Source organism: Streptomyces pinistramenti (assembly GCF_020564935.1).
Taxonomy (GTDB): Bacteria; Actinomycetota; Actinomycetes; order Streptomycetales; family Streptomycetaceae; genus Streptomyces; species Streptomyces pinistramenti.
Map to the genome: position 1 here is coordinate 57,672 of NZ_JAJCXB010000018.1, position 55,688 is coordinate 113,359.

The window sequence follows — 55,688 nt, forward strand, 5'->3', positions numbered from 1 at the left end:
GAGGCCGCCGAGCGGGTGGCGCTGGCGCATCTCACCGAAGCGATGGACGCACTGCGGGGCGCGGCGGGCGGCGCCGATGCCGCATCCGGCGCCCCGCGGATACCGCACGACACAGGAGACGACGACCATGCCTGATCCGGGCCCGATGGCCACCGAGGGACCGATAGCCACCGTCGCTGAGCAGCCCGCGGCCCCGGCCCCGGCCCCGCCGCCACCCGGCGTCACCGGCCGGCGCGCCCTGTACGTCGCCGTCGGCGTCGTGCTGCTGGCACTGAATCTGCGCCCGGCGCTCGTGGCGGTCTCCCCGCTGGCCGGCACCATCCGCGACGACAGCGGGATGTCGGCCGCGGCCACCAGCCTGCTGACCGCGCTGCCGCTGCTGTGCTTCGGCCTGCTGGCGCCCGTCGCGCCGCGGCTGGGCCGCCGGCTGGGGATGGAGCGTTCGCTGCTCGGCACGATGGTGCTGATCTGCGCCGGGACCGCGCTGCGGCTGGCCGACTCGGTCGTGGCGCTGTTCGCGGGGACGGTGGTGATCGGCGCCGGCATCGCGGTCGCCAACGTGCTGCTGCCCGGCCTGATCAAGCGGGACTTCCCCACCCGTTCCGGGCTGATGACCGGCCTCTACTCCATGTCGCTGTTCGGCGGCGCCGCGCTGGCGGCGGGTGTCACGGTGCCGGTACAGCAGGCCGCCGGGCTCAGCTGGCAGGCCACGCTGGCCTGTTGGGGCGCGCTCGCGGTGCTGGCGATCGTCTTCTGGCTGCCGCAGCTCCGCTCCCGTACCCGGGTCTCCGCCGAGGCGGCCCGGCAGGCGGCGCATCCGGTACGCGGCCTGTGGCGCGACCCGCTGGCCTGGCAGGTCACCGGCTACATGGGCCTGCAGTCGCTGAGTTACTACGCGGCCGCCGCCTGGCTGCCGACCGTGCTGGAGGACGCGGGGATGGCCACGGGCGACGCCGGCTGGATGCTCTCCTTCTCGTCCCTGCTGGGGATCGCGGGCTCGTTCCTCGGTCCCGTGATCGTCGGACGGCGGCTGCGCGCCGGCATCCTGGCCGGTATCGGCGCGCTGCTGTGCGCGGCCGGATTCGCGGGGCTGCTGGTCGCACCGGTCGGCGGCGCGTACGTCTGGATGACGCTGCTGGGGCTCGGCCAGGGTGCCGCGATCAGCCTGGCGCTGCTGTTCATCGTCCAGCGCGCGCCGGACGCCCGGCACACCGCGCAGCTGTCGAGCATGGCGCAGTGCTTCGGCTACATCCTCGCGGCCACCGGGCCCGCCGTCCTGGGCGCGGTGCATGACGCGTCGGGGAGCTGGACGGTGCCGGTCGTGGTGCTGCTGGTGCTGCTGGTGCCGCAGATCGTGATCGGCTGGGGCGCGGCACGGCCGCGGCACGTCGCGGGCCGGTAGCCGACCCGGGAGCGGTGGCTGCGGCCGCCGCTCCCTGATCCGGCCTGATCCACACGGCAGGCCCTACAGCCAGCCGTTGCGCTTGAAGCCGCGGTGGATGCCCCAGCAGATCAGCAGGGTCATGCCCACGACCAGCGGATATCCGAAGGTCCAGTGCTCTTCCGGCATATACGTGAAGTTCATGCCGTAGATGCCGCAGACCATGGTCGGCACCGCCAGGATCGCGACCCAGGCGCTGATCCGGCGCATGTCCTCGTTCTGCGCCACGGTGACCTGGGCGAGGTGCGCCTGGAGTATGGAGTTGAGCAGCTCGTCGAAGGACGTGATCTGCTCGATGACCCGGTCGAGGTGGTCGGCCACGTCCCGGAAGTACGTGGTGATCCGCAGGTCGACGAGCGGCATCGACTGGGTGGCCAGCGCCTGGAGCGGCCGGTCCAACGGGGCGACCGCGTGCTTGAGTTCGAGCAGTTCGCGCTTGAGCTGGTAGATCCGCCCGGCCCCGAGGCCGCCCCGCGCGGCGAAGACCTCGCTCTCGACGTCGTCGATGTCGTCCTGGACCGCGGCGACGGCGTCGAGGTAGTCGTCCACCACGAGGTCGGCGATGGCGTGCAGCACGGCCGACGGGCCGATCGCCAACTGCTCGGGCGCGCTCTCCAGTTGCTCGCGCAGCGGCCCGAGCGAACCGTGTCCGCCGTGCCGCACGGTGATCACGAAGTCGGCGCCGGTGAAGACCATGATCTCGCCGGTGTCCACCACCTCGCTGGTGTCGGTGAGCTGGTCGTGCTCGACGTAGCGGACGGTCTTGAAGACGGTGAACAGGGAGCCGTCGTACTGCTCCAGTTTGGGCCGCTGACGGGCGTGGACGGCGTCCTCGACGGCCAGCGGGTGCAGCCCGAACAGCTCGACGATCCCGGCGAATTCGGTCTCCGACGGCTCGTGCAGACCGATCCACACGAAGCCGGAACCGGACTCCCGCACCCGCCGGATCGCCACATCGGCCGGGTGGTCGCCGCGCTGCCGCACGCCGTCCTCGTACACCACGCAGTTGACGACGGCGGAGCCCAGCGGCGAGCGCGCGGGGTGACTGAGGTCGACTCCGCGGGTGCGCGGCTGCGGCAGCCGAACGGCCCGGCGGAGGTTGCTGATCATCGACACCGGGACAGTATGGCGCGCGGGATCCGCCCGGGGTACGGCCCCGCCCGGGATTTTCCGGCCCGCCGGGTGGCTCCCGCGGCCCTCCGGGGCACCAGCGATCGGCCCCTGCACCCCGCGCATCATGGACACCATGAGTGACACTTCGGCCCGCCTGCTGCGGCTGCTGTCCCTGCTCCAGACCCCGCGCGACTGGCCCGGCAGTGAGCTGGCGGGCCGGCTCGGCGTGACCCCGCGGACCATCCGCCGCGACGTCGAGCGGCTGCGCGAGCTCGGCTACCCGGTGCACGCGACACGAGGCGCGGGGGGCGGCTACCGGCTGGCGGCCGGCCGTGCCATGCCGCCGCTGCTGCTGGACGACGAGGAGGCGGTGGCCATCACCGTCGGGCTGCGCTCGGCGGCCGCGCACACCGTCACGGGGATGGCGGAGGCGTCCGTACGGGCGCTGGCCAAGCTCGAACAGGTGCTGCCCGCCCGGCTGCGGCGGCGGGTGGGCACCCTCGGCACCGCGACCGTCCCGATGCCGGCGGACGGCACCCCCACCGTCGACCCCGCGCACCTGACCGTCCTGGCCGCCGCCATCGCCAACCGGGAACGCCTGCGCTTCCGCTACCGGGCCCGTACCGGCGAGGACACCGGCCGCCTCGTCGAACCGCACCGGCTGGTCGCGGCCGGCCGGCGCTGGTACCTCGTCGCGTACGACAACGACCGCGAGGACTGGCGGATCTTCCGGGTGGACCGGCTGCGCGAGCCCTTCCCCACCGGGGTACGCACCCCGCCGCGCGACCTGCCCGCCGCCGACGCGGCCGCCTACGTCCAGGAGCGGATGCGGGGGATGGCGGCGGGTCACCGGGTGGTGGCGACGGTGTACGGGCCGGCCGCCGAGATCAGCGCGCGGCTGGGCGGCCCGGCGGCCGACGGCGTCGAACCGCTCGGTCCCGGTTCCTGCCGGGTGCGCCTGACGTCCGACACGCTGGAGTGGCCGGCGCTCCGGCTGGCCCTGCTGGGCTGCGATTTCACCGTGCACGAGCCGCCGGAGCTGGCGGCGTACCTGCGGGAGATGGGCGCCAGGGTGACCCGGGCGGCGGGGGCGGACGGGGTGGGCGGCGCGGCCGGGGACGGTGCGGGAACGCCGTGACGGAATACCCCTAGGGGGTATAAGGTTGCCCCTGATGGACGCCGGCCGCCGCCGCCGTCCCCGCCTTCCGGGAACCCCCGATGAGGAGAACTCCATGACGGCCCCGACCACACCGGTCACGCTCGGCGGCTACGCGCTGGTCCTGCTCGTCGTCCTCGCCGCCGGCTTCGGCATCGGCCGCGCGGCCGGCCCCGGCCCCACCCCGCGGCAGGCGCCCGCGCCGCACTCGCAGCAGACACCCCCGCAGCACGCACCCCACGCGCACCCCGAGGAGCAGTCATGACCACCGCGATCGGAGAGCAGCACATCGAGCTGGAGATCGGCGGCATGACCTGCGCCTCGTGCGCGGCCCGCGTCGAGAAGAAGCTCAACCGCATGGAAGGCGTCACCGCCACCGTCAACTACGCCACCGAGAAGGCGAAGGTGGAGATCGCGGAAGGCAGCGGCCTCGCCACCGCTGACCTGATCGCCACCGTCGAGAAGACCGGCTACAGCGCCGCACTGCCCGAACCGCCGGCCGCGCCGTCCGCCTCCGATGAGGACACCCCGGACGGCACGGGCCAGGAGGCCGACGCGCTCACCCCGCTGCGGCAGCGGCTGATCATCTCGCTGGTGCTGTCCGTCCCGGTCGTCCTGATGGCGATGGTGCCGGCCCTCCAGTTCACCAACTGGCAGTGGCTGTCCCTGACCCTGGCCGCCCCGGTGGTCGCGTACGGGGCCTGGCCGTTCCACCGGGCCGCGTGGACCAACCTCCGCCACGGCGCCGCCACCATGGACACCCTCATCTCGATGGGCACCCTCGCCGCGCTCGGCTGGTCGCTGTGGGCCCTGTTCTTCGGCACCGCGGGCCAGCCCGGCATGACGCACCCCTTCGAGCTGACCATCGCCCGCACCGACGGCAGCGGCAGCATCTATCTGGAGGCCGCCGCCGGAGTCACCACCTTCATCCTGGCCGGCCGCTACTTCGAGGCCCGCTCGAAGCGGAAGGCGGGCGCCGCGCTGCGCAGCCTGCTGGAGCTGGGCGCCCGGGACGTCGCGGTGCTGCGCGGCGGCCGGGAAGTACGCATCCCCACCGCGCAGTTGACGGTCGGCGACCACTTCGTCGTACGGCCCGGAGAGAAGATCGCCACCGACGGGAGGGTACTGGAGGGCTCGTCCGCCGTGGACGCGTCGATGCTCACCGGCGAGTCCGTCCCCGTGGAGGTCTCCCCCGGCGACACGGTCACCGGCGCCACCGTCAACGCGGGCGGCCGGCTGGTCGTCGAGGCCACGAAGGTCGGCGCCGACACCCAACTCGCCCGGATGGCGCGGCTCGTGGAGGACGCGCAGAACGGCAAGGCCGCGGCCCAGCGCCTCGCCGACAAGATCTCCGCGGTCTTCGTCCCGGTGGTCATCGCCCTGGCCGTCGGCACCCTCGGCTTCTGGCTCGGCAGCGGCGCCGGCGCATCGGCGGCCTTCACCGCGGCGGTCGCCGTACTGATCATCGCCTGCCCGTGCGCCCTGGGCCTGGCCACCCCGACCGCGCTGATGGTCGGCACCGGACGCGGCGCCCAGCTCGGCATTCTGCTCAAGGGCCCGGAGGTCCTGGAGAGCACCCGCGCCGTCGACACCATCGTCCTGGACAAGACCGGCACGGTCACCACCGGCGTGATGACCCTGACCGGCGTCCACCTCGCCGACGGCGTCACACGGGACGAGGCACTGCGGCTGGCCGGCGCGCTGGAGCACGCGTCGGAGCACCCGATCGCCCGCGCCATCGCCACCGCCGCCGAAGAGGCCGGGCAGGGCCGCCCGCTGCCGGTCCCCGAGGACTTCGCGAACGTACCGGGCCTCGGCGTCCAGGGCGTCGTCGACGGCCGGGCCGTACTGGTGGGCCGCGAGCGGCTCCTCGACGACTGGAGCCTGCGGCTGCCGCAGGAACTGGCCGCGGCCAAGGCGGCGGCCGAGGCGGCGGGATCCACCGCGGTCACGGTCGCCTGGGACGGCGCGGCGCGTGCGGTGCTCGTCGTGTCCGACGCGGTCAAGCCCACCAGCGCCGAAGCGGTCCGCAGGCTGCGCGCGCTGGGCCTCACCCCGGTGCTGCTGACCGGCGACAACCGGGCCGTGGCCGAAGCGGTCGCCGCCGAGGTCGGCATCGACGAGGTCATCGCCGAGGTGCTGCCGCAGGACAAGGTGGCCGTCGTCGAGAAGCTGCGCGCCGATGGCCGCTCGGTCGCCATGGTCGGCGACGGCGTCAACGACGCGGCGGCCCTCGCCACCGCCGACCTGGGCCTGGCCATGGGCACCGGCACGGACGCCGCCATCGAGGCCGGCGACCTGACCCTGGTCCGTGGCGACCTGCGCACCGCGGCCGACGCCATCCGGCTCGCCCGCGCCACCCTCGGCACCATCCGCACCAACCTCTTCTGGGCCTTCGGCTACAACGTCGCCGCCCTGCCGCTGGCCGCCGCCGGCCTGCTCAACCCGATGATCGCCGGCGCCGCGATGGCCTTCTCCTCGGTCTTCGTCGTCGGCAACAGCCTGCGCCTGCGCCGCTTCCGGGCACTGGCGGACGCTCACGGCGGGCCCGCGGCCTAGGGGCCGCCCGGGGAGTCGCCGAGACCCCCCAGTAGGGTGTGTTACCCCTTCGGCCGGTGGGTTAAGGAGCCGCGGTGCGGCGGTCGGATGTCTCCAGTTATGGGGGCAGAAGATTGGCAGATCACGCAACCACCGGCCGCCCCCCAGGGGTGAGACTGGTCGGGTACTCACCGACCACGTACAGATCGGGAACTCATGACCGGGTCACGTCTCCTGGCTCTCGGCCATTACCAGCCCTCGGGCGTGCTCACCAACGCCGATCTCGCCAAGATCGTCGATACCGACGACGCCTGGATCCGCAGCCGGGTCGGTATCCGCACCCGTCACGTGGCCGCCCCCGATGAGAGCGTCGACGCGATGGCGAGCGAGGCCGCCGCCAAGGCCCTCGCCGCCAGCGGACTCGCCGCGGAGGACATCGACCTGGTCCTGGTCGCCACCTGCACGGCCACCGACCGCAGCCCGAACACCGCGGCCCGGGTCGCCGCGAAGCTCGGCCTCCGGGCGCCCGCGGCGATGGACATCAACGTCGTCTGCTCCGGCTTCACCCACGCGCTGGCCACCGCCGACCACGCCATCCGCGCCGGCTCGGCGACCCACGCCCTGGTCATCGGGGCCGAGAAGTTCACCGACGTCGTCGACTGGACGGACCGTTCGACCTGCGTGCTGGTCGGCGACGGCGCGGGCGCGGCCGTCGTCTCCGCGTCCGACGAGCCGCTGATCGGCCCCGTCGTGTGGGGCTCGGTCCCGCAGATGGGCAACGCCATCCGCATCGAAGGGGAGCCCACCCGCTTCGCCCAGGAGGGCCAGACCGTCTACCGCTGGGCCACCACCCAGCTGCCCGCCATCGCCCGCACGGTCTGCGAACGCTCCGGCATCCTCCCCGCCGACCTGGCAGGCGTCGTCCTGCACCAGGCGAACCTGCGGATCATCGAGCCGGTCGCCGAGCGCATCGGCGCGGTCAACGCGGTCGTCGCACGCGATGTCGTGGACTCCGGCAACACCTCGGCGGCCTCGGTACCGCTGGCCCTGTCGAAGCTGGTCGAACGGCGCGAGATCCCGGCCGGCGCCCCGGTCCTGCTCTTCGCCTTCGGCGGCAACCTCTCCTACGCGGGCCAGGTCATCCGCTGCCCGTGAGGCGGCCCGCCGCGCGTCCCGTGGCGTCCGAAACGTTCAAGACCGCGGCGGGCCACCCTGCCTACGCTCACCGCATGACTTCTTCGACACCGCGTTTCGCCGCCATCGGGATGACCGTCGCCGACATGGCCGCGTCCCTCGCCTTCTACCGCCGCCTCGGCCTGGACATCCCCGCCGAAGCGGACACCGCCCCGCACGCCGAGGCCGCACTGCCCGGCGGGCTGCGGCTCATGTGGGACACCCACGAGACCGCGCGCGCAACCGACTCGGACTGGACACCACCGCAGGGCGGCACCCCGACCGGACTCGCCTTCGCCTGCGAGGGACCGGCCGGCGTCGACCGCGCCTACGCCGAACTGACCGCCGCCGGCTACACCGGCGAGAAGGCCCCCTGGGACGCGTTCTGGGGCCAGCGCTACGCCGTCGTCGCGGACCCGGACGGGCACGGCGTGGACCTGTTCGCCCCGCTGGACGGCTAGCAGAGCGGCGCTACGGCACCTCGCGCAGGTAAATCGCGCCGCACAAGAAGCAGAACGGCTCTCCCTCGGGAGTGCCCCAGGTGTCGGCGGACTGGGTCACTGCGGACGGCTCCAGCATGCGGCCGCACAGCGCCTTGATCCCTTCCCGCCGGACCATGTGCCAGACCTTGACCGGGGCGCCGGCATCCGACGTCACGCCTTCCTCGTACTCCGCGCGCATCTCGTGCTCCATGGCACTGCACCTCCCCTCCCACGATGCGCCCAGGAGATCGCCGCCACAACGCGGCCGGGGGCGGGCCGCCGGGGGAACCACCGCGCGGGCCACGGGGGTGTCCGCACGATCCTGCGTGGCCCGCGCCGACTCAGAACACCGACCAGCCGGTCAGCGTCGTGAAGTGGTCCAGGGCGGCAGCGCCCGCGACGGAGTTGCCCCGCCGGTCCAGGCCGGGGCTCCACACGCACAGCGTGCAGCGGCCCGGCACCACGGCGATGATCCCGCCGCCGACGCCGCTCTTGGCCGGCAGCCCGACGCGGTAGGCGAACTCCCCCGCCGCGTCGTAGGTGCCGCAGGTCAGCATCACCGCGTTGATCCGCTTCGCCTCGCGCGCCTGGAGCAGCCGGGTGCCGTCGGCGCGCACGCCGTGCCGGGCGAGGAAGCTGCCGGCCGTCGCCAGGTCGCGGCAGCTCATTTCGATCGAGCACTGCCAGAAGTAGTGCTCGATGACGCTGGGCACCGGGTTCTCCAGGTTGCCGAAGGACGCCATGAAGTGCGCCAGCGCCGCGTTCCGGTCGCCGTGGTCGGCCTCGGAACCGGCCACGGCCTGGTCGAACGCGAGATCCGGGTTGCCGCTCTCCTCCCGCAGGAAGTGCAGCATCGTCGTGCTGGCGTCGCCGGTGAGGGACTGCAGCCGGTCGGTGACGACCAGCGCGCCCGCGTTGATGAACGGGTTGCGCGGGATGCCGTTCTCCCACTCCAGCTGGACCAGCGAGTTGAACGGCGTCCCGGAGGGCTCGCGGCCCACCCGCTTCCAGATGTCGTCGTCGCCGTGCGCGTGGGCCATCACCAGCGCGAGCGAGAAGGTCTTGGATATCGACTGGACGGAGAACGGCACCTCCCAGTCGCCCACGCCGTGCACCGCGCCGTTGATGTCGGCCACCGCGATCCCGAAGCGGTCGGCGGAGACCCGTTCGAGCGCCGGAATGTAGTCGGCGACCTGTCCTTGTCCCGCGAACGGCCGGGCGAAGGCCGCTACCTCCTCAAGTACGGCCTGGTAGTCCATGCCGATACGCTAACCCGGCCCGAGCAAGGCCCCCAGGGGAACCCCCGCGAGCGACCGCACCTCGCGCGCCAGGTGCGCCTGATCCGCATATCCGGCGCGGTCCGCCACCTGCACGTACGGGACGCCGGCCCGCGCCAGATCGAGCGCCCGCACCAGCCTGAGCACCCGGGCCAGGGTCTTGGGGCCGTAGCCGAACGCATCCAGGCAGTGCCGGTGCAGCTGCCGGACGCCGAGCTGCACACCGTCGGCGACCTCGGTCACGGAGCGGCCCTGCGCCAGGGCCCGGGTGATCGCGGCGCTGCGGGCGGACCGGCCCGCCCGCCCCGGAGGCAGGTGCCCGGCGGCCTCCCGGATGCGGGCCACCGCCGCCTCCTCCAGGAGGCGGCCGGGCGCACCGTCCGCCGCCAGCCGCCCGGTCAGCTCCCGCACCCGCCCGGCGGGCCACAGGTCCTCCAGCGGGACGCGGCGGTCGCGCAGTTCACCGGCGGGCACGCCGAAGACGGCCGGGCCCTGCCCCGGGGCGAAGCGCAGCCCGGTGAAGCGGGTGCCGGGCGTGCCTTCCGCCAGGTGCGGGCCGGTGTCGGGACCGGACACCAGCAGCCGCCCGCCGCCCCAGATCAGGTCCGTGCAGCCGTCCGGCAGCACCGCGCCGCCGGCCGGGCGCGCGGCGGTCGTCCACAGCACGGCGCCGCGCAGCCGGGACGCCCGCTCGCGGTACACACCGGACAGCCCACCCGTCTCGCACTCTGCCACCACGTCCTCCAGCCTGGCACGGGAACCCGACGGCCCGATGCGCCGTTGACCGTTATGACACCGATCTTCACGGAGGCAGCGATGGCAGGGTTTCTCGACCGCGCCAAGGAGCAGGCACAGAGCGCCTTGGACCAGGGCAGGCAGAAGGTCGACGACGTACAGCAGCAGCGGGCGGGCAATGACCTGCTGAAGAAGCTGGGCGCGGCCTATTACGCCGAGCGCAGCGGCAGCGGCTCCCCGGAGGCGACGCGGAACGCACTGAGCGCTCTGGAGGCGCACATCAGCGCCCACGGAGACGGCTTCCTGCGGCCCTAGGCGTGCGGCCGGCGGCCGGCGACGGTGTGATCACCAAGGACGGCAGGGTCCGTCCGGCCGGCTCCGGGCGCGCCCACCACGCGGGTCCGGGCGGCGCCGACGTGTTGCGCACGGTCATCGCGGAGAAGCTGCCGCTGAAGTGACCGCGGGCCGACGGGGCCGGCCGCGCCGCACCCCGGTGGCGGCCGCGACAATGGGCGGTGTGACCCGCCCCGTCTCCGGCCCCGACGCCCTGCACCCGCTGCTGCCCTCCCCGCTCCGCGAGGTCGAGGACCCGGCGTTCGCCCGGCACGGCATACGGCTGCTGCTCAAGCGGGACGATCTGATCCATCCCGCGCTGCCCGGCAACAAATGGCGCAAGCTGGCACCCAACCTGCGGGCCGCGGCGGCCGCGGGCGAGCGGACCCTGCTCACGTTCGGGGGCGCGTACTCCAACCATCTGCGCGCCACGGCCGCGGCAGGACGGCTCCTCGGCTTCGGCACCATCGGCGTCGTACGGGGCGACGAGCTGGCCGGCGCGCCGCTCAACCCGTCGCTGGCCCGCTGCGCCGCCGACGGCATGCGGCTGCACTTCACCGACCGTGCCACCTACCGCCGTTCCGCCGACCCGGAGGTGCTCGCCGCGCTGCACGACCGGTTCGGCGCGTTCCGCGTCATACCGGAGGGCGGCAGCAACGCACTCGCCGCGCAGGGCGCCGCCGAGCTGGGCAGGGAGCTGCGCGGAGCGGCCGGCACGGCGGCGGTGCCGTGCGGGACCGGCGGCACCCTGGCGGGCCTGGCCGCGGGGCTCGGACCCGGTCAGCGGGCCGTCGGCTTCGCCGTCCTCAAGGGCGGCAGCCCGCACTTCCTCCAGGGGACGGTCGAAGGGCTCCAGCGCGCGGCGTTCGGCGGGCCGCGCGGCGACTGGCGGCTGGAGGACCGGTTCTGCTGCGGCGGCTACGCACGGCGCACCCCCGAACTGGACGCCTTCGCCGACGCGTTCGAGGAACGGCACGGCCTGCCGCTGGAGCGGACCTACGTCGCCAAGATGCTGCTGGGCCTCGCGGCCCTGGCCGGTGAGGGCGCCTTCGCCCCCGGCAGCGCGGTGGCCGCGGTGATCACCGGTACACCCTGAGCCTGCGGACAGGTGCCACGAGGCGCTAGGCGCCCTCCCGGTAGGCGGCGGCCTCCTCCAGGTCGAGCCGGCGCAGCAGCGTCCGCAGCATCTCGTCGTCGATCCGGCGGGTGTCGCGCAGCCGGACGAAGACCCTCCGCTCGGCGTCGATCATTTCCCTGGCCAGCCGCCGGTAGGTCTCGTCGGCCGATTCGCCGGTCTCCTCGTTGACCGCGCCCAGCCGCTCCCAGACGGCGTTGCGGCGCCGTTCCATGACCGTGCGCAGCCGGTCGGACAGCGGGCCCGGCAGGGCGTTGCGCCGGTCGGCCAGCAGCTCGTCCAGGCGCGCTTCGGCGGCCCCGGACGCCTCGTTCTGCGCCTGGGCCTCGGCGAGCGTCTCGGCCTGCACGTCCTTGGCGGGCAGGTTCAGGGCGCGGATCAGCGGCGGCAGCGTCAGGCCCTGGACGACCAGCGTGGCGATGACGGTGGTGAAGGTCAGGAAGAGCACGAGGTTGCGGGCGGGGAACGGGCCGCCGCCGTGCACGGTGGCGGGGATGGAGAAGGCGATGGCCAGCGACACCACTCCGCGCATCCCGGCCCAGCCGACGATGACGGGCCCCGCCCAGGTCGTGTCGGGCTCCCGGCCGCGGATCCGGGACGACAGGACGCGCGGCAGATACGTCGCGGGGTAGACCCAGACGAACCGTGCCAGCACCACCACGGCGAAGACGACGAGCGCGTACCAGGCGGCCTCGGCGCCGCCGAACTCGCCGAGCCCGCGCAGCACGACGGGCAGCTGGAGGCCGATCAGCGCGAACACCGCGCACTCCAGGACGAAGGAGACGACGTTCCAGACGGCGGCCTCCTGGAGCCGGGTCTCGAAGTCGACCTGCCAGGAACGGTGCCCCAGGAAGAGGGCGACCACGACGACGGCGAGCACCCCGGAGGCGCCGACCTGCTCGGCGGCGGCGTACGCCACGAACGGGATGAGCAGCGAGAGGGTGTTCTCCAGGAGCGCGGATGTCCGCAGCCGGAGGCGCAGCCAGTGCAGCGGCACCATCAGGACGACGCCGATCCCGATGCCCCCCAGGGCGGCGACGGCGAACTCCTCGATCCCGCGGCCCCAGGTGCTGCCCACCCCGACCGCCGCGCCCAGCGCCACCTTGTAGGCGGTGATGGCGGTGGCGTCGTTCACCAGGGATTCGCCCTGGAGGATGGTGGTGATCCGGTGGGGCAGGCCGAGTTCGCGGGCGATGGCGGTGGCCGCGACGGCGTCGGGCGGCGCGACGACGGCGCCCAGCACCAGGGCCGGGGCCAGCGGCAGGCCGGGGATGAGGAGGTAGGCGACGCCGCCGACGGCGAGGGTCGCGAAGAGGACGTAGCCGACCGACAGCAGCCCCACGGGGCGCCAGTTGGCGCGCAGGTCGAGGTAGGAGCTTTCGAGCGCGGCGGTGTGCAGCAGCGGGGGCAGCACCAGCGGCAGCACGATGTGCGGGTCGAGGGTGTAGTCCGGGACGCCCGGGAGATAGCCGGCGGCGAGTCCCGCGGTGACCAGCATCAGGGGCGCCGGTACGGGCGTACGCCGCGCGAGCGCCGCGACCGCCGCGCTCCCCGCGATCAGCAACAGCAGCGGCATCACATCCATCGGGCCGTACCTCCGCACCTCGTCCGTCGGCGTCGGCGCGCTCCGCCGCCCGTCCCGGCGATCTAACCTGGCCATCATGAGCGAGTGCACGCATGTCCCTGAGCTGCCGCGCGCCGAGCCCGCCCCGCTGAGCGCCACCTGCCTGGAGTGCCTGGCGGCCGGCAGCCACCCGGTACAGCTGCGGCTGTGCCTGGTGTGCGGCCACGTCGGCTGCTGCGACTCCTCGCCGTTCCGGCACGCCACGGCGCACTACGAGGAAACCGGCCATCCCGTGATGCGGTCGTTCGAGCCGGGCGAGACCTGGCGGTGGTGTTTCACGGACCAGCTCCTGGTGTGAGGGCGGCCGCGCGGCTCCCGGTGGGCACCTCTTAGCCTGGCGGCATGATCCGCCAAGCGACCCCCGCCGACGTCCCCGTCATCCTCGCCATGATCCGCGAACTGGCCGCCTACGAACGGGAGCCCGAGTCCGCGCGGGCCACCGAGCCGCAGTTGGCCGAGGCCCTGTTCGGCGCCCAGCCGGCGGCCTTCGCGCTGCTCGCGGAGGCGTCCGGAGTACCGGTGGGCTTTGCCCTGTGGTTCCGGAACTTCTCGACGTGGACGGGCACGCACGGTGTCTATCTGGAAGACCTGTACGTACGCCCCGAGGCGCGCGGCGGCGGGCACGGCAAGGCGCTGCTGGCCGCGCTCGCCGAGCTGTGCGTGACCCGTGGCTACGAGCGTTTCGAGTGGTCAGTCCTGGATTGGAATGAACCGTCCATCGGCTTTTACCGGTCGATCGGTGCGCAGCCCATGGACGAATGGACGGTCTTCCGGCTCACTGGAGATGCGCTGCACGACCTCGCGAAGACCTCGCGGGTCAACGGAGCGTAATCGGAACCGATTTGACCGTGCAGACCCCTAGCCACCGTGTGTATCCATAGTCTTACAATAAGTGACAACGTCGGCCATGGGTGACCACGGGCCGGATCGTCGCCCGGACGGCAACCCTGCTCCCTCCGGGCGACACCGGCCCGGAGATCGCGATAGCGTCGCAGCCGAACCATGTGCTGCGCCGCGTCGTTCTCCTTTCACCTGACAGGAGAAACGACCGGTACAGATGCGCCGAAACCGCACAAAAGTCACGCATACCAGCTCAACCAGCTTGTGCCACCTTGGAGGTGAGGGTGTCCCAGATCGCAGGCGAGCCCGGGAATCAGGACTTCGTGGAAGTCCGTCTGCCCGCTGCGGGTGCCTACCTGTCTGTGCTGCGTACGGCCACGGCCGGACTCGCAGCCCGTTTGGACTTCACCCTCGACGAGATCGAGGATCTGCGCATCGCGGTCGACGAGGCGTGCGCCATCCTGCTGCAACAGGCCGTCCCCGGCTCGGTGCTGAGCTGCGTCTTCCGCCTCATCGACGACGCACTCCAGGTGACCGTCTCGGCGCCCACCACCGACGGCCGCGCACCCGAGCGCGACACCTTCGCCTGGACGGTGCTCTCCGCACTGGCCGGCAAGGTCGACTCCACCGTCGCCGAGGACCGTACGGTCACCATCAGCCTGTACAAGGAGCGCGGCGCCGGTCCCGGACCGTCATGACCGAACAGGGGGCCCCGTGAAAGATCTCGAACGCGGTACGGGAATGGCGCCCGGCGCGACCATCCCCGACCAGCATTCCCGGCCGCGTCCGACGGGCGCAGACGACCACGGCGGCCGGTTGGACGCGGCGGAGCAGGCGGATCACATGGACCACAGCGAGCAGCAGGGGCAGCAGGCGCAGCACGACCCGCGCCCGCCGGAGACACCACAGGATCCACCCGGGCCGCAGGACGCCCAGGAGCCCCAGCACGCCCTCGAACCCGCGCACGCCCATGACCCGCACGACCGCAACGGCGCGCGGGCGCTCTTCCACGAGCTGCGCAAGCTCCCCGACGGCTCCCCCGAGCGCGCGGAACTCCGCAACACCCTGGTGCGGATGCATCTCCCGCTGGTCGAGCACCTGGCCCGCAGGTTCCGCAACCGCGGCGAGCCCCTGGACGACCTCACCCAGGTCGCCACGATCGGCCTGATCAAGTCCGTCGACCGCTTCGACCCGGAGCGCGGCGTGGAGTTCTCCACCTACGCCACCCCGACCGTCGTCGGCGAGATCAAGCGGCACTTCCGCGACAAGGGCTGGGCGGTCCGCGTCCCGCGCCGCCTCCAGGAACTGCGCCTGTCCCTGACCACCGCGACCGCCGAGCTGTCCCAGCGCCACGGCCGTGCCCCCACGGTCCACGAACTGGCCGAGCACCTCGGGATCTCCGAGGAGGAGGTCCTGGAGGGCCTGGAGTCGGCCAACGCCTACAGCACGCTCTCCCTGGACGTCCCGGACACCGACGACGAGTCCCCCGCGGTCGCCGACACCCTCGGCGCCGAGGACGAGGCACTGGAGGGTGTGGAGTACCGCGAGTCCCTCAAGCCGCTGCTGGAGGACCTGCCGCCGCGCGAGAAGAAGATCCTGCTGCTGCGGTTCTTCGGCAACATGACCCAGTCCCAGATCGCCCAGGAGGTCGGCATCTCCCAGATGCACGTCTCGCGCCTCCTGGCCCGCACCCTGGCCCAGCTGCGCGACAAGCTCCTCGTCGAGGAGTGAGCACCGAGCACGGCACATGGGAGGGGCGGGGCCCGAACGGACCCCGCCCCTTCTGCATGTCCGCTCCGGCGGCTACTCCCGGGGGCCGATGCCGAGCGCCTCGGTGGCCGTCGGGTTGACCAGCAGGCCGAGGACCACCAGCGCCGCCACGGCGAGCACGATGCCGGCCGCGATGAGTGCGCCGCCGCCGTTGACGAGCGTCCAGGCGACCGGCAGCGCGACGATCTGCGTGATCAGCGAGGGGCCCCGGCTCCAGCGGCGCAGCAGCCACAGACCGCGGGCGGAGAGCAGCGGCAGCACGGCGAGCACGATCACCGTCACCGCGCCCGTCACCGCCTGCTGCGGGCTGTCGGGCGAGCCGGCCAGCCCCTCGACCAGCATGAAGATGCCGAGCGCGGCCAGGGCCACCCCTTCGACCGCGGTGAGCGCCGCGGCGGCGCTCAGCCGGGCCGGCCGCGGCCCGGTCGGCTCGGGCGCCGCGGCGGCACCGGCGGCTCGGTTCGCGGACTGTTTCTGCTGACTGCTCACCCCAGCAGGGTAGCGCCGCCGCAACGGGCGACCGGATCCCCGGCCCGCGCCCTCGCGAAGCCGCCGCCCGCGGTCCGTTGCAGAGGTGGGCGTGGGGGCGGGTACCCGCAGGTAGGTACGCTGGCGCACATGCGCGCACTTCTCGTGGTCAATCCCGCAGCTACCACCACCAGTGCCCGCACCCGTGACGTACTGGCCCACGCGCTCGCCAGCGACCTCGATCTGGAGGTCGCCCAGACCCGCTACCGCGGCCACGCCCGGGACCTCGCCCGGCAGGCCGCCGAGGACGGCAGGACCGAGCTGGTGGTGGCGCTCGGCGGCGACGGCACGGTCAACGAAGTCGTCAACGGCCTGCTGACCCACGGACCCGACCCGCAGTCCCACCCCCGCCTGGCCGTCGTGCCCGGCGGCTCCACCAACGTCTTCGCCCGCGCCCTGGGCCTGCCGAACGACGTCGTGGAGGCCACCGGCGCCCTGCTGGACGCCGTGCGGGACGGCAGCGAGCGCACGGTCGGCCTGGGGCTCGCCTCGGGAACACCCGGATCCGAGGACGAGGGCGTCCCGGCCCGGTGGTTCACCTTCTGCGCCGGCTTCGGCTTCGACGCCGGCGTCGTGGGCCGCGTCGAACAGCAACGCGAACGCGGCAAGCGTTCGACCCACGCCCTGTATGTGCGACAGGTGGTACGGCAGTTCCTGGGCGAGCCGAACCGTCGGCAGGGCACCATCACCCTCGAACGGCCGGGTGCGGAAGCGGGCTCGACCGAGATCGTCGAGCGGCTGGCGATGTCGATAATCTGCAACACCTCCCCCTGGAGCTACCTGGGCAATCGCCCGCTGTACCCCTCCCCGGAAGCGTCGTTCGACACCGCCCTCGACCTGTTCGCACTGAGCAAGCTCTCGCCCCCCGCGGTGACCCGGTATGCCACCCAGCTGCTGACGTCAACACCGGAACGCGGCCCCCGGGGCAAGCACGCGGTGTCCCTGCACGACCTGACGGCCTTCACCTTGCATTCCCAGGTGCCTTTGCCCTTCCAGATGGACGGCGACCACCTGGGACTGCGCACGAGCGTGACGTTCACAGGCGTACGCCGTGCACTGCGTGTGATTGTGTGAGCAGTAGGGCCTAAAGTCCTTCCACTCGAACGTTTAGGCTGACTCCCACCCCCTAGAAGTACGGCTGTGACCTAGGCGACACCAAGGAATCAAAAAAAAGTTTCCAGTAGGGGTTGTATCCGTCGCCGAGGTTTGCGAGTCTCTTCATGGCGATCGGGACGGCCACTTCACCGGCCCCCTTGAGAGCCCGAATCCTTCTCCTCATCCCACAGGTCTGCACCAGTTCGCGAACTGGAATTCAGCCCTTCCCGTGTGGAGGGATTCGTGAAAGCGTTCACATTCACAAGCAACGTTCCCGTCATACGAGGAGATGGAGCAGCCATGGACTGGCGTCACCGCGCCGTTTGCCGCGAGGAAGACCCCGAGCTCTTCTTCCCCATCGGCAACACCGGTCCTGCGCTCCTGCAGATCGAGGAAGCCAAGGCCGTCTGCCGCCGCTGCCCCGTCATGGAGCAGTGCCTGCAGTGGGCGCTTGAGTCCGGTCAGGACTCCGGCGTCTGGGGTGGTCTGAGTGAGGACGAGCGCCGCGCAATGAAGCGCCGTGCAGCTCGCAACCGGGCGCGCAACGCCAGCGCCTGACACAGACTCCCCGTGGCCCCCGAGCCGCAGCGCGCAGTACCCCCGATGCGCAGAGCAACGTGAGCTTTGAGCCCCGGACCTGATGGGTCCGGGGCTTACTGCTGTTCAGGGTCGTTCGCGGTCCCGCCGGACGGACGTCCTAGTTCTTCTCGGCGCGGACCGGCACGTCCAGGATCACCTGCGTACCCCGTTCCGGCGCCGGCACCATGTCGAACGTGCCGCCCAACTCCCCCTCCACCAGGGTCCGTACGATCTGCAGCCCCAGATTTCCTGCGCGCCGCGGATCGAAGCCGTCGGGCAGGCCGCGGCCGTTGTCCTGGACGGTGACCAGCAGTCGCGGTTCCGTACGGCTGCCGCCGCGTACCGCGCCGACCTCGACCGTGCCGTGTTCGCTCTGGTCGAAGGCGTGCTCCAGGGCGTTCTGCAGCACTTCGGTCAGCACCATCGACAACGGGGTGGCGACTTCGGCGTCCAGGATGCCGAACCGTCCGGTGCGGCGGGCGGTCACCTTTCCGGGGGAGATCTCGGCGACCATGGCGAGTACCCGGTCGGCGATCTCGTCGAACTCGACCCGCTCGTCCAGCGTCTGGGACAGCGTCTCGTGCACGATCGCGATCGAACCGACCCTGCGTACGGCCTCGTTGAGTGCCTCGCGACCCTGCTCCGAATCCATCCGGCGTGACTGGAGGCGCAACAGCGCGGCGACGGTCTGCAGATTGTTCTTCACCCGGTGGTGGATCTCCCGGATGGTGGCGTCCTTGGTGATCAGTTCGCGCTCACGGCGGCGGAGTTCGGTGACATCCCGCAGCAGGACCAGCGAACCGATGTGCGTGCCCTTGGGCTTGAGCGGGATCGCGCGCAGCTGGATCACGCCCTCCTCGCCCTCCACCTCGAACTCCCGGGGCGCCCAGCCGCTGGCCAGTTTGACCAGCGCTTCGTCCACCGGGCCCCGGGCGGGGGCCAGTTCGGCGGTCGCCTGGCCGAGGTGGTGCCCCACGAGGTCGGCGGCGAGGCCGAGCCGGTGGTAGGCGGAGAGCGCGTTGGGGCTGGCGTACTGGACGACGCCGTCCGCGTCGAGCCGGATCAGGCCGTCGCCCGCGCGCGGGGACGCGTCCATGTCGACCTGCTGCCCGGGGAAGGGAAACGTTCCGGCGGCGATCATCTGGGCCAGGTCGGACGCGCTCTGCAGGTAGGTGAGCTCCAGCCGGCTGGGCGTGCGCACGGTGAGCAGATTGGTGTTCCGCGCGATCACCCCGAGTACCCGGCCCTCGCGGCGGACCGGGATGGACTCGACGCGGACCGGCACCTCTTCCCGCCATTCCGGGTCGCCCTCGCGCACGATCCGGCCCTCGTCCAGCGCGGAGTCCAGCATCGGGCGGCGACCGCGGGGCACCAGATGACCCACCATGTCGTCCTGGTAGGAGGTGGGCCCGGTGTTCGGCCGCATCTGGGCCACCGACACGTACCGCGTGCCGTCGAGGGTGGGTACCCACAGCACGAGGTCGGCGAAGGACAGATCGGACAGCAACTGCCATTCCGATACCAGCAGGTGCAGCCACTCAAGGTCGGAATCGCTCAGAGCGGTGTGCTGGCGTACGAGATCGTTCATGGAGGGCACACGGGGGAGCCTACCGGCGTACGGTGTATCTGTTCTCCCTGCACGGGCATGGACAGATCAGAATGGTCTAGTCCACAATATCTCTGGTAAAGACCTCCGCTCTCCCCGCACAGGAGAGCGGAACGAGGCCGACGCGCTCTCTGCCCTGACTGCGCCGAGGTCTCCGATCGACCGGTTCCCGGGTGGGCCGCTCCCCTACCGCACTTGGGGTGCACACCCCGCCCTACGGAACCGGCCGATGAAGCTCCGGGCTGCGGTGCCGGACAGGTTGAGGGTCCTGTCCCGGCGCCGCGGCCCGCGGGTGTCTCGGGGCCCGGCCTTCCGGCCCGCGGGCGTTCCGGTGCCCGCCCGGCCTTCCGGCCCGCGCCGCTTCCGCCCGCCGTCGGCTCAGGGAGCGTCCGGCCAGACCTTCATCGCCAGCGCGGCAATCGCCTCCAGCGTCGTGCGGTCGGCGCCGTCCCGTGCCTGCTGCGACATTCCCTGGATCACCGAGCCCACGTAATGGGCCAGCGCGTGCGCGTCCGTGTCCGCGGGGAGCGCGCCGGAGGCCACGTCCGCGCGGATGCGGCTCTCGATCCCGCCGATGTTCGCCAGCCGCATCGCGCGCAGCGAGTCGGCCACCTCGGCGGAGGCCGGTGCGGTGTTCTGGGCGGCACTGATCACCAGGCAGCCGCGCGGGCGGCCGGGCAGGGTGTACTCGGCCGCCGCCTCGCGCAGCGCCCGCTCGACGCCCCGGCGGGCGGTCGGCTCCTCAGCCACCGCACGGTCGAGGAAGCCGCCGTGGAGCCGGCCGTACTCGGCCACCACCTCGCGGAAGAGCGCCTGTTTGTCGCCGAAGGCGGCGTACAGGCTGGGCGCGCTGATCCCCATCGTGCGGGTCAGGTCGGAGATCGAGGTCGCTTCGTAGCCCTGCTCCCAGAAGGACCGCACCGCCTGCTCCAGCGCCGTCTCCCGGTCGAAGGACCGGGGCCGGCCGCGCTGCTTCGTTTCCTTGGTCGCCATGCCTGGAATTCTATAGCGGACGGTACGGAAGCGTGTTACGGTTTTTCTGTAGCGAGCGATATATAAATATTTGCACGGCGCTCGCTGCGGTGATCGACGCCGACCGAGGCCGGGGGTACGAGCGACCGGTCGCAACAACGAGGGGGCAGGGGCCATGAGCGCATGGAACGGCAGGACCGCGCTGGTGACGGGCGGCAGCAGGGGCATCAGCCGGGCGATTTCGGAACGGCTGGCGCGGGACGGCATGCGGGTCGGCGTGCATTACGGACACGACGCGGCCGCGGCAAAGGAGACAGTGACGGCCATCGAGGCCGCGGGCGGCCAATCCTTCGCCGTACACGCCGAGTTGGGGGTGCCGGGCGGCGCCGAAGCACTGTGGGCCGCCTTCGACACCCAGGCGGACGGCCTGGACATCCTGGTCAACAACGCCGGAGCCAACAGCCGGGCGGACGGCATCACGCAGATCTCCGAAGCGGAATTCGACCGGCTCTTCGCGCTCAACACCAAGGCGCCGTTCTTCCTCACCCGGCTCGGCCTGCCGCGGCTGCGGGACGGCGGCCGGATCATCAACACCTCGACGGGCCTGACGCGCGGCGCGGCCAAACCCGAGCTGATCGCGTACGCCATGAGCAAGGGCACCCTCGACGTCTTCACCTCGACGCCGGCCAAGGAGCTGGGCCCGCGCGGGATCACGGTCAGCGCCGTGGCGCCGGGCGCCGTCGACACGGAGATGAACGCCCACTGGCTGCGCGGGGAGGCGAATTCCGGGGCGCGGGCGGCAGTGCGGGCGATATCCCCGCTCGGCCGGGTCGCGGAGGCCGACGACATCGGGGACATCGTGGCGTTCCTGGCCTCGGACAACAGCCGTTGGGTGACGGGCCAGTGGATCGACGCGTCGGGAGGCGCCTACCTGTAGGAGCGGGAAGCCACCATGCCCACTGCGGCGGGAAGGTGCCTCCCACCCGGAGGGAGTGGTGCGAGGGGGCGCCCGCCGACGGTGACGGCCGTCCCGCGAATCTCTCCCTCGGGCGCGAAGTAGCCGACCGCTTGCGCCATCCCGTCAACCGGCCGCACGCTGCCGTCAGGACGACTTCTGCCGGGTCGGTCCACAACCGGGCCGGGTGGGTCTCCCTCTGATAGATTGGTCTATACCACCTGATTCCATTCTCCAGAACGGCAGGCCAAGCGTGGAAGTTGTCATCGTCCCGGACGCCAAGGCAGGCGGCGAACTCATCGCGGAGGCCATCGCCACCCTGGTGCGCCGCAAGCCCGACGCTCTGCTCGGCGTGGCCACCGGCTCGACCCCGTTGCCCATCTACGAAGCGCTCTCGGCGAAGGTCAAGGCCGGTGCTGTGGACGCCTCGCGGAGCCGTATCTGCCAGCTCGACGAGTACGTCGGCCTGCCCGCGGGGCACCCCGAGTCCTACCGTTCGGTGGTGCTGCGCGAGGTCGTCGAGCCGCTCGGCCTCGGCCAGGAGTCCTTCATGGGCCCCGACGGCTCGGCCGATGACGTCCAGGGCGCCTGCGAGGCATACGACCGTGCGCTGCAGGAAGCCGGCGGAGTGGATCTTCAGCTCCTCGGCATCGGCACGGACGGCCACATCGGCTTCAACGAGCCGTGCTCCTCGCTCGCCTCGCGTACCCGCATCAAGACCCTGACGCAGCAGACCCGGGAGGACAACGCCCGGTTCTTCGACCACCTCGACGAGGTGCCGCACCACGTCATCACGCAGGGCATCGGCACCATCCTGGAGGCCCGCCACCTGGTGCTGCTGGCCACGGGCGAGGGCAAGGCGGACGCCGTGGCGCAGTCCGTCGAGGGTCCGGTCGCCGCGCTGGTGCCGGCCTCGGCACTCCAGTTGCACCCGCACGCCACCGTCGTCGTCGACGAGGCCGCGGCCTCGAAGCTGAAGCTCGCCGAGTACTTCCGCGCCACCTACGCGGCCAAGCCGGACTGGCAGGGCATCTAGGCACATCGGCAGGAAAAACGCCGAAGCGGCCGGGTGCTCCTGGGAGGGGGAGCACCCGGCCGCTTCGTGTGCGGTGGCGGGCGGACGTGCCGGCTTGCCGGTCTGCCGGCCGGCCCGGTCCGTCGGTCGGCCCGTCCGTCCCGCCGGTCGGCCCTGTGGGCACCGGGCAGCAGCCGGTCGGCCCTGCTCGGCCCGTCGGGGTGATCGGCGGGGTCAGTCCGCCCGTTCGGCCGGGCGGGCCGGGGCCGCTCCGGTGAGGGCCTCGGTGGCGGCCTGGGCGCAGACGCGGGCGGCGCCGTGGGTGGCGAGGTGGAGCGCGCCGCACGGGGGCGCCTGGGGGACGCCCATCTCGACGACGACGGTGTCCGGGCGGGCGGCGACGAGAGCGTCGAGGGCGTCGGCCATCCAGGGGTGACGGTGGACGTCGCGGACGACGGCGACGATGCGGCGCCGGTCGGCGGCCGTGATCAGGCCGGCGATCAGGCCGCCGGTGCCATACGCGGCGGCTGCCTCGGCGGTGTAGGAGGCGGTGTCGGTGCCGGGCAGGAGGCGGGCCAGCTCGGCGGCGACGCCCCAGGGGGTTTCGTCTCCCACCGCGATGTTCGCGACGGGGGTGAAGGCGGCTACGTAGGCGGGGGAGGTGAGTGGAGCGAAGGGTTCCCTGGCGGTATGGCGCAGTGCACGGCGCGCGGCGGTCAGCCCGGCCTCGGGTGCGGGCGCGGTCCCCTCCCCCGCGCCCGCACGCCGGGTCCAGCGCGCCAGGGCGCGCACCCGTGCTGCGGCGTCGGCGAGCCGCTTCTCCGACAGCTCGCCGTCGCGCACCGCCCTCACCAACGCGTCGCGCAGCCGCAGCACGGTGTCTTCGTCGGCCAGGCCGCCGCCGACACAGATCGCGTCGGCGCCGGCCGCGATGGCCAGGACGGTGCCGCGTTCGATGCCGTAGGTGGCCGCGATGGCCCGCATTTCCATTCCGTCGGTGACGATCAGCCCGTCGAAGCCGAGCCCGCAGTCGGCGGCCGGGGCGCGCAGCAGCCCGTGCAGGGCGGCGGCGCTGAGTGTGGCGGGGCGGGTGCCGTCCAGGGCGGGCAGCAGGATGTGCGCGCTCATGACGGCCTTGGTTCCGGCCGCGATGGCGGCGCGGAACGGCACCAGTTCGCGTTCCTGGAGGGTGGCCAGGTCGGCGGCGATCCGCGGCAGGTCGTGGTGCGAGTCGACGGCGGTGTCACCGTGGCCGGGGAAGTGCTTGGTGCAGGCGGCGACCCCGGCGGACTGCATGCCGTCCACGTATGCGGCGGTGTGCCGGGCGACGAGTGCCGGGTCCGCGCCGAAGGAGCGGACGCCGATGACGGGATTGGAGGGGTTGGAGTTGACGTCGGCGGCGGGCGCCCAGTTGAGGTTGATGCCGCAGGCGGCCAGGCGGCGGCCGAGTTCGCGGGCGACCTGGCGGGTCAGTGCGGTGTCGTCGACGGCGCCGAGTGCGAGGTTGCCGGGGAAGGAGGAGCCACCGCGGACCTCCAGGCGGGTGACGTCACCGCCCTCTTCGTCGATGGCGACGAGGACGTCCTCGCGCTCCGCACGCAACTGCGCCGTGAGGGCGGCGAGTTGCTCGGGGCCTGCGACGTTGCGGCCGAAGATGCCGACGGATGCCAGGCCCTCGTCGAGCCGGCGGAGCAGCCAGTCGGGGGCGCTGGTGCCGGTGAAGCCGGGCTGGAGGACGGCGAGTGCGTCGCGGGTGAGGGTGTCAGCGGAGGAAACAAGGGTGGTCATGAGGCTGCGTCATCCCTTCACTGCGCCGGCGGTGAGACCGCCGACCGCCTTGCGTTGCAGGAACAGGAAGAGGATCAGGATGGGGATGGCGAAGATCGACGCGGCGGCCATGGTGGCGCCCCAGTCGTCACCGAACTGGCTCTGGAACTGCGAGAGCCACAGCGGCAGGGTGCCCTTGGCGGGTTCCTTGTTGAGGACCAGCACGAGCGGGAACTCGTTCCAGGCCGTGATGAAGCCGAAGAGTGAGGTGGCCATCAGCCCGGGGGCGAGGAGCGGGAAGACGACCTTGACGAACGCCTGGCGCCGCGAGCAGCCGTCGACCATCGCCGACTCCTCCAGCTCCTTGGGGACGGCTGCGACGTAGCCGCGCAGCGTCAGGAGGGTGAAGGGAAGCACCATCAGCATGTAGAAGAAGGTGAGCGGTACGAGGCTGTTGAGCAGGTCCGCGTCCCGGACGATCATGTAGATCGAGATGACCATGACCTCCCAGGGCGCCATCTGGGCGACCATGAAGGTCAGCAGGATCCCCTTGCGGCCCTTGAACCGCATGCGGGAGATGGCGAAGGAGCCGCAGAGTGCGATCAGCAGGGAGAGGCCGACGGCGAGCACGGTCACCAGGACGGAATTCCCGGCGAGGGTCCAGAAGTTGGGCGCGTTGACGGCCGTGACGAAGTGCTCGAAGGTGCCGTTGACCGGGAACCACACGGGGACGTCGCTGATGATGTCGCCGGTCGGCTTGAACGCCGTGTTGAACATCCAGTAGACGGGGAAGACGAATCCGATGGCGAGCACGATCGCCGTCGCGTTGGGCCAGATACGGCCGGCGAGCGAGCGCTTCACAGCTCGTCCTCCTCTTGCTTGAGGGTCAGGCGCAGGTAGTAGGCGGTCATGCCGAGCAGCACGAGGATCGTCAGCAGCGAGATCGCGGCGCCCATGCCGAAGTGGAGGTTGCCGACGCCTTCGGTGAAGGCGTAGATCGGCAGCGTCTCGGTGAGGCGGTCCGGGCCGCCCTTGTTGATCGCGAAGATCTGCGGGAACGCCTTGAAGACCCAGATGACTTCGAGGAACGTCGTGGCGAGGAAGAAGGGCTTGAGGAAGGGGAAGGTCACCGAGGTGAAGACCTTCCAGGTGCCGGCGCCGTCCATGCGTGCGGCTTCGTACAGTTCCTTGGGGATCGTCGTGGTGGCGGCGTAGAGGTTCAGCGCCACGAAGGGCAGGGACTGCCACACGATCAGGAGGGTGATGACGAAGAAGGTGGACAGCTGGGTGCCGACCCAGTCGTAGTGGGCCATGGAGTGCCAGCCGAGCTGGTCCAGCACCCAGTTGGCGACGCCGTAGCGGGAGTCGAAGAGCCACTGGAAGACGGTGGTGGCAGCGATGACGGGCATGGCCCAGGCGAGCACCAGCGCGACGGACAGGGTCAGCCGCATCTTCTTGCCGAGGCGGGCGAGGAGCAGCCCGATCAGCACGCCCAGGACCATGATCAGCACGACATTGACGCCGGTGAAGACGATGGTGCGGACGGTGACCCGCCAGAACTCCCCGCTGCCCAGGATCTCCTGGAAGTTGCCGGTGCCGGTCCAGACCGTGAGGTGCTGGATCAGCTCCTTCATGTTGAGGGTCTGGAAGGAGAGCAGGATGTTGCGCACCATCGGCCAGCCCAGGAAGACCGCGGTGGCGAGCAGGGCGGGGAGCAACAGCAGGTAGGGCGTGCCGCGGGCGACCCGCGACCGTCGGCTGCCGGTACCGCGGCCGGCCGGCGGGGCGCCGCCCTTGCCGATCCGCGGCGCGGCCTTCTCCACCGCGTCGTCGAGCTGCACTGCCATGGCCCTCTGCTCCCCTATTGCCCGTAGGTACCGGTGTCGCACGCGCTGCGGTCCGGTACGGGCCGGGGACGGCCGGCCCGTACCGGGGCAGCGTGGTTACTGCTGGGCCAGCCGCTTGTTGATCTCCGCGTCGACGGCCTTGGCCGCGTCGGCCGGCGTCTTGCCGCTGAGGACGGCGGTCATGTAGTTCTTGATCGGGTTCGGCACGTTCTCCACGGCGGCCCACTGCGGGATCAGCGGCGTGGTGCCGCCGGACTTCGCAGCCGCGGGGGCGGCCGCCTCGGCTGCCGGGTTGCCCTTCGCCGCGTCCGCCAGGTCGGGCGACTTGGGGGTCCAGCCGACCTCCTTGACCATCTGGGCGTCAGCCTTCTTCGAGAGGGCGACCTTGAGGAACGCCTTGGCGAGGTCCTGCTTCTGACTCCCGCCGGCGACCGCGAAGTTGGAGCCGCCGAGGAAGACGCCCTCGGGCTTGGCCTCGGTCTCACCGGGGATGGTGAAGAAGCCGATGTCGTCCTTGATCTTCGGGTTGGCCTTGACGGCGGTCGCGGCCTCGTAGCCCATGGCGATGATGGCGCCGGTCTTGCCCTTGGCGAAGACCTCGGCCTGCTGGGGCGTGGCCTCGTCCTTGTTCTTGGGGGCGGTGCTGAAGGACTGGTACGTCTTGTAGATGTCCATGGCCTTGGCGACCTTGGGGTCACCGAGGTTGGAGACCCACTTGCCGCCGTCCTTCTTGACCAGGTCCGCGCCGGTGCCGATGGTCAGACCGTCGAAGAAGTACCAGTTCTGGCCCGGCAGATAGAGCGGCTCGGCCTGGGTCTTCTGCTTGATGGTGTCGAGGTCCTTGAAGAGCGCGCTGCGGGTCTTGGGGGTTCCCTTGATGCCCGCGTCGGCCCAGATCTTCTTGTTGTACATGACGACGCGGTTGCCCGCGTACCACGGAAGGGCGTACTGCTTTCCGTCCGCCATGGCGGCCTTGTTGAAGGTGTCGCTCCAGTCGGAGCCGATCTCCTTCTTGAGGTCGCCGAGGTCGAGCAGGGCACCGGCCTTGGCGTACGCGGCGGTCTGGGTGTTGCCGATTTCCACGACGTCCGGCGGGGTGTCCTCGGAGAGGGCGGTGGTCAGCTTCTGCTGGATTCCCTCCCACTGCTGGACCTGGAAGTCGACGGTGGCGCCGGTCTTCTTCTTGAATTCCTTGGAGACCTGCTCGGTCCACTGCGCCGGGTTGGATCCGTCCATCACCCATACGGTGAGCTTCTGGCCCTTGAAGCCATCGGCTCCGTCCGTGCTGTTGCCGCTGGACCCACAGGCAGCGACACTCACCAGCATTCCCGCGACTGCCGTCGCTGCTATGAGCCCACGCTTCATTGCGCTCTCCCCTAAAGGCCGGGTGTGGTCTTTAATGGTTTAGACCAGTGCCCGCAGCTTGGCCTAGACCTTTTGGGGTGTCAAGGGTGTATAAGAGTCGCTGTCGGCTCCGTTACCGGACCGACATCTGCCGGGCGCGGACCTGCGAGAGAGCACGCGGATCCCACCCGTGCCACGATGTGAGCCGCTATGTACGGAGGAGCCGGTGACGGCAGCGCGACAGGGGTCGGAAGGGCGGGTCATGGAGACCGACGGGGGCAGCGCGGAGAGCGGCGGAAGTGCCACGCGTACCGCCCGTGTACCCAAGTACTACCGCCTCAAGCGGCACTTGCTGGAGATTACCGAGACGCTGCCGCCCGGCACCCCGGTCCCGCCCGAGCGCGCGCTCGCCGCGGAATTCGACACCTCCCGCACGACCGTCCGCCAGGCCCTCCAGGAACTGGTCGTCGAGGGCCGCCTGGAGCGTATCCAGGGCAAGGGCACCTTCGTCGCCAAACCGAAGGTTTCGCAGGCACTGCAACTGACCTCCTACACCGAGGACATGCGCGCCCAGGGCCTCGAACCGGCCTCGCAGCTGCTGGACATCGGCTACGTCACCGCCGACGACCGGCTGGCCGGGCTGCTGGACATCGCCGCGGGCGGCCGGGTGCTGCGCATCGAGCGGCTGCGGCTGGCCAGCGGTGAGCCGATGGCCATCGAGATCACCCACCTGTCGGCCAAGCGGTTCCCCGCACTGCGCCGCAACCTCGTCAAGTACACCTCGCTCTACACCGCGCTGGCCGAGGTCTACGACGTCCGCCTCGCGGAGGCCGAGGAGACCATCGAGACGTCGCTGGCCACCCCCCGCGAGGCGGGCCTGCTGGGCACCGATGTCGGCCTGCCGATGCTGATGCTGTCCCGGCATTCCCGCGACGCCCAGGGGCAGCCGGTGGAGTGGGTGCGCTCGGTCTACCGCGGCGACCGCTACAAGTTCGTCGCCAGGCTGCGCCGCCCGGCCGACTGAGACCCGCGGTACGGCGGGGTTCCGGCCATCGCCGTACCGCCCGGCCCGCACGGAATCCGGACGGGCGGCCGCGTGCGCCCGCGGCCGCCCGTTCGCCGTGGGGCGCGGACCTGCCGGGGAGTCCCCGTCGCCCAAGTCCCGCTGCCACGGCGGCTGATGTCATTGCCATACCGATATGCGGACAGCTAGTGACGCCTGCCACGGCACTGCCATAGATTTCCAGCCTCGCACAGGAGATCGCCAGGGACGGAGCCACGGTCATGACAGAGCAAGCCGCAACACCGGATTCCAGACAGGTCGTCACACCGACGCGTGTGGTGGCCGGGCTCTGCCTGATCGCTCCGTTCGTGGCGATGCTGTGGGTGAGCTCGTACGCCAAGATCGAGCCGAGGCTCATCGGGATCCCGTTCTTCTACTGGTACCAGATGCTGTGGGTGCTGATCTCGACCGTGCTCACGATGACCGCGTACAAGCTGGTCCAGCGTGAGCAGCGGATCCGCAAGGGCGGTGCGTCGACATGACCCTCACCCCCTCCGCCTCACTGGCCACAGCACGCACGGACGGCGTCAACGGCATCGCGCTGGCCGTCTTCATCTTCTTCTTCGTGGCCGTCACGGTCATGGGCTTCCTCGCCGCCCGCTGGCGCAAGGCCGAGCAGTCCGCGAACCTCGACGAATGGGGCCTGGGCGGCCGGAGTTTCGGCACCTGGGTGACGTGGTTCCTGCTCGGCGGCGACCTGTACACCGCGTACACCTTCGTCGCCGTCCCCGCGGCGATCTACGCGGCGGGCGCGTCCGGCTTCTTCGCCGTCCCGTACACGATCCTCGTGTACCCGCTGATCTTCACCTTCCTGCCCCGCCTCTGGTCGGTCTCGCACAAGCACGGCTACGTCACCACCTCCGACTTCGTGCGCGGCCGCTTCGGCTCGAAGGGCCTGTCGCTGGCCGTCGCGCTCACCGGCATCCTGGCGACGATGCCGTACATCGCCCTCCAACTCGTCGGCATCCAGGCCGTCCTGGACGTGATGGGTGTCGGCGGCGGCGAGAACACCAGCTGGTTCGTGAAGGACCTTCCGCTGCTGATCGCGTTCGCGGTGCTGGCCGCGTACACGTACTCCTCGGGCCTGCGCGCGCCGGCGCTGATCGCGTTCGTCAAGGACGGGCTGATCTACCTGGTCATCGCGGTCGCCATCATCTACATCCCGATCAAACTCGGCGGATTCCACGCGATCTTCGATGCGGCGGGCAAGGCGTTCGCCGAGCCGGGGCCGACCGGCAAGCCGCGCGGTGAGCTGGCGAGCGGCCCCAACAGCCAGTGGGCGTACGCCACTCTGGCGCTCGGCTCGGCGCTCGCGCTCTTCATGTACCCGCACTCGATCACCGCGACGCTGTCCTCCCGCAGCCGCAACGTGATCCGCCGCAACACCACCATCCTGCCGCTGTACTCGCTGATGCTGGGCTTCCTCGCGCTGCTCGGCTTCATGGCGATCAAGGCGGGCACGGACACCCACGGCAACGCGCAGCTGGCGATCCCGCAGCTGTTCGAGGACATGTTCCCGAGCTGGTTCTCCGGCGTGGCGTTCGCCGCGATCGGCATCGGCGCGCTGGTGCCCGCGGCCATCATGTCCATCGCGGCGGCCAACCTCTTCACCCGCAACGTCTACAAGGACTTCCTCAAGCCCGACGCCACCCCGGCGCAGGAGCACAAGGTCGCCAAGCTCGTCTCGCTGCTCGTGAAGGTCGGCGCGTTGATCTTCGTTCTGGGCATGGACAAGACCGTGGCGATCAACTTCCAGCTGCTGGGCGGCATCTGGATCCTGCAGACCATGCCGTCGCTGGTCGGCGGCCTGTTCACCCGCTGGTTCCACCGCTGGGCGCTACTGGCCGGCTGGGCGGTCGGCATGATCTACGGCACGCTCGCGGCGTACGGCGTGGCCAGCCCGACGCAGGCGCACTTCGGCGGCTCCAACGCCGAGATCCCCGGCATCGGCCAGATCGGCTACATCGGCCTGACCGCGATCGTGCTGAACGTCGTGGTGACGGTCGTGCTGACCTTCGTCCTGCGGGCCCTGAAGGCCCCTGACGGCGTCGACGAGACCAGCCCTGGGGACTACACCGCGGACGTCGGCGACAAGGGCGCCAGCCCCGAACTGCCGCCCGCAGCGGTCGGTTCGGCGAGCGGCCACTGACCCCGGCCCCTCGGGTGCCCGCACGGGCCGTCACGTCCCTCCGGACGCGGCGGCCCGTCGCCGTACCGGGACGACGCGACGAACCGCCCGCCCAGGAGGTCAGTCCACCCAGTCCTTGAGCGGTTCCGTTTCGAGCGTGATGTTGACGGGGTCCGGGAGGCGGAGCGTCTTGCCTAACGGCACGGTATGGGCGTCCGCGTGGCGGGCGCCGTCCGGCTCGCTGTAGACCGTCACCTCGCAGGCTGCCCGGTCGATCAGCAGAGAGAGCGGGATTCCGGTCTCGGCATACGCACGGGGCTTCTCCATCCGGTCACGCCGCTCGGTGTCGAAGTCATGGGAGGTGACCCCGACGACCATCAGCACCGGATCGGGGTCGGCCCACTCCCCCTGGCCGACGAATGCCTCACTGGACGCGAGCGAGCCGTCCGGGCGGGCGCGACCGCCGCGGTACGCCTCCACCCTGAGCCCCTGGCCGGGGTTCAGCCAAAGCGCGGGCCGGTGCTGCAAGCAGATACGCGTCAGCCACTCCGTGATCAGCCCGCGGTCCCCGTCCGGCGCGGCCCTGCTCCTGGTCTTCCCGCCGACGAGCTCCAGCCGCACGCCTTCCTCCGCCCGCCCGACTATCCGCGCGGCCTCTTCGAAGGAGTCGGTGAGCGTGCGGTACAGCCGGTCGGCGAGCGCGGTCATGGAGCCTCCTCCTGCCTGTCTTCGCAGTGCGGGGAACGTGGAACCGACGATAGCCGAGGCCACTGACAGGCACCGCGCGATCACACACGACTCACTAGATGTGGGGGTGCACACGAGGTGGCACCCCCACATGTATGCTCATGCTCGCTGTCGCCGCAGGGGAATCCGGTGTGAGTCCGGAACTGTCCCGCAACGGTGTACGTATGCGCAGACATCGCCTTACCGCCTGTCGTGCGCACCTGTGAGTCCGAAGACCTGCCGACAGTACGCCCGCGCCGCCATCGGCGTGGACGTCGATACGTCCGGGCCCCGAGGGATGGGCCGGTGGACGCCGCGCGGTGTGCCCGCGCCCCGCGTGTCCGGGGTGCCGCATGCCCGCGTGCGCCCGTCGCGCACCGCCCCTCCCGGCCCCCGCCGAGTGAGGGAGAGCACCACGTGACCATCGCGCCAACGGAGTCCGCGACAGCCGCCGAGGCCGGATCGCCCGAGGCGGCCACGCTCCCCACCGCGGACGGCCGCACCCACCACGCCGCTGACGCCCCGGGCACCGCCCTGCTGCGCACCCTGACCGAGCTGACCGTGGACCTCACCGCGACGGACCCCGGCAAGGTGGCCGCCGCCGCGCTCCGCGGCCGGCACCCCGGCTCCGACGAGGCCGAGCTGCGCACGCTGGCCATCGACGCGGCGGCCGGCCTGATCGGCGACGAGCCGCAGTACTCCAAGCTCGCCGCCCGGCTGCTCACCCTCGCCATCTCCGAGGAGGCCGCGAGCCAGGGCTCCGTCGCGTTCTCCGCGTCCGTCGAGGTCGGCCACCGCGAGGGCCTGATCGCCGACGCGACCGCCGCGTTCGTCCGCAGCCACGCGGCCCGCCTGGACGCGCTGGTCGAGAAGGCGCTCGCCGACGGCGCCGACGACCGCTTCGGCTACTTCGGTCTTCGCACCCTGCACTCGCGCTATCTGCTGCGGCACCCCACCACCCGCCAGGTCATCGAGACCCCCCAGCACTTCCTGCTGCGGGTGGCCTGCGGTCTCGCCGAGAACGACTCGGTGGCGGCGCTGGACGACGTCGCCGAGCTGTACCGGCTGACCAGCACCCTGTCCTACCTCCCCTCCTCCCCCACCCTGTTCAACTCCGGTACCCGTCACCCGCAGATGTCCTCCTGCTACCTCCTGGACTCGCCGCTGGACGAGCTGGACTCGATCTACGACCGCTACCACCAGGTCGCCAGGCTCTCCAAGCACGCCGGCGGCATCGGCCTCTCGTACTCCCGTATCCGGGCGCGCGGTTCGCTGATCCGGGGCACCAACGGCCACTCCAACGGCATCGTGCCGTTCCTGCGGACCCTGGACGCCTCGGTGGCCGCGGTGAACCAGGGCGGCCGCCGCAAGGGCGCGGCCTGCGTCTATCTGGAGACGTGGCACGCGGACATCGAGGAATTCCTGGAACTGCGCGACAACACCGGCGAAGAGGCCAGGCGCACCCACAACCTGAACATCGCGCACTGGATCCCGGACGAGTTCATGCGCCGGGTGGAGGCGGACGCCGACTGGTCGCTGTTCTCGCCGTCGGACGCGCCGGAGCTGGTGGACCTGTGGGGCGACGCGTTCGACGCCGCGTACCGCAAGGCCGAGGCCGAGGGCCGGGCGCTCAAGCAGATCCCGGCGCGGGTGCTCTACGCCCGGATGATGCGGACCCTCGCGCAGACCGGCAACGGCTGGATGACGTTCAAGGACGCCGCCAACCGCACCGCCAACCAGACCGCCGAGCCCGGCAAGGTCGTGCACTCGTCCAACCTGTGCACCGAGATCCTGGAGGTGACGGACGACGGGGAGACCGCGGTCTGCAACCTGGGGTCGGTCAACCTCGCGGCTCACCTCGGTGAGAGCGGCGAGATGGACTGGGAGCGGCTGGACGCCACCGTCCGTACCGCCGTCGCCTTCCTCGACCGGGTCGTGGACATCAACTTCTACCCGACCGAGCAGGCCGGGACCTCCAACTCCCGCTGGCGGCCGGTGGGTCTGGGCCTGATGGGCCTCCAGGACGTCTTCTTCCGGCTGCGGCTGCCGTTCGACTCCGCCGAGGCGACGGAGCTGTCCACCCGGATCTCCGAGCGCATCATGCTCGCCGCCTACGAGGCGTCCGCCGACCTCGCCGAGCGGCACGGCCCGCACCCCGCCTGGTCCGCGACGCGCACCGCCCGCGGTGTGCTGCACCCCGACCACTATCCGAACGCCGAGCCCCGCTGGTCGGACCGCTGGGCGGCGCTGCGCGCCCGGATCGCCACGACCGGCATGCGCAACTCGCTCCTCCTGGCCATCGCGCCGACCGCGACCATCGCCTCCATCGCCGGTGTCTACGAGTGCATCGAGCCGCAGGTCTCCAACCTCTTCAAGCGGGAGACCCTGTCGGGCGAGTTCCTCCAGGTGAACGCCTACCTGATCGAGGAGTTGAAGGCGCTGGGCCTGTGGGACGCGCGGACCCGTGACGCGCTGCGCGAGGCCAACGGCTCGGTGCAGGACGTCGGGTGGATCCCCGAGGAGATCCGCGCGCTGTACCGCACCGCCTGGGAGGTCCCGCAGCGCGCGCTGATCGACATGGCCGCGGCCCGTACGCCCTACCTCGACCAGAGCCAGTCGCTGAACCTCTTCATGGCGTCGCCGACCATCGGCAAGCTCAGCTCGATGTACGCCTACGCCTGGAAGCGCGGCATCAAGACGACGTACTACCTGCGCTCCCGTCCGGCCACCCGGATCGCGCAGTCGGCACGCGGCACCGCCGCCGCCACCCCCGTCCCCGTACCGCAGCAGGCCACCGACCCCGACGCGGTCGCCTGCTCCCTGGAAAACCCCGAGTCCTGCGAGGCCTGCCAGTAATGACCACCACCCCGGAAACCACCACTGTCGGCAACGGCCCCGCCACCGGCACCAAGAACCTCCTCGACCCGGGCTTCGAGCTGACGCTGCGGCCCATGCGGTACCCGGACTTCTACGACCGCTACCGTGACGCGATCAAGAACACCTGGACCGTGGAGGAGGTCGACCTCCACTCCGACGTCGCCGACCTGGCCAAGCTCTCGCCGGGCGAGCAGCACATGATCGGCCGGCTGGTGGCGTTCTTCGCGACCGGTGACTCCATCGTCGCCAACAACCTCGTGCTGACGCTCTACAAGCACATCAACTCCCCCGAGGCGCGGCTGTACTTGTCGCGGCAGCTCTTCGAGGAGGCCGTACACGTCCAGTTCTATCTGACGCTGCTGGACACCTACCTCCCCGACCCGGAGGACCGCGCCGCCGCCTTCGCCGCCGTGGAGAACATCCCGTCCATCCGGGAGAAGGCCCAGTTCTGCTTCAAGTGGATCAACGAGGTCGAGAAGCTGGAGCGGCTGGAGTCGAAGGCCGACCGCCGCCGCTTCCTGCTCAACCTCATCTGCTTCGCCGCCTGCATCGAGGGCCTGTTCTTCTACGGTGCGTTCGCCTACGTCTACTGGTTCCGCTCGCGCGGCCTGCTGCACGGCCTGGCGACCGGCACCAACTGGGTGTTCCGTGACGAGACCATGCACATGAACTTCGCGTTCGAGGTCGTCGACACGGTCCGCGCCGAGGAGCCCGACCTCTTCGACGACGCGCTGGAGCAGCAGGTCACCGACATGCTCAAGGAAGCCGTCGAAGCGGAGCTGCAGTTCGGCCGCGACCTGTGCGGCGAGGGCCTGCCGGGCATGAACACCGAGTCGATGCGCGAGTACCTCCAGTGCGTCGCCGACCAGCGCCTCCAGCGGCTGGGCTTCCCGCCCGTCTACGGCTCGGAGAACCCGTTCTCCTTCATGGAGCTGCAGAACGTCCAGGAGCTGACGAACTTCTTCGAGCGCCGGGCGTCGGCCTACCAGGTCGCCGTCGAGGGCTCGGTCTCCTTCGACGACGAGTTCTAGGCACACTCCGCAGACACCGATGCCCTCCTGCCGCGCTCGTGCGGCAGGAGGGCATCGCGCTGCGCGTGGGGCTCAGCCGTTGGCGACGACGGGGTAGCGCGGCTCCTGCTCGGCCATCTGCTTGAGCGCATCCTTGCGGTCCCGCTTGGAGAGCCGGTCGATGTAGAGGTAGCCGTAGAGGTGGTCGGTCTCGTGCTGGAGGCAGCGCGCGAAGTAGCCGGTGCCCTGGACCGCGATGGGGTTGCCCTGGGCGTCCTGGCCGCGCACCACGGCGTAGTCGGGGCGGGCCAGCTCGGCGTAGGCACCGGGCACCGACAGGCAGCCCTCGTTGGAGTCGTCCAGCACCCGGCGCGGGGCCGGCAGTTCGTCCAGGACGGGGTTGCAGACCGCGCCGACGTGCCGGACGCCGTTGTCGTCGGGGCAGTCGTAGATGAAGACCTTGAGGTCCACGCCGATCTGGTTGGCGGCCAGGCCCACGCCCTCGGCGGTGCGCTGGCTGGCGAACATGTCGTCGATCAGCTGGGCCAGCTCGGCACCGAACTCCGTGACGTCCTTGCACTCCTTGTGGAGGACCGGATTGCCGACGACCGTGATCGGCCGGGAGGTCCCGCGCTCGCGGTGGGCGCTCTCCCGCTGCTCCGCATCCGTCGTGTCGTCGATGAACTCTTCGTCCACGCGCTGCTCACCGTTTTGATCAAACACAGGCTGCTGGGCCATCTCCGCCGTACGCCTTCCTTAAAACCTTGACTGGTCGCCCTGGGGCAGGGCCGCGAGCCCGGCAGGACGTCGCGGACACGCCCTACAGCCTACGGGGAGACGCCGTCGGCCCTCAGCAGACCTCTTCGAGATCCCGCCACTCCCGGCTGTCCGGGCTGTCCGCGACCCAGCCGTCCAGCAGCCCGCGCACCAGCGCGGCGGGCGCCGCTATGCCGCATTCACGCTCCGGCACCCACAGCGAACCGGAGCCCGCCGTACGGTGCCCCAGCGGCCCGGGGTGGCCCGGTTCGCTGTGGTCGTGCGGATCGAGGTGCTCGCCGTCGCCCTCGTCACTGGGCATCCGGCTCTCCGAGCACATACGGCACAGCAGCCGCACGGACGAGGACCAGTCCTCGGCGGCGAAGCCCGCGTCGGCCGCGAGGCGTTCCAGGGCGTCACGGTCCGCCTCGGTGGCCGCCTCCAGGAGCACGACCCAGGTGGGCACCGGCGAGGGCGCCCACAGCTCGATCTCGTCGAACACCGGGTAGGAAGGACCGGCGGCGGTCGTCCGCTCGCCGTGCGGGACGCCGTCGTGCAGCACGACCTCGCCCCAGCGCCGCCCGGAGGACGGCAGCGGGATCGACAGCACCTCGATACGCGCGGGATCCAGCCGGCGGCCCCAGACCACCTCGGCCTCGCCCTCGGGCGAGAGGCGGACGGCGGCACTGCCCAGGGCCATACCGACCGGTTCGCCGGACGGTGAGCCCTCGGCCGGCACCCGGAGACCGTACGCCTGCCAGGCGCGGCGGGCCAGCGGCCAGTCCTGGAGGGCGGTGGCGGCGATGCCGACGTTCCACCAGTCGGGCGCGCCGGTGCCGCGGTCCAGCAGGGCGACGGCGCGCAGCCCGGCGGCCCTGGCCCCTTCCCAGTCGTGCCGGAACTTGTGCAGCAGGGCGAGGTTGAACCAGGACTCCGACAGCCACGGCTCCATGTCGGCTGCGCGGGTCAGCAAGGCGCCCGCGTCCTCGTAACGGCCGTCACCGATCAGCGTGAAAGCGCGGTCGGTCGCCTGCCGCCACGAGGCGGAGGGCCGGTGCCGTACCTTGCCGAAGATCCTCACGATTCCCGCCTGCTGGTTGCTCTTGATGCCGCTTTCCGGATGTGTCCCGAGCGGCGCCCGGGGCCGTCTGGGGGCCCACTCGACAACCTGCCACAGTTTTCCGCCGGGCTCAGCCCGATGTGCTGTGCCCCCTGCGACTCCTTGCCCTGCACGCTCCCCCTGAACCCCCTTCGGGGCTCCCTTCGCATCCAACCATGCCCATCTCGGCGGCCGCTCATTACCCGTGGGTTCCACGGACTGCTGGGCAGGCCGGAAGGCCCGCCGGGGCCGCCCGCGCATTCCGCGCCCGGCGAACAGCCGACCGCGTGCGCCCTGCCCCCGCGGGCGCACCCTCACGCCGCCCTGCCGTCCCTGGCCAGGACCCGGGCGAGGGCCTCCACGACCCGCGGTTCGTGGTCCTGCGCGCCGGACAGCCGCAGCCGCTCCAGGGCGCGCAGCGGCCCTCCGGGGCCCGCGGCGCCACCCGCCCAGTCGTCGTAGGCGTTGACGGTGCGCACGATGCGGGCGGTGACCGGCTGGGCGCGGTACGGGTCCGCCTGCCGTTCGACGATCACGGCGACCTCGGCCGGCACTCCGGTCCTGCGCACCACGGCGCCGCCCAGCAGGGCGATCCGGCGCTGTTCGCCGGACGGCAGCAGGGCGGTGGCGCCGGCCGGTACCGGGTCGAGCAGCGAGAGCTGGCCGATGTCGTGCATCAGCGCGGCGTACTCCAGGACGTCCAAGTCCGGTGCGGCCAGCCCCAGTTCCCTGCCGACCGCCCGGCTGAGCGCGGCGACCCGGCGGGCGTGGCCGTGCGGGGTGTAGCCGGCGATCTCGGTGGACCGGGCGAGCGAGGCGACGGTCTGCCGGCAGGTGGCCCGTACGGCGGCGAACCTGCGGACGGCGAACTGGGTCAGCAGCAGCGGCAGGCAGAACACCGGCAGCGCCCAGAGCCCGGCGACCGCGGTGGCGAGCGAGACGACCACGCCGGTGGCGCAGATCGCCGAGCCGATGCCGGGCAGCGCCCGCAGCTCGTCGCGCAGCAGCGGCCCGTACGGCCGGCCGGTGCGGGCTCCGGCGAGCGCGGCGGCCAGGACGGCGTCGCACAGCGCGGTGAGCGCCAGGACCGCGGTCATGACCAGGGCGTAGCCGGGCCCCTCGCCGGTCCAGGTGCGCAGCGTGCCGGTGGTGTAGAGGGGCTGGAAGCAGGTGGCGGCGAAGCCGGTGGTCAGCAGCCGACGCGCCAGGTGCTCGCGTGTGGGTCCGCGGCCGCGCGCGAGGTGCGGGACGAGCCCCACCAGACCGGCCGCGGCGACGACCGTCAGGGTCTGCGCCACGCCGTGCGTGGTCGGCCGCCCGCCGACGTCGCCGAGCAGCGCGTACGCCAGCGCACCCGCGGCGCCGAGCGGCGCGCACTCCCGCTCCCCGGGCGCCCGCCCCGCCCCGCAGGTCCCCCCACGCATCAGCTCGCCCACGACGATCAGCAGCCCGAAGGCCAGCGCGACGCGGGGCTCGGCCACGCCGTTCCCGAGAGTGCGCCCGAGCGCCCAGGCCGTGAGCGCCGCGGCGGCCGCGCAGACCGCCACGACCACCGCACCGGACCGCCGGTCCCGCGGAGCGGACTCCGCCCCCGGGGCCCGCCGGTCCGCGCCGCTCACCGCTCACCGGTCCTTCCGGCGGGACCTGTCGGACCGCACCACCGCCTCACCGCGGCAACCACCCGGCCGGTTCGTGACACCGCGCGGCGGCCGCCGGATCCGCGCCTGCCCCAGGGCGCCGCGGCCCGTGCACCGGCCGCCGTCTCCGTACCGGCCGCCTGCTCCGACCCGTCCGTACGCGCCGCAGGGACGTTTCCGCTACCCGAGGACGGGACCGGCGGGGACGTGAGCTGCGGCAGGACCGCGGCGCGCGACGGCGCCGGCCCGCCGGGGCCCGCGGCAGCCTGCGTCCGGCACCGCCCGGCGGCCGGATCCGTCTTCGCCGCCCCGTCGTCGACCGTCACCGCCGGACCCGCCGTCAACGGATCCGCGTCGGCCGCCATGACGAGTTCGGGATGCCAGCCGTGCCGCTCCAGCGACGCCGCCAGGGCCCCGACCATCCGGGGATCGAACTGCGCCCCGGCGCAGCGGCGCAGCTCCGCCACGGCGGCGGCCACCGGCCGGGCCCGCCGGTAGGAACGGGTGGAGGTCATCGCGTCGAAGGCGTCGGCCACCGCCACCACCCGGGCACATTCCGGGATGTGACGCCCCGTCAAACCGTACGGGTAGCCGCGGCCGTCCAGCCGCTCGTGATGGTGCAGGATCGCGGCCCGCGCCTCCCCCAAAAAGCTGATCCCGCGCACGATCTCGTGGCCGTACTCGGGATGCAGTTCGATGGCGCGGCGCTCCTCTGGTGTCAGCGGCCCGTCCTTGCGCAACAGCCGGGTGGGGACGCCGAGTTTGCCGACGTCGTGCAGGATGCCGGCGAACCGCAGCACCTCGACCCGGTCCTCCGGCATGCCCAGTTCCCGCGCGATCAGCACCGAGGCCCGCCCGACCCGTTCGCTGTGGCCGCGGGTGTAGCGGTCCTTGATGTCCACGGCCTGCACCAGCGCCCGGATCGTGGCCTGGTGGGCGGCCCGCTCCCGGTGGTACTGGGCGAAGACCCAGGAGGAGAGGTGCATCGGCAGCAGCACCAGCAGCGCGGCTGGCGGCCCGTAGGAACTGCGCCACAGGACCGCCATCATCAGCCCGGCCAGGCCGTGCACCAGGTACGGCGCCAGGGAGCGGGCCGGTCCGCCGCGCCAGGCGGTGCACGGCGGCTGCCGTTCGGCGGCGACCAGCACCCCGCCGTCCAGCGCGGCGATCACCGCGCAGAACGCGACGGCGGCGGCCGCGGCGGGCAGCAGCAGGGCGGGGAACTGCGGTGCGGACAGCGGATGGTGGCCGATCGCCCGGCCGACGTGCGCGGAAACCCAGCAGGCCAGGGCCAGTTCCGCGGCGTGCCAGATCCTGCGGGCGGTGGCGGCCCGCGCCGCGGGGGGGGGCCCCCCCCCGCGCCCGGTACGGCGGCCAGCGCGGCGAGCGGCGGCGGCAGCAGGAGCACTCCTGCCAGCAGCACGGGGAAGAACGCGGTGCCGCCGGCCGGCTCGGGACGGCCCTGCACCGGGCCGTGGCGCGCCCGTTCGCACACCGCGTAGAGCGTGGCGAGGGCGGCGGCATCGCCCCAGGGTGCGTCGGCGCCGAGTCCCGCGGCGGGGGCCGCGCACAGCGCCGCGGCAAGCACGGCGCAGCCGATGTACCCCTGCGCGGCCGCCGGCAGTTCCCGCATCGCGCCCTCCTCCCCGAAGCCACAGCGAGTCCCCGCACAGGGGTGTCCCGTGCGCAGGGGTTCGGTGAGGATAAAGGGGCCGAGGAGCGCGCGACGGCGCATCGGCGGATCGGGCGGGACGAATTGCCCCGCCTCTCACCCCTTGGGGTGACGTGCTGCCTTATTCGGCCCGTGCGGCCTCGGCGCGTGCTGCGGCGGAATCGTCCGGGCCCGCGGCGGCCGCGGACGGTGCGTCCACGTCGCCGGCGGCCGGGGTCTCGCCGCTGTCCGTGCCCGGGGCGGCGGCGCGGTCCCGCTGTGCCTGTTCGTGCTTGGCCTGGTCGAGGACGCTGACCTCGGGGACGGTCTCGCCCGCGCGGATCAGGTCGATCCGGCCCATGACCTTCGAGCGCAGGTCGGTGGGGACGTCGTCGTGGCCGCAGCAGCGCTTGACGAGCTTCTTGACGGCCTGTTCGAGTCCGTACTTCTCCAGGCACGGCGAGCATTCGTCGATGTGCACCTGGAATTTCTCGCACTCGCCCGCGGGCATCTCACGGTCGAGATACTCGTAGAGGTGGTCGAGAACCTCGGAGCAGTCCTTGTCGTGCGGATCTCCGCAGCTCATGATCCCGAGCCTTTCCGGTCGTGCGGCTGCGGTGCCTCCGCCGCAGCCCCTGCCCCGGCCGGGACCAGCCCGCGCTCACGGGCGTAATCCTCCAGCATGCCGCGCAGTTGGCGCCGGCCGCGGTGCAGGCGGGACATCACCGTGCCGATGGGTGTCCCCATGATGTCGGCGATCTCCTTGTACGCAAACCCCTCGACGTCCGCGAGATACACGGCGATGCGGAATTCCTCGGGGATGGCCTGGAGTGCGGCCTTCACATCCGAATCGGGCAGGTGGTCGAGCGCCTGCGACTCGGCGGAACGCAGCCCCGTCGACATGTGCGACTCGGCGCGCGCGAGCTGCCAGTCCTCGATCTCCTCGGCGGCGCTGCGCTGCGGCTCCCGCTGCTTCTTCCGGTAGGAGTTGATGAAGGTGTTGGTGAGGATCCGGTACAGCCACGCCTTGAGGTTGGTGCCCTCCCGGAACTGGTGGAAGGACGCATACGCCTTTGCGTACGTCTCCTGCACCAGGTCCTCCGCGTCGGCCGGATTGCGCGTCATGCGCAGCGCGGCGGAGTACATCTGGTCCAGGAAGGTGAGGGCGTCACGCTCGAAGCGGGCGTTGCGCTCGGCGTCGCTCTCCTTCCGGGCCCCGGCGTGCTCCTCAGCCGTGCCGTCGGTCCCTGCGTCGGTCCCAGTGACCGGACCCACCTCCTCCACCACCGTGACGGATCCGGATGCGGATCCACTCGATTCGGAGAATAGACGACGATCCGGTGCCGCCGCCGCTCCAGCCAGAGCGGGCTGCGATACCTGCACCTGCGACCACTGCAGGTCTGCGGCCGGACGGGCCGGGCAAGCGATTCCCATGCGGCGGGCTCCCATTCCTCACGATGCGCTGGTTGTACTCGGGCGTCTTACGCCTGCGTCAACAGCCGGACGGACGGGACCATTCCCGCTGCGTACGCCCCCTTGTCAACCGCCGCGCCCGGCCCCGCATTCCCGCCCGCCCGCACCTCCAGCCCTCCAGAACTTGACAAAACGCATTGCCGCTTCGGCAATGGAGAGGTGAAGGACACCGCGTACGAACACGTGCTCACCGAGGTCGGACCGCGACTGCGCCGCCTGCGCCAGGAGCGGTCGGTGACGCTGGCCGCGCTCTCGGAGGCCACCGGCATCTCGGTCAGCACCCTCTCCCGGCTGGAATCCGGCGACCGCCGGGCCACCCTCGAACTGCTGCTGCCGCTGGCCCAGGCCCATCAGGTGCCGCTGGACGAGCTGGTGGGCGCGCCGGAGGTCGGCGATCCGCGGGTGCGCGCGGTGTCGCAGCGGCGCGAGCACATGACGTTCATGCCGCTGACCCGCCAGCCGGGTGCCCTCCAGGCGTTCAAGCTCGTCATCGACCCGGTCGCGTCCCCGCCCGAGCAGCGCACCCACGAGGGCTACGAGTGGCTGTACGTGCTGTCCGGCCGGCTGCGGCTGCTGCTGGCCGACCGCGACGTGCTGCTGAAGGCCGGCGAGGCGGCGGAGTTCGACACCCGGCTGCCGCACTGGTTCGGCCCGGCGGACGACGAGCCGGTGGAGGTGCTCAGCCTCTTCGGCAGGCAGGGCGAGCGGATGCACGTACGCGCCCGGCCGCGCGGGCAGACGGACTGAGAGCCGAGAGGCCCGGGGACGCGGGCGCCCTCCGGCGGGTGCCCCCCAGGGGCCGCCGCCGGACCGGCCCGCTACGGGATCAGCCGAAGAGCCCGTCCAGCCACTCCACCACCGCGGCGGTGAGCCGGGCCATCGACTCCTCTTCCGTCACACCAGCCTTCTTGGGCACCGCGAATCCGTGGTCCCCGTGGGCCACCTCGCGCAGCTGGGTACCGTCCGGGAACTCCGCGGGCCCGCCGAACGGATCCCTGCCGCCCTGGACGACCAGCGTCGGCACCCCCGCACCCGTCAGCTCGTCGGCCCGGGACTTCTCCGGCCGGCCCGGCGGGTGCAGCGGGAAGCTGAGCGCGAGGACGGCGTGCGCACCCAGTTCCCTGGCGGTGCGGCAGGCCACCCGGGCACCCGCACTGCGGCCGCCCGCGACGACCGGCAGCCCCGGCTTCTCCAATGCCGGCCACAGCGCCGTCCACCCCACGTCCAGGGTCTTGGGCGCGGGCGCCACCTTCTTGCCCGCGACCCGCCACGGCTGCTCGACCAGCGCCACGGTGTAGCCGCGGCCGGGCAGCGCGGCGGCCAGAGCCCGCAGGTCGCGCGCCTCGATCCCGCCGCCTGCGCCGTGCCCGACGGCCACCACGGCCCGCGCCGGCACCGGCGCCCGGTACCAGCTGATCCGCGCGTCCCCGGCCGGCGTCGCCACCGTCTCGCTCTCGTTCACCCCTGTGCTCATGCCCCCATCCTGCCGCCTGCCGGACGCCCGCCCCGGGAGCGGGCGCCGCTTCAGAAGAGGGTGGCGACCTCGGGCCCTTCGAGTTCGGTGAGCAGCTCGGGCCCGTTGTTGCGGACGTTGCTGACGTCCGTCGGGACGGGGTAGGCGCGCATCAGTCCCGCGGGCGGCGGCGTGAGCAGCTCGCGCAGCCGGTCGGTGCCGGCGGGTGCCGGGTCGAGCCAGGCGTCCCAGCGGTCCGGCGTCATGACCAGCGGCATCCGGGGATGGATGTCGGCCAACGACTGCGGGCCCTCGCCGCCGTCGGCACCGGCCAGCGGCGTGGTCTCGGCCGCGGTCGTGAGGACCGTGCAGGTCACCCACCACGCCTGCGGGTGGTCGCCGGGCAGGGTGGCGTCCCGCCAGAACTCGTAGAGCCCGGCCATCGCCATCACGGAGCCGTCGGCCGGCGTCACGAAGTACGGCTGCTTCCGCGGCCGCTTCTTCCTGCCGCGCTCCTCCAGCTCCCGCTCTTCCGGTGCGGTCACCCACTCGTAATAGCCGTCACCGGGGAGCAGGCAGCGGCGGGCCGCGAACGCCTGCTTGAAGGACGGCTTCTCGTGCACCGTCTCGGCCCGCGCGTTGATCATCTTCGCGGCGCCTTCCGGTGACTTCGACCACGACGGCACCAGGCCCCACTTCAGCGTCCGCAACTGGCGCACCGGCACTCCCGGCGGGAACGCGGCCGCCGCCTCGCCCTTCAGGGGACGTTCGAGCACCGCGTGCACGTTGACCGTCGGGGCGATGTTGAAGTCGGGGGCCAGGGTCTCCTCCGGCTCCCGGTGCCGGACGCCGAAAATGCCCACCAGTTCCTCGGGCTGACGACTCGCTGCATACCTTCCGCACATGCGTGCCACACTGCCATGCCACACGAAGGGACGACATGGACACCGATCACCTCACGGACGTATGGAGCCGCGTCTTCGGGATCCAGCCCGATCCGCCGGCCTGGCTGGTGATCGTCACGGCGGTCCTCGCGCTGGCCGCGGTCGCCCCGCACCCCGCCTGGCGGCTGTCCCGCAACGCGGTCACCATCGCGCACGAAGGCGGCCACGGCCTGCTCGCGCTGGTCACAGGCCGCCGCCTGGAGGGCATCCGGCTGCACTCGGACACGTCGGGACTGACCGTCTCGCGCGGCAAACCGACCGGTATCGGCATGATCCTCACCGCCGCCGCCGGCTACATCACGCCGTCCCTGCTGGGGCTCGCGGGCGCCGCGCTGCTGGCGGCGGGCCACATCACGGCCCTGCTGTGGGGCGCGACGGTGCTGCTGCTCGCGATGCTGGTGATGATCCGCAATGCCTATGGCGTGCTCACCGTCGTCCTGGCGGGCGCCGCGTTCGTCCTCGTCTCCTGGCTGACCACGCCGGACGTCCAGGCCGCCTTCGCGTACGTGGTGGTGTGGTTCCTGCTGCTGGGCGGTGTGCGGCCGCCGTTCGAGCTGCAGCGCAAGCGGCGGCGGATGGCACGCCCCGCCTTCGTGAGCCCTTCCGGGATGATGGCCGAGCGGCGGGAGGGCGACTCCGACCCGGACCAGCTGGCGCGGCTGACACACGTCCCCGCGGTCGTCTGGCTCGGCCTGTTCCACGTCGTGACGCTCTGCTCGCTGATCGGCGGCGGCCGCTGGCTGCTCGGGATCTGACGGCCGCGGCGGCGGCTCGCCTCCGGGATGGCCGGAATGCCGCCCCGCCCTTTGGCCGTATCCCCCGAACGGGCAGTCCACGCACCGGCTTCGGGCCCGCACGCCTTACCAGTGTCATGTTTCGTGAGAGTTGCACCGTTTTTGATCAAGATCGGCACCCTTGCCCAGCGATTAAAGTGAGGGGCATGACCGAGAGCCCCGCACTTCCCGCCCTCTGGCCCGCCCCCGTCGCCTCCGGTGCGGTCGATGCGACCGTCACCGTGCCAGGCTCCAAGTCGGTCACCAACCGCGGACTGGTGCTGGCCGCCCTGTCGTCCGAGCCGGGCTGGCTCCGCCGCCCGCTGCGCTCCCGCGACACCCTCCTGATGGCCGAGGCGCTGCGCACCCTGGGCGTCGGCATCGAGGAGACCGCGTCCTCCAGCTCCGCTGGCGGGCAGCCCCCGGCAGGCGGCGGCGAGGCTTGGCGGATCATCCCGGCGGGACTGCACGGCCCGGCCACCGTCGACGTCGGCAACGCCGGCACGGTCATGCGCTTCCTCCCCCCGGTCGCGGCCCTCGCCGACGGCCCGATCCGCTTCGACGGCGACCCGCGCTCCTACGAACGTCCGCTGGGCGGCGTGATCGAAGGACTGCGCGCCCTCGGTGCCCGGATCGATGACGACGGCCGCGGCGCCCTCCCGATGACGGTGCACGGCGGCGGCGCCCTGGACGGCGGCCCGGTCGAGATCGACGCCTCCTCGTCCTCCCAGTTCGTCAGCGCCCTGCTGCTGTCGGCCCCGCGCTTCAACCAGGGTGTCGAGGTCCGGCACGTCGGCTCGGCGCTGCCGTCCATGCCGCACATCCGGATGACCGTCGACATGCTGCGCTGCGCCGGCGCCCAGGTGGACACCCCCGAGGCGGGCGGCGAGCCGAACGTCTGGCGGGTCACCCCGGGCGCCCTGCTCGGCCGCGATCTGGTCGTCGAGCCCGACCTCTCCAACGCCCAGCCGTTCCTGGCCGCCGCCCTGGTGACCGGCGGCCGGGTCACCATCCCGGACTGGCCGGAGCACACCACCCAGCCCGGTGACGCGCTGCGCGAAATCTTCACCACCATGGGCGGCTCCTGCGAGCTGACCGACAACGGCCTGACCTTCACCGGCGGCGGCGCGGTGCACGGCATCGACGTCGACCTGAGCGAGGTCGGCGAGCTGACCCCCGGCATCGCCGCGGTCGCGGCCCTCGCCGACTCGCCGTCCACCCTGCGCGGCGTCGCCCACCTGCGGCTGCACGAAACGGACCGGCTGGCCGCGCTCACCAAGGAGCTGAACGACCTGGGCGGCGACGTCACCGAGACCGCCGACGGCCTGCACATCCGGCCGCGCCCGCTGCACGGCGGCGTCTTCCACACCTACGAGGACCACCGCCTGGCGACCGCGGCCGCCGTCATCGGCCTCGCCGTCAAGGGCGTGGAGGTGGAGAACGTCGCCACCACCGCCAAGACGCTGCCCGACTTCCCCGCGATGTGGACGGACATGCTCGCCCCCGCGTCCGGACCCACCTCCCGGAGAGCCTGAGGGTTTCCGCCGCCATGCGCCGCTACGGCAAGAACCCCGACGAGGACGACATCCGCGTCCGCCCCAACCGCAAGGGCAACCGCCCCCGGACGAACATCCGCCCCAAGCACGAGGATGCATCCGAGGGCCTGGTCCTGACCGTCGACCGGGGCCGCCTCACGGTCCTCATCGACGACCGCACGGTCACCGCGATGAAGGCCCGCGAACTGGGCCGCAAGAGCGCGGTCGTCGGCGACCGCGTCGCCGTGGTCGGCGATCTGACCGGCGCCAAGGACACCCTGGCGCGCATCGTCCGGGTCGAGCCACGCACCTCGACGCTGCGCCGTACGGCCGATGACGACGACCCGTACGAGCGGGTCGTGGTCGCCAACGCCGACCAGCTCGCCATCGTCACCGCGCTCGCCGACCCCGAACCGCGCCCCCGGCTGATCGACCGCTGCCTGGTCGCCGCCTACGACGCGGGCCTCGACCCGCTGCTGGTGCTGACCAAGTCCGACCTGGCGTCGGCCGACAGTCTCCTGGAGTCCTACGGCGCACTGGGCGTCCCCTACCTCGTCACCAACCGCGACGAACTCGCCGACGGCGCCGCCGCCGACCGGGTGCGCGAGCGGCTGACGGGTCGCATGACGGCCTTCGTCGGCCACTCCGGCGTCGGTAAGACCACCCTGGTCAACTCCCTGGTCCCGGACCGGCGTCGGGCGACCGGGCACGTCAACGCGCACACCGGCCGCGGCCGGCACACCACCACCTCCGCACTGGCCCTGCCGCTGCCCGGCGACTCGGGCTGGGTCATCGACACCCCGGGCGTACGGTCCTTCGGGCTGCACCACGTCGATCCGTCGCGGGTCGTCCTGGCCTTCCCCGACCTGGTGCCCGGCACCGCCGAGTGCCCGCGCGCCTGCAGTCACGACGAGCAGGACTGCGCACTGGACGCCTGGGTCGCCGAGGGCCACGCCGACCCGGCCCGGCTGTATTCGCTGCGACGTCTCCTGTCGACCCGTGAGCGACGCGAGGGCGACTGATCACCGAAGTTTGCTCCCCGCCACCCGAGGTAAATGCATAATCACACCAAGGCAGGCGAAGCGGTCAGGATCTGACGGAGGCATGGGATATGGCGTGGCTGCTCGTCGTGGTGGCAGGTCTCCTGGAGACCGGCTTCGCGGTTTGCCTCAAGCTGTCGCACGGCTTCACCCGCCTGTTCCCGACCGTCGCCTTCGCCGCCTTCGCACTGGCCAGCTTCGGCCTGCTGACGCTGTCCCTGCGCAAGCTCGACGTCGGCCCGGCATACGCGGTCTGGACCGGCATCGGCGCGGCCGGCACGGCGATCTACGGCATGGTCTTCCTCGGCGACCTGGTCTCCGCGCTGAAGATCGTCTCCATCAGCCTCGTGATCATCGGTGTCGTCGGGCTGCAACTGTCGGGATCGACCCACTGACCGGCCCGGCCACGGAAGGCCGCGGACTCCCACGACATCGGTCCACCGCCGCGAACACGCCCCGCCGCACACGGCCGTGACCGTCGCTCAGTCCGCCGCCCGGCCCCCGTCGGGCCGCAGCGGTGCGCCGGGCGACACCGCGTCGCCGAGCACCGGCCGGGCCTCCGGGATCCGGGCGAACGCCCCGCGCACCAACCGGGCCACCGCCTCGGTCTCCGCGTCCCGCCGCCCTCTGCCGCCGGGAGGCACCGCGCCGGGTCTCCGCGCTCCGCGCGACGCGGGTGCCCGTACCGGAGGGCCGGCCGCGGGAGCGACCACGCAGGACAGGGTCAGCCGGGCGGCGGCCTCGCAGGCGGTGCCCAGGGCGGGCAGTTGCTCCGCGGGCCAGTCCGGCTCCAATGCGGCCACCGCACGGTCGCAGAATCTGCCGACCCATTCGGCGGGCCCCGGCAGCGGCGCTTCGCCGGCCGGCGGACGCTGCGCGGGGACGCCGGGCCACGCGCCACGGGCCGGCGGCGGGGCCGGCAGCCGGTCGCTCCAGCAACCCGTCAGCGCGGCCCGCACCAGAGGGTTGGCGCGTGCGATGCGCAGTGTCCAGGCGGCTGCCGCGGCGCCCCGGGTCGCCGCGTCGTCCCCGGTGCGCGCCGGCCGGCCGTCGGCCAGGGCCCGTTCGACGCCCGCGAGATAGCTGTCGGTCTCGCGGCGCACGAGCGCGCGGGCGAGCCCTTCCTTGCTGCCGAACTCGTTGTAGAGGGTCTGCCGCGAGACCCCGGCACGGGCTGCCACGTCCACCATCCTGACCGCCGTCCAGGGGCGGCTCGCCAGCGCCGTGTACGCGGCATCGAGCAAGGATTCACGCGCTGCAGGCATCGTCGCCTCCCCGGCCCACCGGCCCAAATGACCGGCGTGCGGACAGAATTGACGCGGCGCCAGGGACTGTCAAGGGTCGCCGCACGGCGGACCGGGCCCGTCGTACACGCCCGGCGGAGCATGGCCGTGTGGCTCCTGCCTATACCAGTCGATACTGTTCGCACATGCCCGACTATCACGATGATCTACGTCTCGGCCATGTCCTGGCGGACGCCGCTGACGCCACCACCATGGACCGGTTCAAGGCGCTCGATCTGAAGGTCGAGACCAAACCGGACATGACCCCGGTGAGCGAGGCGGACAAGGCCGCCGAGGAGTTGATCCGTGGCCATCTCCAGCGGGCCCGGCCACGCGACTCGGTGCTCGGCGAGGAGTTCGGCAGCTCAGAGGGCGCCGGCCCGCGCCGCTGGATCATCGACCCGATCGACGGCACGAAGAACTACGTCCGCGGGGTGCCGGTCTGGGCGACCCTGATCGCGCTGATGGAGCGCGGCGAGGGCGGCGACCGCCCGGTGGTCGGCATCGTCTCGGCCCCGGCACTCAACCGCAGGTGGTGGGCGGCCGAGGGGCTGGGCGCCTTCACCGGCCGGAGCCTGACCTCCGCGACCCGGCTGCACGTCTCGGAGGTCGGCAGCATCCAGGACGCGTCGTTCGCGTACTCGTCGCTGACCGGCTGGGAGGAGCGCGACAAGCTGTCCGGCTTCCTGGACCTGAGCCGGGACTGCTGGCGCACCCGGGCGTACGGCGACTTCTGGCCGTACATGATGGTCGCCGAGGGCTCGGTGGACATCTGCGCGGAGCCGGAACTCTCCCTGTGGGACATGGCGGCCTGCGCCGTGGTGGTGCAGGAGGCCGGCGGCCGGTTCACCGGCCTGGACGGCAGGCCGGGCCCGCACAGCGGGAACGCCGCGGCCTCCAACGGCCTGCTCCACGACGACCTGCTGGGCTACGTCGGCGACGCGCGGCGCTGACCTGCGCGGTTACGGGGGCCGGGCAGACGTCCGGCCCCCGCCCCTTGTGAGCCGGCCGGAGAGCATGTGAACATGAGAATCCCCTCGTTTGTGAACTTGTGAATTCCTTCGCAAGGGCACATCCGCAAAGGAGGTGGCTCTCTGCCATGCCCCTGCTCGTCAAGGACGCCATGAGCACGCTGGTCCTCACCATCGGGCCCGCCCACACCCTCCGTCAGGCCGCCCAGCTGATGGCTGCCCGCCGCGTCGGCGCGGCCGTCGTACTCGACACCGACACCAGCGGCCTCGGGATCCTCACCGAGCGCGACATCCTCAACTCCCTCGGCGCGGGCGAGAATCCCGACCGGGAAACCGCCCAGACCCACACCACCCCCGACGTGGTCTTCGCCGCACCGGACTGGACCCTGGACGACGCCGCGGACGCCATGGTGCGCGGCGGCTTCCGGCACCTGATCGTCCTCGACGACCGCGAGCCGGTCGGCGTGGTGTCCGTCCGCGACATCATCCGCTGCCGCTCGGCCGCCATCGTGCGGACCGACGCGGTGCCCGCCTGAGGCCACAGGCACGAAGAGGCCGGAGCCCCATGGCATCCGGCCTCTTCGGCTGGTACGGCAAGCAGCCGTTGCGCGCCTCCCACGGCCTGCCACCCCTGCCGCGAGTGCAGCGGCGGCAGGCCGTGGGGAGCTGCTTGTCAGCCGCGCAGGGCCTGGACCGCGGCTTCCAGCCGCTTGCCGTAGTCCGCGTCCGCCTTGCGGAAGTTCTCGATCGCCCGCTGGGCGATGTCGTCGCGGGACACCTGGGAGATGGAGCCCGCCAGGTTGTTGATCAGGCGCTCCTTCTCGTCCTCCGTCATCAGCCGGTAGAGGTTGCCCGCCTGCACGAAGTCGTTGTCATCGGCGTGCGAGAGCGCCGCGCTCTCACCGCTGCCACCGGACACCGCCACCGGCTGCCACAGCGCCCGGCCGGTCTCGACCGGTCCGCCGAAGCTGTTCGGCTCGTAGTTCTTCTGTCCCACGTGCCGGCCGTCGTAGAGGACACCGTCCCGCCCGTAGGTGCGGGCCTCGGTGGCACGGGGACGGTTGACCGGCAGGTGGTCGGCGTTGATGCCGACGCGGTAGCGGTGCGCGTCGCCGTACGCGAACAGGCGGCCCTGGAGCATCTTGTCGGGGGACGGACCGATGCCCGGCACGAAGTGGTGCGGGGAGAAGGCCGACTGCTCGACCTCGGCGAAGATGTCCTGCGGGTTGCGGTTCAGCTCCAGCTTGCCGATCTCGATCGGCGGGTAGTCCTCGTGCGGCCAGACCTTGGTCAGGTCGAACGGGTTGAAGCGGTAGTTCGCCGCCTCGGCCGCGGGCATGATCTGCACCTGCACGGTCCAGGCCGGGAACTCGCCCCGCTCGATGGAGGTCCGCAGGTCACGCTGGTGACTGTCGGCGTCCTCACCGGCGACCTTGTCCGCCTCGGCCTGGGTCAGGCTCTCGACGCCCTGGTCGGTCTTGAAGTGGTACTTGACCCAGAAGACCTCGCCGGCCTCGTTGTTCCACTGGAACGTGTGCGAGCCGTAGCCGTTCATGTGGCGCCACGAGGTCGGGATCCCACGGTCGCCGAACAGCCAGGTCACCTGGTGGGTCGTCTCGGGCGAGAGGCCGAAGAAGTCCCAGACGTTGTCCGCCTCCTGCGAGCCGGTGTACGGGTCGCGCTTCTGGGTGTGGATGAAGTCGGGGAACTTCATGGCGTCCTTGATGAAGAACACCGGGGTGTTGTTGCCGACGAGGTCGTAGTTGCCCTCTTCGGTGTAGAACTTCAGCGCGAAGCCCCGCGGGTCACGCACCGTGTCGGCCGAACCGAGGCTGCCCGCGACCGTCGAGAAGCGCAGGAACGTCTCGGTCTGCTTGCCGATCTCCGAGAGGAACTTCGCCCGGGTGTACTTGGTCACATCGGCGGTGACGGTGAAGGTGCCGTACGCACCGCCGCCCCGCGCGTGGACGATGCGCTCCGGGATGCGCTCACGGTTGAAGTGCGCGAGCTTTTCGATCAGGAGCTGGTCCTGGACCAGACCCGGTCCGCCGACGCCGGCCGTCTCGCTGTTCTGGTTGTCCGCAACCGGAGCTCCGGACTCCGTGGTCAGCGGTCCCGTAGTGCTCTGTACCGACACGTGCGCCTCCTGATGTCTCTACACCTGCCCTTGGCTTGCGCCGTTGCCGATCCTACATTGGACATTGTCTAAGTCAAGAAGAACCCGAAAGCCATACCCGATCCGGTGATGGACCGGCCGCTGCTACCCTGGCTGTATCTGACTGATAGGTGAATGGCATGAGTGACCTGCTGGAACGACTCCGGGAACGCGGCTGGCGTCTGACCGCACAGCGGCGCGTGGTCGCCGAGGTGCTCAACGGCGACCACGTCCACTACACCGCCGACGAAGTGCACGCACGCGCGAGCGACCGGCTTCCCGAGATCTCCCGCGCCACGGTCTACAACACACTCGGTGAGCTGGTCTCGCTCGGCGAAGTGCTGGAGGTCAGCACGGACGGCCGGGCCAAGCGCTACGACCCGAACGCCCACCACGACCACCAGCACCTCGTCTGCTCCCGCTGCGGCACAATCCGGGACGTCCACGTCCAGGGCGACCCGCTCACCGCGCTCCCCGAGCCCGAGCGGTACGGCTTCCAGGTCTCCGAAGTGACGGTCACCTACCGGGGCATCTGCCCGACCTGCAGCGCCACCACCTGACACCCCGGGCGCGCCCCCGTCCGGCCGCCCCGCATCCCTTTACCGGCCCGCGCCCCCGACCGACGCGGGCCCGTTCGCATATCCGGGGCCAAGGACTTCACGCCTCCGCCAAGGGGCGCGGCCACACGACGGCATCGGGCGGGGGCAAGGGCCAGAGCCCGAAGTGACAGGCAGCATGCGGGGGGCGCCGCCCCGGAAGAACGCACTCGACCGGCCCGGCCGCACACACGACGAAGGCCCGGATTCTCAAGGAATCCGGGCCTTCGTCCTACAGTAGCGGGGACAGGATTTGAACCTGCGACCTCTGGGTTATGAGCCCAGCGAGCTACCGAGCTGCTCCACCCCGCGTCGTTGTGCCTTTACTTTAACCCCAGGCCGACGACCAGCGCAAATCCCTTCCCACGGGCCCCGGCCCCCGGCCCTGTGGGCCGGGGGCCGGACTGCCCGGGGCCACCCGAAGCCGTCCACCGGCTCAGGCGCTGAGTTCCTCCTGAAGAGCCGCACGCAGCCGCGCCGCCCGCTCGGCGACCTCCGGCGGCCCCAGCTCCACGGCCCGTGCGCACCAGGTCTGCGCCTCGGCCAGCGCACCGCGGCGGGCGGCCAGCAGCGCCAGCCGCAGCGCCGCCCGTCCGTGCCCCTCCGCGGCGGCCCGCTGCCACCACAGGGCGGCCTCGGGCAGGCTGCCCTCGCGGGCCAGCAGGAGGCCGAGGTTGAAGGCGCCGTTGCGGCTGCCGGCTTCGGCGGCCGCGCGGTACCACTTCGCGGCCTCGACCACCTCGCCCTGAGCCGCCGCGAACATGCCAACCCGGACCTGGGCGCGACGGTGCCCCTGGCGCGCGGCCTTCTCGTACCACCGGGTGCTCTCGTCGTCCGGCGTCCGCGCCTCGTCAGGCCGCCGGCCGCGGCCCGATTCCACCGCCCTGCGGTCCAGCAGATCGGCGAGCCGGAACGCCGCCTCGGCGCTGCCGCCCTCCGCTGCGCAGCGCAGGTTCCGCTCCGCGGCGGCGTCCTCGCCACCGCGCTGCTGCACGATCGCGACCTGGAGCGCCGCTTCGGTGTGCCCGGCGGCGGCGGCCCGCTCGTACCAGATGTGTGCGGTGCGCTCCTCGCCGCGGCCGGCGAACAGGATGCCGAGGTTGAACGCCGCGTCCACGCTGCCGGCCTCGGCCGCCTTGGAGAACCACGGTTCAGCGCCCGACGCGTCGCCGCGCTGGAGCAGCAGGATGGCGAGCGCGTTGGCGGCCTCGCGGTGCCCGGCGTACGCGGCCCTGCGGTACCACTGCTCGCCGCGCCCGGCCCGCCCCTGCTCGGCGCAGAGCAGCCCGAGGTTGTACGCGCCGTTGACGTCGCCCGCGTCGAGCGCGGCGCGGTACCAGCGCTCGGCGGTCTGCAGCTCGCCGCGGTCGGCGTGCAGCGCGCCCAGGGCGTTGGCGGCGTTGCCGTCGCCGTCCTGGGCGGCGCGCCGCCACCACTCGGCCGCGCTTTCCCCGTCGCCTGCGTCGCGCAGCAGGAAGCCCAGCGCGCAGGCGGCCTTCGCCTCGCCGTCCTTGGCCGCGGAGAGGTACCAGCGGCCCGCCTCCTGGATGTCGCCGCGCTCTTCCAGCAGCGTGCCCAACTGGAGGGCCGCACGCCGGTGTCCGCGCGCGGCGGCCTGGCGGTACCACTGCTCCGCCTCGGCCTCCTGGGTCAGTTCGCCGTAGGCCGGTGCCGTACGGCGGTCCGCGCCTCGGCCCTCCTCGATGAGCCGGGCGATGCGGTACGCGGCCTCGCGGTGGCCGCGCTCGGCGGCGGCCCGGAACCAGCGCTCGGCGCCGACGTCACCGCGGTGTTCGAGAAGGTCGGCGAGGGCGTAGGCACCCAGGCAGTGGCCGGATTCGGCGGACTGCCGCAGCCAGTACTCGGCCGCCGGCTCGTCGCCACGCTCCCGGTGGTAACGGCCCAATGCGTGCGCGGCCGCCGCGGATCCGGCGACGGCGGCGATCCGCCACCAGCCGGACGCCTCGTCCCCGTATCCCCTCTGGTGCAGCAGCACACCGAGGTTGTTGGCGGCCGCGCGGTCGCCCGCCGCGGTCGCGGAGCGCAGATACGACTCGGCGCCGTCGAGGTCACCACGGCGCAGCAGCAGTGCGCCAAGCACACTCATGGCCGCGGTGTCACCCGCTTCGGCAGCCCGGCGATGACCGGTTTCGGTCACGGCATCGGACGCTTCGGCGGCCTCCGCGGCCTCCATCTCGTCCATCGGCAACTCGGATTCGCGCCCGTCATCGGACGCATACACAAACCGGTCCGTCTCCAACAACCTTGCCTTGTCCCCCATAAGAGCCATCGTCGCACCACCCGTAACCCTCGTACACCTGGTATACCGCAGCCAGTGAGGTCACTTCAGCGGTTTGTCGACTTCCCGACACAACGACTTGCCAAACTCAAACACACAGGTTCCCCACATCGGCAGTCCGACGCGGCCGAACCTGCCGCGAACCTCGCGCAAAGGGCCGTACCCATGACGAAGGCCCGGATTCTCAAGGAATCCGGGCCCTGGTCTTTTCGTAGCGGGGACAGGATTTGAACCTGCGACCTCTGGGTTATGAGCCCAGCGAGCTACCGAGCTGCTCCACCCCGCGTCGTTGTGAACTCAAGGTATCACGCCGCGGGGACGGCTCTTGACCACTGCCGCCGTGGGGCCGCCGGTCCCATCGGCGGCCGCACGGATGCGGCGGGCAGCGACCTGCTCAGCCCCCGGAACCGCCGCCCTTCTTCGCGGACTTCTCCTCTGCCGCCGCGGCCCGGTCCAGCGCCTCCTTGAGCTTCTTCTGCGCCTGGCCGTAGCCGGCCCAGTCGCCCGAGACGCGGGCCTTCTCGCCGGCCTCGTACGCCTTCTGCGCGTCGCCCAGCACCTCCTGGACCGTCTGGTTCACGGGAGGCTGCGTCGTCTGGCCGTTGTCCGGCGGCTCGGTGCCGGTACTGGGCGACTTCTTGCCGAAGACCACGTCCAGCGCGTCCTCAAGGGAATTCTCCAGGACCGGCTTGTTGTCGCCGTAGCTGACCAGGACCTTCTTCAGCAGCGGGTAGTTGGTGTTCGCGCCGCGCAGATAGACCGGCTCGACGTACAGCAGTCCACCGTCCAGGGGCACGGTCAGCAGATTGCCGTACTCGATCTCGGAATCGCCGAACTTCTTGAGGATGTTCAGCTCGTTGGCGATCTTCGGATCGGAGTTGAACTTCGACTGCA

The 55,688-nt window shown here is 71.8% G+C and carries 54 protein-coding genes, 2 tRNA genes, 2 pseudogenes and 1 riboswitch (2 of these 59 cut by a window edge); of the genes and pseudogenes, 31 read left to right on the forward strand and 27 right to left on the reverse strand.

The genetic code is table 11. The features are described 5' to 3' along the window. On the forward strand, positions 1–135 hold the 3' portion of the coding sequence (locus LIU39_RS15220) for a FadR/GntR family transcriptional regulator (protein WP_227047243.1). Its footprint begins 624 nt before the window's first position; 135 of the gene's 759 nt are visible here — the last part of the coding sequence; its start codon lies beyond the left edge, outside the window; it ends in the stop codon at positions 133–135. Further along, positions 128–1,402 carry a CynX/NimT family MFS transporter gene (locus tag LIU39_RS15225; RefSeq protein WP_227047244.1) on the forward strand — a complete coding sequence of 425 codons (1,275 nt, stop codon included), beginning with the start codon at positions 128–130 and terminating at the stop codon, positions 1,400–1,402. The genes LIU39_RS15220 and LIU39_RS15225 overlap by 8 nt, the downstream gene beginning before the upstream one ends. Positions 1,403–1,465: 63 nt before the next feature. On the opposite strand, the gene LIU39_RS15230 is transcribed toward LIU39_RS15225, so the two are convergent. Beyond that, a complete protein-coding gene (locus LIU39_RS15230; protein ID WP_227047309.1) occupies positions 1,466–2,551 on the reverse strand; it encodes a magnesium and cobalt transport protein CorA in 1,086 nt (361 codons plus the stop codon). A 136-nt stretch (positions 2,552–2,687) separates the two neighbouring features. On the opposite strand from LIU39_RS15230, the gene LIU39_RS15235 reads away from it, so the two are divergent. From LIU39_RS15235 to LIU39_RS15255, 5 genes are all read left to right on the forward strand, one after another. Then, positions 2,688–3,692, forward strand: coding sequence for a helix-turn-helix transcriptional regulator (locus LIU39_RS15235; RefSeq protein WP_227047245.1), 1,005 nt, complete (start codon positions 2,688–2,690; stop codon positions 3,690–3,692). Positions 3,693–3,786: 94 nt separating this feature from the next. Beyond that, complete coding sequence (locus tag LIU39_RS15240; protein WP_227047246.1) at positions 3,787–3,975, forward strand: hypothetical protein; 189 nt, start codon at positions 3,787–3,789, stop codon at positions 3,973–3,975. Then, complete coding sequence (locus LIU39_RS15245) at positions 3,972–6,269, forward strand: heavy metal translocating P-type ATPase (protein WP_227047247.1); 2,298 nt, start codon at positions 3,972–3,974, stop codon at positions 6,267–6,269. The genes LIU39_RS15240 and LIU39_RS15245 overlap by 4 nt, the downstream gene beginning before the upstream one ends. 195 nt (positions 6,270–6,464) lie before the next feature. Further along, positions 6,465–7,403, forward strand: coding sequence for a beta-ketoacyl-ACP synthase III (locus LIU39_RS15250; RefSeq protein WP_227047248.1), 939 nt, complete (start codon positions 6,465–6,467; stop codon positions 7,401–7,403). Positions 7,404–7,477: 74 nt separating this feature from the next. Then, positions 7,478–7,882, forward strand: a complete 405-nt coding sequence (locus LIU39_RS15255; RefSeq protein ID WP_227047249.1) for a VOC family protein — start codon at positions 7,478–7,480, stop codon at positions 7,880–7,882. Between the two features lie 10 nt (positions 7,883–7,892). On the opposite strand, the gene LIU39_RS15260 is transcribed toward LIU39_RS15255, so the two are convergent. The 3 genes from LIU39_RS15260 to LIU39_RS15270 form a co-directional block, all read right to left on the reverse strand. After that, positions 7,893–8,114, reverse strand: a complete 222-nt coding sequence (locus LIU39_RS15260; protein ID WP_227047250.1) for a hypothetical protein — start codon at positions 8,112–8,114, stop codon at positions 7,893–7,895. 130 nt (positions 8,115–8,244) lie between these two features. Further along, positions 8,245–9,162, reverse strand: coding sequence for a glutaminase (locus LIU39_RS15265; RefSeq protein ID WP_227047251.1), 918 nt, complete (start codon positions 9,160–9,162; stop codon positions 8,245–8,247). Positions 9,163–9,171: 9 nt separating this feature from the next. Further along, a complete protein-coding gene (locus tag LIU39_RS15270) occupies positions 9,172–9,915 on the reverse strand; it encodes a helix-turn-helix transcriptional regulator (RefSeq protein WP_227047252.1) in 744 nt (247 codons plus the stop codon). Positions 9,916–9,996: 81 nt separating this feature from the next. Between LIU39_RS15270 and LIU39_RS15275 the strand changes: the two genes are divergently transcribed. The 3 genes and pseudogenes from LIU39_RS15275 (at position 9,997) to LIU39_RS15285 (ending at position 11,344) form a co-directional block, all read left to right on the forward strand. Next, positions 9,997–10,230, forward strand: coding sequence for a hypothetical protein (locus tag LIU39_RS15275; RefSeq protein WP_227047253.1), 234 nt, complete (start codon positions 9,997–9,999; stop codon positions 10,228–10,230). Positions 10,231–10,253: 23 nt separating this feature from the next. Then, positions 10,254–10,358 (forward strand): annotated as a pseudogene (locus tag LIU39_RS15280) (N-acetylmuramoyl-L-alanine amidase); the annotation flags it as partial. A gap of 65 nt (positions 10,359–10,423) precedes the next feature. Continuing rightward, positions 10,424–11,344, forward strand: a complete 921-nt coding sequence (locus tag LIU39_RS15285) for a 1-aminocyclopropane-1-carboxylate deaminase/D-cysteine desulfhydrase (RefSeq protein ID WP_227047310.1) — start codon at positions 10,424–10,426, stop codon at positions 11,342–11,344. 25 nt (positions 11,345–11,369) lie between these two features. On the opposite strand, the gene LIU39_RS15290 is transcribed toward LIU39_RS15285, so the two are convergent. Further along, on the reverse strand, positions 11,370–12,968 hold the full coding sequence (locus tag LIU39_RS15290; protein ID WP_227047254.1) for a Na+/H+ antiporter: 1,599 nt from the start codon (positions 12,966–12,968) through the stop codon (positions 11,370–11,372). 76 nt (positions 12,969–13,044) lie between these two features. On the opposite strand from LIU39_RS15290, the gene LIU39_RS15295 reads away from it, so the two are divergent. The 4 genes from LIU39_RS15295 (at position 13,045) to LIU39_RS15310 (ending at position 15,578) form a co-directional block, all read left to right on the forward strand. After that, complete coding sequence (locus LIU39_RS15295; protein WP_227047255.1) at positions 13,045–13,305, forward strand: UBP-type zinc finger domain-containing protein; 261 nt, start codon at positions 13,045–13,047, stop codon at positions 13,303–13,305. Positions 13,306–13,349: 44 nt separating this feature from the next. After that, a complete protein-coding gene (locus tag LIU39_RS15300; RefSeq protein ID WP_227047256.1) occupies positions 13,350–13,838 on the forward strand; it encodes a GNAT family N-acetyltransferase in 489 nt (162 codons plus the stop codon). Between the two features lie 293 nt (positions 13,839–14,131). After that, the gene (locus LIU39_RS15305; protein WP_052860744.1) at positions 14,132–14,545 is read left to right on the forward strand and encodes an ATP-binding protein; all 414 of its coding nucleotides are present in this window, start codon (positions 14,132–14,134) and stop codon (positions 14,543–14,545) included. Positions 14,546–14,588: 43 nt separating this feature from the next. Then, positions 14,589–15,578 (forward strand): RNA polymerase sigma factor SigF, encoded by a 990-nt coding sequence (locus LIU39_RS15310; RefSeq protein ID WP_227047311.1) that lies wholly within the window; start codon positions 14,589–14,591, stop codon positions 15,576–15,578. A 72-nt stretch (positions 15,579–15,650) separates the two neighbouring features. Here LIU39_RS15310 and LIU39_RS15315 read toward each other — a convergent pair whose 3' ends face one another. Beyond that, entirely contained in the window at positions 15,651–16,106 is a 456-nt protein-coding gene (locus tag LIU39_RS15315; protein WP_227047257.1) for a hypothetical protein, read from the reverse strand. Positions 16,107–16,235: 129 nt separating this feature from the next. On the opposite strand from LIU39_RS15315, the gene LIU39_RS15320 reads away from it, so the two are divergent. Continuing rightward, a complete protein-coding gene (locus LIU39_RS15320; RefSeq protein WP_227047258.1) occupies positions 16,236–17,219 on the forward strand; it encodes a diacylglycerol/lipid kinase family protein in 984 nt (327 codons plus the stop codon). Positions 17,220–17,540: 321 nt separating this feature from the next. Then, entirely contained in the window at positions 17,541–17,798 is a 258-nt protein-coding gene (locus LIU39_RS15325; RefSeq protein WP_003983230.1) for a WhiB family transcriptional regulator, read from the forward strand. 139 nt (positions 17,799–17,937) lie between these two features. On the opposite strand, the gene LIU39_RS15330 is transcribed toward LIU39_RS15325, so the two are convergent. Further along, positions 17,938–19,407, reverse strand: coding sequence for a sensor histidine kinase (locus tag LIU39_RS15330; RefSeq protein ID WP_227047312.1), 1,470 nt, complete (start codon positions 19,405–19,407; stop codon positions 17,938–17,940). A 396-nt stretch (positions 19,408–19,803) separates the two neighbouring features. Further along, entirely contained in the window at positions 19,804–20,418 is a 615-nt protein-coding gene (locus tag LIU39_RS15335; protein ID WP_227047259.1) for a TetR/AcrR family transcriptional regulator, read from the reverse strand. Between the two features lie 154 nt (positions 20,419–20,572). Here LIU39_RS15335 and LIU39_RS15340 point away from each other — a divergent pair, with 154 nt between their 5' ends. After that, a complete protein-coding gene (locus tag LIU39_RS15340; RefSeq protein WP_227047260.1) occupies positions 20,573–21,334 on the forward strand; it encodes an SDR family oxidoreductase in 762 nt (253 codons plus the stop codon). 271 nt (positions 21,335–21,605) lie between these two features. After that, positions 21,606–22,388 carry a glucosamine-6-phosphate deaminase gene (gene nagB, locus LIU39_RS15345; protein WP_227047261.1) on the forward strand — a complete coding sequence of 261 codons (783 nt, stop codon included), beginning with the start codon at positions 21,606–21,608 and terminating at the stop codon, positions 22,386–22,388. A gap of 213 nt (positions 22,389–22,601) precedes the next feature. On the opposite strand, the gene LIU39_RS15350 is transcribed toward nagB, so the two are convergent. From LIU39_RS15350 to LIU39_RS15365, 4 genes are all read right to left on the reverse strand, one after another. Beyond that, complete coding sequence (locus tag LIU39_RS15350; protein WP_227047262.1) at positions 22,602–24,155, reverse strand: glycoside hydrolase family 3 protein; 1,554 nt, start codon at positions 24,153–24,155, stop codon at positions 22,602–22,604. Positions 24,156–24,164: 9 nt separating this feature from the next. After that, positions 24,165–24,995 (reverse strand): carbohydrate ABC transporter permease, encoded by an 831-nt coding sequence (locus LIU39_RS15355; protein WP_227047263.1) that lies wholly within the window; start codon positions 24,993–24,995, stop codon positions 24,165–24,167. Then, a complete protein-coding gene (locus LIU39_RS15360) occupies positions 24,992–25,981 on the reverse strand; it encodes a carbohydrate ABC transporter permease (protein ID WP_227047264.1) in 990 nt (329 codons plus the stop codon). The genes LIU39_RS15355 and LIU39_RS15360 overlap by 4 nt, the downstream gene beginning before the upstream one ends. 96 nt (positions 25,982–26,077) lie before the next feature. Next, entirely contained in the window at positions 26,078–27,346 is a 1,269-nt protein-coding gene (locus LIU39_RS15365; RefSeq protein WP_227047265.1) for an extracellular solute-binding protein, read from the reverse strand. 241 nt (positions 27,347–27,587) lie between these two features. On the opposite strand from LIU39_RS15365, the gene LIU39_RS15370 reads away from it, so the two are divergent. The 3 genes from LIU39_RS15370 (at position 27,588) to mctP (ending at position 30,537) form a co-directional block, all read left to right on the forward strand. Continuing rightward, entirely contained in the window at positions 27,588–28,349 is a 762-nt protein-coding gene (locus LIU39_RS15370) for a GntR family transcriptional regulator (RefSeq protein WP_227047266.1), read from the forward strand. A gap of 260 nt (positions 28,350–28,609) precedes the next feature. Then, on the forward strand, positions 28,610–28,870 hold the full coding sequence (locus LIU39_RS15375; protein ID WP_227047267.1) for a DUF3311 domain-containing protein: 261 nt from the start codon (positions 28,610–28,612) through the stop codon (positions 28,868–28,870). Next, entirely contained in the window at positions 28,867–30,537 is a 1,671-nt protein-coding gene (mctP, locus tag LIU39_RS15380) for a monocarboxylate uptake permease MctP (RefSeq protein WP_227047268.1), read from the forward strand. The genes LIU39_RS15375 and mctP overlap by 4 nt, the downstream gene beginning before the upstream one ends. A gap of 99 nt (positions 30,538–30,636) precedes the next feature. Here the strand turns inward: mctP and LIU39_RS15385 are convergent, their stop codons facing one another. Next, on the reverse strand, positions 30,637–31,224 hold the full coding sequence (locus tag LIU39_RS15385) for a Uma2 family endonuclease (RefSeq protein ID WP_227047269.1): 588 nt from the start codon (positions 31,222–31,224) through the stop codon (positions 30,637–30,639). Between the two features lie 134 nt (positions 31,225–31,358). Then, a riboswitch (cobalamin riboswitch) is annotated at positions 31,359–31,501 on the forward strand. 158 nt (positions 31,502–31,659) lie between these two features. Between LIU39_RS15385 and LIU39_RS15390 the strand changes: the two genes are divergently transcribed. Next, on the forward strand, positions 31,660–34,098 hold the full coding sequence (locus LIU39_RS15390; protein ID WP_227047270.1) for a ribonucleoside-diphosphate reductase subunit alpha: 2,439 nt from the start codon (positions 31,660–31,662) through the stop codon (positions 34,096–34,098). Further along, a complete protein-coding gene (locus LIU39_RS15395; RefSeq protein ID WP_227047271.1) occupies positions 34,098–35,150 on the forward strand; it encodes a ribonucleotide-diphosphate reductase subunit beta in 1,053 nt (350 codons plus the stop codon). The genes LIU39_RS15390 and LIU39_RS15395 overlap by 1 nt, the downstream gene beginning before the upstream one ends. A 72-nt stretch (positions 35,151–35,222) precedes the next feature. On the opposite strand, the gene def is transcribed toward LIU39_RS15395, so the two are convergent. From def to LIU39_RS15425, 6 genes and pseudogenes are all read right to left on the reverse strand, one after another. Continuing rightward, positions 35,223–35,867 (reverse strand): peptide deformylase, encoded by a 645-nt coding sequence (def, locus tag LIU39_RS15400; protein WP_227047272.1) that lies wholly within the window; start codon positions 35,865–35,867, stop codon positions 35,223–35,225. A 112-nt stretch (positions 35,868–35,979) separates the two neighbouring features. Continuing rightward, the gene (locus LIU39_RS15405; protein WP_227047273.1) at positions 35,980–36,966 is read right to left on the reverse strand and encodes a tetratricopeptide repeat protein; all 987 of its coding nucleotides are present in this window, start codon (positions 36,964–36,966) and stop codon (positions 35,980–35,982) included. A gap of 332 nt (positions 36,967–37,298) precedes the next feature. Beyond that, positions 37,299–38,603 carry an HD-GYP domain-containing protein gene (locus tag LIU39_RS15410; protein WP_372463887.1) on the reverse strand — a complete coding sequence of 435 codons (1,305 nt, stop codon included), beginning with the start codon at positions 38,601–38,603 and terminating at the stop codon, positions 37,299–37,301. A gap of 305 nt (positions 38,604–38,908) precedes the next feature. After that, positions 38,909–40,254: pseudogene (locus LIU39_RS15415) on the reverse strand (HD-GYP domain-containing protein); the annotation flags it as partial. A gap of 160 nt (positions 40,255–40,414) precedes the next feature. Then, positions 40,415–40,858, reverse strand: coding sequence for a mycothiol system anti-sigma-R factor (gene rsrA / locus LIU39_RS15420; protein ID WP_227047274.1), 444 nt, complete (start codon positions 40,856–40,858; stop codon positions 40,415–40,417). Next, positions 40,855–41,547: a sigma-70 family RNA polymerase sigma factor gene (locus LIU39_RS15425; RefSeq protein WP_227047275.1), complete on the reverse strand. Its 693-nt coding sequence runs from the start codon at positions 41,545–41,547 to the stop codon at positions 40,855–40,857. Before LIU39_RS15425 ends, rsrA begins: the two co-directional genes overlap by 4 nt. A gap of 357 nt (positions 41,548–41,904) precedes the next feature. On the opposite strand from LIU39_RS15425, the gene LIU39_RS15430 reads away from it, so the two are divergent. Beyond that, complete coding sequence (locus tag LIU39_RS15430; RefSeq protein ID WP_227047276.1) at positions 41,905–42,492, forward strand: helix-turn-helix domain-containing protein; 588 nt, start codon at positions 41,905–41,907, stop codon at positions 42,490–42,492. A gap of 79 nt (positions 42,493–42,571) precedes the next feature. Here the strand turns inward: LIU39_RS15430 and LIU39_RS15435 are convergent, their stop codons facing one another. Both LIU39_RS15435 and LIU39_RS15440 read right to left on the reverse strand, forming a co-directional pair. Next, positions 42,572–43,219 carry an alpha/beta hydrolase family protein gene (locus LIU39_RS15435; RefSeq protein WP_227047277.1) on the reverse strand — a complete coding sequence of 216 codons (648 nt, stop codon included), beginning with the start codon at positions 43,217–43,219 and terminating at the stop codon, positions 42,572–42,574. A gap of 50 nt (positions 43,220–43,269) precedes the next feature. Further along, positions 43,270–44,103 carry an SOS response-associated peptidase gene (locus LIU39_RS15440; protein WP_227047278.1) on the reverse strand — a complete coding sequence of 278 codons (834 nt, stop codon included), beginning with the start codon at positions 44,101–44,103 and terminating at the stop codon, positions 43,270–43,272. Between the two features lie 35 nt (positions 44,104–44,138). On the opposite strand from LIU39_RS15440, the gene LIU39_RS15445 reads away from it, so the two are divergent. From LIU39_RS15445 to LIU39_RS15460, 4 genes are all read left to right on the forward strand, one after another. Continuing rightward, positions 44,139–44,897, forward strand: a complete 759-nt coding sequence (locus LIU39_RS15445) for a M50 family metallopeptidase (RefSeq protein WP_227047279.1) — start codon at positions 44,139–44,141, stop codon at positions 44,895–44,897. Between the two features lie 185 nt (positions 44,898–45,082). Further along, positions 45,083–46,450, forward strand: a complete 1,368-nt coding sequence (gene aroA, locus LIU39_RS15450) for a 3-phosphoshikimate 1-carboxyvinyltransferase (protein ID WP_227047280.1) — start codon at positions 45,083–45,085, stop codon at positions 46,448–46,450. A 14-nt stretch (positions 46,451–46,464) separates the two neighbouring features. Further along, positions 46,465–47,472 (forward strand): ribosome small subunit-dependent GTPase A, encoded by a 1,008-nt coding sequence (gene rsgA / locus LIU39_RS15455; RefSeq protein ID WP_227047281.1) that lies wholly within the window; start codon positions 46,465–46,467, stop codon positions 47,470–47,472. 89 nt (positions 47,473–47,561) lie between these two features. Further along, positions 47,562–47,885 (forward strand): DMT family transporter, encoded by a 324-nt coding sequence (locus tag LIU39_RS15460; RefSeq protein WP_227047282.1) that lies wholly within the window; start codon positions 47,562–47,564, stop codon positions 47,883–47,885. Positions 47,886–47,972: 87 nt separating this feature from the next. Here LIU39_RS15460 and LIU39_RS15465 read toward each other — a convergent pair whose 3' ends face one another. Continuing rightward, positions 47,973–48,755 (reverse strand): TetR/AcrR family transcriptional regulator, encoded by a 783-nt coding sequence (locus LIU39_RS15465; protein WP_227047283.1) that lies wholly within the window; start codon positions 48,753–48,755, stop codon positions 47,973–47,975. A 164-nt stretch (positions 48,756–48,919) separates the two neighbouring features. Between LIU39_RS15465 and hisN the strand changes: the two genes are divergently transcribed. Both hisN and LIU39_RS15475 read left to right on the forward strand, forming a co-directional pair. After that, positions 48,920–49,726, forward strand: a complete 807-nt coding sequence (hisN, locus tag LIU39_RS15470; RefSeq protein ID WP_227047284.1) for a histidinol-phosphatase — start codon at positions 48,920–48,922, stop codon at positions 49,724–49,726. Between the two features lie 152 nt (positions 49,727–49,878). Continuing rightward, a complete protein-coding gene (locus LIU39_RS15475) occupies positions 49,879–50,280 on the forward strand; it encodes a CBS domain-containing protein (protein ID WP_227047314.1) in 402 nt (133 codons plus the stop codon). Between the two features lie 137 nt (positions 50,281–50,417). Here the strand turns inward: LIU39_RS15475 and LIU39_RS15480 are convergent, their stop codons facing one another. After that, positions 50,418–51,881: a catalase gene (locus LIU39_RS15480; protein WP_227047285.1), complete on the reverse strand. Its 1,464-nt coding sequence runs from the start codon at positions 51,879–51,881 to the stop codon at positions 50,418–50,420. Between the two features lie 158 nt (positions 51,882–52,039). On the opposite strand from LIU39_RS15480, the gene LIU39_RS15485 reads away from it, so the two are divergent. Further along, complete coding sequence (locus LIU39_RS15485; protein WP_227047286.1) at positions 52,040–52,459, forward strand: Fur family transcriptional regulator; 420 nt, start codon at positions 52,040–52,042, stop codon at positions 52,457–52,459. Positions 52,460–52,733: 274 nt separating this feature from the next. On the opposite strand, the gene LIU39_RS15490 is transcribed toward LIU39_RS15485, so the two are convergent. From LIU39_RS15490 to LIU39_RS15505, 4 genes are all read right to left on the reverse strand, one after another. Then, positions 52,734–52,807, reverse strand: a tRNA-Met gene (locus tag LIU39_RS15490). Between the two features lie 124 nt (positions 52,808–52,931). Next, complete coding sequence (locus LIU39_RS15495; protein ID WP_227047287.1) at positions 52,932–54,785, reverse strand: tetratricopeptide repeat protein; 1,854 nt, start codon at positions 54,783–54,785, stop codon at positions 52,932–52,934. A 221-nt stretch (positions 54,786–55,006) separates the two neighbouring features. Continuing rightward, positions 55,007–55,080 (reverse strand) — tRNA-Met (locus LIU39_RS15500). Between the two features lie 108 nt (positions 55,081–55,188). Further along, on the reverse strand, positions 55,189–55,688 hold the 3' end of the coding sequence (locus tag LIU39_RS15505; RefSeq protein ID WP_227047288.1) for a UPF0182 family membrane protein. It continues 2,317 nt past the right edge of the window; the window shows 500 of its 2,817 coding nt (coding positions 2,318–2,817); its start codon lies off the right edge, out of view — the gene reads right to left on this strand; its stop codon occupies positions 55,189–55,191.

Coding starts and splice junctions, on each gene's coding strand:
- LIU39_RS15225 (WP_227047244.1), top strand. CDS start 128: ATGCCTGATCCGGGCCCGATGGCCACCGAGGGACCGATAGCCACCGTC.
- LIU39_RS15230 (WP_227047309.1), bottom strand. CDS start 2,551: ATGATCAGCAACCTCCGCCGGGCCGTTCGGCTGCCGCAGCCGCGCACC.
- LIU39_RS15235 (WP_227047245.1), top strand. CDS start 2,688: ATGAGTGACACTTCGGCCCGCCTGCTGCGGCTGCTGTCCCTGCTCCAG.
- LIU39_RS15240 (WP_227047246.1), top strand. CDS start 3,787: ATGACGGCCCCGACCACACCGGTCACGCTCGGCGGCTACGCGCTGGTC.
- LIU39_RS15245 (WP_227047247.1), top strand. CDS start 3,972: ATGACCACCGCGATCGGAGAGCAGCACATCGAGCTGGAGATCGGCGGC.
- LIU39_RS15250 (WP_227047248.1), top strand. CDS start 6,465: ATGACCGGGTCACGTCTCCTGGCTCTCGGCCATTACCAGCCCTCGGGC.
- LIU39_RS15255 (WP_227047249.1), top strand. CDS start 7,478: ATGACTTCTTCGACACCGCGTTTCGCCGCCATCGGGATGACCGTCGCC.
- LIU39_RS15260 (WP_227047250.1), bottom strand. CDS start 8,114: ATGGAGCACGAGATGCGCGCGGAGTACGAGGAAGGCGTGACGTCGGAT.
- LIU39_RS15265 (WP_227047251.1), bottom strand. CDS start 9,162: ATGGACTACCAGGCCGTACTTGAGGAGGTAGCGGCCTTCGCCCGGCCG.
- LIU39_RS15275 (WP_227047253.1), top strand. CDS start 9,997: ATGGCAGGGTTTCTCGACCGCGCCAAGGAGCAGGCACAGAGCGCCTTG.
- LIU39_RS15285 (WP_227047310.1), top strand. CDS start 10,424: ATGGGCGGTGTGACCCGCCCCGTCTCCGGCCCCGACGCCCTGCACCCG.
- LIU39_RS15290 (WP_227047254.1), bottom strand. CDS start 12,968: ATGGATGTGATGCCGCTGCTGTTGCTGATCGCGGGGAGCGCGGCGGTC.
- LIU39_RS15295 (WP_227047255.1), top strand. CDS start 13,045: ATGAGCGAGTGCACGCATGTCCCTGAGCTGCCGCGCGCCGAGCCCGCC.
- LIU39_RS15300 (WP_227047256.1), top strand. CDS start 13,350: ATGATCCGCCAAGCGACCCCCGCCGACGTCCCCGTCATCCTCGCCATG.
- LIU39_RS15310 (WP_227047311.1), top strand. CDS start 14,589: ATGGCGCCCGGCGCGACCATCCCCGACCAGCATTCCCGGCCGCGTCCG.
- LIU39_RS15320 (WP_227047258.1), top strand. CDS start 16,236: ATGCGCGCACTTCTCGTGGTCAATCCCGCAGCTACCACCACCAGTGCC.
- LIU39_RS15325 (WP_003983230.1), top strand. CDS start 17,541: ATGGACTGGCGTCACCGCGCCGTTTGCCGCGAGGAAGACCCCGAGCTC.
- LIU39_RS15330 (WP_227047312.1), bottom strand. CDS start 19,407: ATGAACGATCTCGTACGCCAGCACACCGCTCTGAGCGATTCCGACCTT.
- LIU39_RS15335 (WP_227047259.1), bottom strand. CDS start 20,418: ATGGCGACCAAGGAAACGAAGCAGCGCGGCCGGCCCCGGTCCTTCGAC.
- LIU39_RS15340 (WP_227047260.1), top strand. CDS start 20,573: ATGAGCGCATGGAACGGCAGGACCGCGCTGGTGACGGGCGGCAGCAGG.
- LIU39_RS15350 (WP_227047262.1), bottom strand. CDS start 24,155: ATGACCACCCTTGTTTCCTCCGCTGACACCCTCACCCGCGACGCACTC.
- LIU39_RS15360 (WP_227047264.1), bottom strand. CDS start 25,981: ATGGCAGTGCAGCTCGACGACGCGGTGGAGAAGGCCGCGCCGCGGATC.
- LIU39_RS15365 (WP_227047265.1), bottom strand. CDS start 27,346: ATGAAGCGTGGGCTCATAGCAGCGACGGCAGTCGCGGGAATGCTGGTG.
- LIU39_RS15370 (WP_227047266.1), top strand. CDS start 27,588: ATGGAGACCGACGGGGGCAGCGCGGAGAGCGGCGGAAGTGCCACGCGT.
- LIU39_RS15375 (WP_227047267.1), top strand. CDS start 28,610: ATGACAGAGCAAGCCGCAACACCGGATTCCAGACAGGTCGTCACACCG.
- mctP (WP_227047268.1), top strand. CDS start 28,867: ATGACCCTCACCCCCTCCGCCTCACTGGCCACAGCACGCACGGACGGC.
- LIU39_RS15385 (WP_227047269.1), bottom strand. CDS start 31,224: ATGACCGCGCTCGCCGACCGGCTGTACCGCACGCTCACCGACTCCTTC.
- LIU39_RS15395 (WP_227047271.1), top strand. CDS start 34,098: ATGACCACCACCCCGGAAACCACCACTGTCGGCAACGGCCCCGCCACC.
- def (WP_227047272.1), bottom strand. CDS start 35,867: ATGGCCCAGCAGCCTGTGTTTGATCAAAACGGTGAGCAGCGCGTGGAC.
- rsrA (WP_227047274.1), bottom strand. CDS start 40,858: ATGAGCTGCGGAGATCCGCACGACAAGGACTGCTCCGAGGTTCTCGAC.
- LIU39_RS15435 (WP_227047277.1), bottom strand. CDS start 43,219: ATGAGCACAGGGGTGAACGAGAGCGAGACGGTGGCGACGCCGGCCGGG.
- LIU39_RS15440 (WP_227047278.1), bottom strand. CDS start 44,103: ATGTGCGGAAGGTATGCAGCGAGTCGTCAGCCCGAGGAACTGGTGGGC.
- LIU39_RS15445 (WP_227047279.1), top strand. CDS start 44,139: ATGGACACCGATCACCTCACGGACGTATGGAGCCGCGTCTTCGGGATC.
- aroA (WP_227047280.1), top strand. CDS start 45,083: ATGACCGAGAGCCCCGCACTTCCCGCCCTCTGGCCCGCCCCCGTCGCC.
- rsgA (WP_227047281.1), top strand. CDS start 46,465: ATGCGCCGCTACGGCAAGAACCCCGACGAGGACGACATCCGCGTCCGC.
- LIU39_RS15460 (WP_227047282.1), top strand. CDS start 47,562: ATGGCGTGGCTGCTCGTCGTGGTGGCAGGTCTCCTGGAGACCGGCTTC.
- LIU39_RS15465 (WP_227047283.1), bottom strand. CDS start 48,755: ATGCCTGCAGCGCGTGAATCCTTGCTCGATGCCGCGTACACGGCGCTG.
- hisN (WP_227047284.1), top strand. CDS start 48,920: ATGCCCGACTATCACGATGATCTACGTCTCGGCCATGTCCTGGCGGAC.
- LIU39_RS15485 (WP_227047286.1), top strand. CDS start 52,040: ATGAGTGACCTGCTGGAACGACTCCGGGAACGCGGCTGGCGTCTGACC.
- LIU39_RS15495 (WP_227047287.1), bottom strand. CDS start 54,785: ATGGCTCTTATGGGGGACAAGGCAAGGTTGTTGGAGACGGACCGGTTT.